The organism is Streptomyces sp. NPDC085900, from assembly GCF_044540925.1.
GTDB classification, from domain to species: Bacteria; Actinomycetota; Actinomycetes; order Streptomycetales; family Streptomycetaceae; genus Streptomyces; species Streptomyces gilvifuscus.
Genome location: NZ_JBITSP010000007.1, coordinates 396,629 through 450,903, shown reverse-complemented (window position 1 = coordinate 450,903; position 54,275 = coordinate 396,629). Strand labels below are relative to the sequence as shown.

General features: G+C 70.3%; 58 protein-coding genes, 1 tRNA gene and 1 pseudogene (2 of these 60 running past the window's edge). 39 read left to right on the top strand and 21 right to left on the bottom strand.

Annotated features, from left to right (window positions below; translation table 11 throughout):
- From ACIGDI_RS26080 to ACIGDI_RS26060, 5 genes are all read left to right on the top strand, one after another.
- A protein-coding gene (locus ACIGDI_RS26080) for a hypothetical protein (RefSeq protein ID WP_399901008.1) crosses the window boundary here: on the top strand, positions 1 to 724 show its 3' portion. The gene continues 251 nt to the left of window position 1, outside the view; the window shows 724 of its 975 coding nt (coding positions 252-975); the start codon falls outside the window, past its left edge; the stop codon is at positions 722 to 724.
- Positions 721 to 1,620 (top strand): hypothetical protein, encoded by a 900-nt coding sequence (locus ACIGDI_RS26075; RefSeq protein WP_399901005.1) that lies wholly within the window; start codon positions 721 to 723, stop codon positions 1,618 to 1,620. The genes ACIGDI_RS26080 and ACIGDI_RS26075 overlap by 4 nt, the downstream gene beginning before the upstream one ends.
- A 237-nt stretch (positions 1,621 to 1,857) precedes the next feature.
- On the top strand, positions 1,858 to 2,433 hold the full coding sequence (locus tag ACIGDI_RS26070) for an FABP family protein (RefSeq protein ID WP_399901002.1): 576 nt from the start codon (positions 1,858 to 1,860) through the stop codon (positions 2,431 to 2,433).
- A 16-nt stretch (positions 2,434 to 2,449) separates the two neighbouring features.
- Positions 2,450 to 2,887, top strand: a complete 438-nt coding sequence (locus tag ACIGDI_RS26065; protein WP_200705299.1) for a Fur family transcriptional regulator — start codon at positions 2,450 to 2,452, stop codon at positions 2,885 to 2,887.
- Positions 2,888 to 2,897: 10 nt separating this feature from the next.
- Positions 2,898 to 3,863, top strand: coding sequence for a YgfZ/GcvT domain-containing protein (locus ACIGDI_RS26060; RefSeq protein ID WP_399900999.1), 966 nt, complete (start codon positions 2,898 to 2,900; stop codon positions 3,861 to 3,863).
- 39 nt (positions 3,864 to 3,902) lie between these two features.
- Here the strand turns inward: ACIGDI_RS26060 and dtd are convergent, their stop codons facing one another.
- Complete coding sequence (dtd, locus tag ACIGDI_RS26055; RefSeq protein WP_399900996.1) at positions 3,903 to 4,328, bottom strand: D-aminoacyl-tRNA deacylase; 426 nt, start codon at positions 4,326 to 4,328, stop codon at positions 3,903 to 3,905.
- Positions 4,329 to 4,487: 159 nt separating this feature from the next.
- On the opposite strand from dtd, the gene ACIGDI_RS26050 reads away from it, so the two are divergent.
- The 3 genes from ACIGDI_RS26050 to ACIGDI_RS26040 all read left to right on the top strand — a co-directional run bounded on the left by ACIGDI_RS26050 (position 4,488) and on the right by ACIGDI_RS26040 (position 7,751).
- Positions 4,488 to 5,123, top strand: coding sequence for an aerial mycelium formation protein (locus tag ACIGDI_RS26050; RefSeq protein ID WP_399900993.1), 636 nt, complete (start codon positions 4,488 to 4,490; stop codon positions 5,121 to 5,123).
- Positions 5,124 to 5,204: 81 nt separating this feature from the next.
- Complete coding sequence (locus tag ACIGDI_RS26045; RefSeq protein ID WP_399900991.1) at positions 5,205 to 6,461, top strand: GNAT family N-acetyltransferase; 1,257 nt, start codon at positions 5,205 to 5,207, stop codon at positions 6,459 to 6,461.
- Positions 6,462 to 6,836: 375 nt separating this feature from the next.
- Positions 6,837 to 7,751 (top strand): winged helix-turn-helix domain-containing protein, encoded by a 915-nt coding sequence (locus tag ACIGDI_RS26040; protein WP_399900988.1) that lies wholly within the window; start codon positions 6,837 to 6,839, stop codon positions 7,749 to 7,751.
- Between the two features lie 36 nt (positions 7,752 to 7,787).
- On the opposite strand, the gene ACIGDI_RS26035 is transcribed toward ACIGDI_RS26040, so the two are convergent.
- Positions 7,788 to 7,976: a hypothetical protein gene (locus ACIGDI_RS26035; protein ID WP_200705293.1), complete on the bottom strand. Its 189-nt coding sequence runs from the start codon at positions 7,974 to 7,976 to the stop codon at positions 7,788 to 7,790.
- Between the two features lie 171 nt (positions 7,977 to 8,147).
- Between ACIGDI_RS26035 and ACIGDI_RS26030 the strand changes: the two genes are divergently transcribed.
- The 7 genes from ACIGDI_RS26030 (at position 8,148) to ACIGDI_RS26000 (ending at position 17,108) form a co-directional block, all read left to right on the top strand.
- Complete coding sequence (locus ACIGDI_RS26030) at positions 8,148 to 9,026, top strand: GntR family transcriptional regulator (RefSeq protein ID WP_399900985.1); 879 nt, start codon at positions 8,148 to 8,150, stop codon at positions 9,024 to 9,026.
- Positions 9,027 to 9,055: 29 nt separating this feature from the next.
- Positions 9,056 to 9,775 carry an HAD family hydrolase gene (locus tag ACIGDI_RS26025; protein ID WP_399900981.1) on the top strand — a complete coding sequence of 240 codons (720 nt, stop codon included), beginning with the start codon at positions 9,056 to 9,058 and terminating at the stop codon, positions 9,773 to 9,775.
- Between the two features lie 335 nt (positions 9,776 to 10,110).
- Positions 10,111 to 10,983 (top strand): GntR family transcriptional regulator, encoded by an 873-nt coding sequence (locus tag ACIGDI_RS26020; protein ID WP_399900978.1) that lies wholly within the window; start codon positions 10,111 to 10,113, stop codon positions 10,981 to 10,983.
- 400 nt (positions 10,984 to 11,383) lie between these two features.
- Entirely contained in the window at positions 11,384 to 13,411 is a 2,028-nt protein-coding gene (locus tag ACIGDI_RS26015) for a phosphotransferase (RefSeq protein WP_399901192.1), read from the top strand.
- 78 nt (positions 13,412 to 13,489) lie between these two features.
- Positions 13,490 to 14,377, top strand: a complete 888-nt coding sequence (locus ACIGDI_RS26010; protein WP_399900975.1) for a hypothetical protein — start codon at positions 13,490 to 13,492, stop codon at positions 14,375 to 14,377.
- Positions 14,378 to 14,398: 21 nt separating this feature from the next.
- Positions 14,399 to 15,004: a TetR/AcrR family transcriptional regulator gene (locus tag ACIGDI_RS26005; RefSeq protein ID WP_399900972.1), complete on the top strand. Its 606-nt coding sequence runs from the start codon at positions 14,399 to 14,401 to the stop codon at positions 15,002 to 15,004.
- A 67-nt stretch (positions 15,005 to 15,071) separates the two neighbouring features.
- Positions 15,072 to 17,108, top strand: coding sequence for a HelD family protein (locus ACIGDI_RS26000; RefSeq protein WP_399900969.1), 2,037 nt, complete (start codon positions 15,072 to 15,074; stop codon positions 17,106 to 17,108).
- 35 nt (positions 17,109 to 17,143) lie between these two features.
- On the opposite strand, the gene ACIGDI_RS25995 is transcribed toward ACIGDI_RS26000, so the two are convergent.
- The gene (locus ACIGDI_RS25995) at positions 17,144 to 17,992 is read right to left on the bottom strand and encodes a nitroreductase/quinone reductase family protein (protein WP_399900966.1); all 849 of its coding nucleotides are present in this window, start codon (positions 17,990 to 17,992) and stop codon (positions 17,144 to 17,146) included.
- A gap of 178 nt (positions 17,993 to 18,170) precedes the next feature.
- Between ACIGDI_RS25995 and ACIGDI_RS25990 the strand changes: the two genes are divergently transcribed.
- Together ACIGDI_RS25990 and ACIGDI_RS25985 are read left to right on the top strand one after the other, a co-directional pair.
- Positions 18,171 to 18,815, top strand: a complete 645-nt coding sequence (locus ACIGDI_RS25990; protein ID WP_399900963.1) for an RraA family protein — start codon at positions 18,171 to 18,173, stop codon at positions 18,813 to 18,815.
- A 52-nt stretch (positions 18,816 to 18,867) separates the two neighbouring features.
- Positions 18,868 to 19,365 (top strand): HAD domain-containing protein, encoded by a 498-nt coding sequence (locus tag ACIGDI_RS25985; RefSeq protein ID WP_399900960.1) that lies wholly within the window; start codon positions 18,868 to 18,870, stop codon positions 19,363 to 19,365.
- Positions 19,366 to 19,402: 37 nt separating this feature from the next.
- Here ACIGDI_RS25985 and ACIGDI_RS25980 read toward each other — a convergent pair whose 3' ends face one another.
- A complete protein-coding gene (locus ACIGDI_RS25980; RefSeq protein ID WP_399900957.1) occupies positions 19,403 to 19,924 on the bottom strand; it encodes an AAA family ATPase in 522 nt (173 codons plus the stop codon).
- Between the two features lie 87 nt (positions 19,925 to 20,011).
- Here ACIGDI_RS25980 and ACIGDI_RS25975 point away from each other — a divergent pair, with 87 nt between their 5' ends.
- The 3 genes from ACIGDI_RS25975 to ACIGDI_RS25965 all read left to right on the top strand — a co-directional run bounded on the left by ACIGDI_RS25975 (position 20,012) and on the right by ACIGDI_RS25965 (position 21,794).
- Positions 20,012 to 20,596 (top strand): helix-turn-helix domain-containing protein, encoded by a 585-nt coding sequence (locus ACIGDI_RS25975; protein ID WP_399900954.1) that lies wholly within the window; start codon positions 20,012 to 20,014, stop codon positions 20,594 to 20,596.
- 59 nt (positions 20,597 to 20,655) lie between these two features.
- Positions 20,656 to 21,324: a hypothetical protein gene (locus tag ACIGDI_RS25970; protein ID WP_399900951.1), complete on the top strand. Its 669-nt coding sequence runs from the start codon at positions 20,656 to 20,658 to the stop codon at positions 21,322 to 21,324.
- Positions 21,325 to 21,455: 131 nt separating this feature from the next.
- Positions 21,456 to 21,794: a DUF2516 family protein gene (locus tag ACIGDI_RS25965; protein ID WP_107416290.1), complete on the top strand. Its 339-nt coding sequence runs from the start codon at positions 21,456 to 21,458 to the stop codon at positions 21,792 to 21,794.
- A gap of 139 nt (positions 21,795 to 21,933) precedes the next feature.
- Here ACIGDI_RS25965 and ACIGDI_RS25960 read toward each other — a convergent pair whose 3' ends face one another.
- From ACIGDI_RS25960 to ACIGDI_RS25950, 3 genes are all read right to left on the bottom strand, one after another.
- The gene (locus ACIGDI_RS25960) at positions 21,934 to 23,238 is read right to left on the bottom strand and encodes a PP2C family protein-serine/threonine phosphatase (protein ID WP_399900948.1); all 1,305 of its coding nucleotides are present in this window, start codon (positions 23,236 to 23,238) and stop codon (positions 21,934 to 21,936) included.
- Positions 23,239 to 23,487: 249 nt separating this feature from the next.
- The gene (locus ACIGDI_RS25955; protein ID WP_399900945.1) at positions 23,488 to 24,555 is read right to left on the bottom strand and encodes an NlpC/P60 family protein; all 1,068 of its coding nucleotides are present in this window, start codon (positions 24,553 to 24,555) and stop codon (positions 23,488 to 23,490) included.
- Positions 24,556 to 24,730: 175 nt separating this feature from the next.
- Positions 24,731 to 25,528, bottom strand: coding sequence for a class I SAM-dependent methyltransferase (locus tag ACIGDI_RS25950; protein WP_399900942.1), 798 nt, complete (start codon positions 25,526 to 25,528; stop codon positions 24,731 to 24,733).
- A 314-nt stretch (positions 25,529 to 25,842) separates the two neighbouring features.
- On the opposite strand from ACIGDI_RS25950, the gene mshA reads away from it, so the two are divergent.
- A complete protein-coding gene (mshA, locus tag ACIGDI_RS25945; RefSeq protein ID WP_399900939.1) occupies positions 25,843 to 27,180 on the top strand; it encodes a D-inositol-3-phosphate glycosyltransferase in 1,338 nt (445 codons plus the stop codon).
- On the top strand, positions 27,173 to 27,682 hold the full coding sequence (locus ACIGDI_RS25940) for a YbjN domain-containing protein (protein WP_399900936.1): 510 nt from the start codon (positions 27,173 to 27,175) through the stop codon (positions 27,680 to 27,682). The genes mshA and ACIGDI_RS25940 overlap by 8 nt, the downstream gene beginning before the upstream one ends.
- A gap of 28 nt (positions 27,683 to 27,710) precedes the next feature.
- On the opposite strand, the gene ACIGDI_RS25935 is transcribed toward ACIGDI_RS25940, so the two are convergent.
- Entirely contained in the window at positions 27,711 to 28,364 is a 654-nt protein-coding gene (locus ACIGDI_RS25935) for a methyltransferase domain-containing protein (RefSeq protein WP_399900933.1), read from the bottom strand.
- Positions 28,365 to 28,373: 9 nt separating this feature from the next.
- A complete protein-coding gene (locus ACIGDI_RS25930; protein WP_399900930.1) occupies positions 28,374 to 29,195 on the bottom strand; it encodes an AraC family transcriptional regulator in 822 nt (273 codons plus the stop codon).
- A 49-nt stretch (positions 29,196 to 29,244) separates the two neighbouring features.
- Here ACIGDI_RS25930 and ACIGDI_RS25925 point away from each other — a divergent pair, with 49 nt between their 5' ends.
- Entirely contained in the window at positions 29,245 to 29,670 is a 426-nt protein-coding gene (locus ACIGDI_RS25925; protein WP_399900927.1) for a DUF2000 family protein, read from the top strand.
- Positions 29,671 to 30,027: 357 nt separating this feature from the next.
- Complete coding sequence (locus ACIGDI_RS25920; RefSeq protein ID WP_399900924.1) at positions 30,028 to 30,252, top strand: hypothetical protein; 225 nt, start codon at positions 30,028 to 30,030, stop codon at positions 30,250 to 30,252.
- A gap of 86 nt (positions 30,253 to 30,338) precedes the next feature.
- On the opposite strand, the gene ACIGDI_RS25915 is transcribed toward ACIGDI_RS25920, so the two are convergent.
- Entirely contained in the window at positions 30,339 to 31,595 is a 1,257-nt protein-coding gene (locus ACIGDI_RS25915) for an MDR family MFS transporter (RefSeq protein WP_399900921.1), read from the bottom strand.
- A gap of 151 nt (positions 31,596 to 31,746) precedes the next feature.
- On the opposite strand from ACIGDI_RS25915, the gene ACIGDI_RS25910 reads away from it, so the two are divergent.
- Together ACIGDI_RS25910 and ACIGDI_RS25905 are read left to right on the top strand one after the other, a co-directional pair.
- Positions 31,747 to 32,508 carry a phosphoglyceromutase gene (locus ACIGDI_RS25910; protein ID WP_399900918.1) on the top strand — a complete coding sequence of 254 codons (762 nt, stop codon included), beginning with the start codon at positions 31,747 to 31,749 and terminating at the stop codon, positions 32,506 to 32,508.
- A gap of 111 nt (positions 32,509 to 32,619) precedes the next feature.
- The gene (locus ACIGDI_RS25905) at positions 32,620 to 33,027 is read left to right on the top strand and encodes an NUDIX domain-containing protein (protein WP_399900915.1); all 408 of its coding nucleotides are present in this window, start codon (positions 32,620 to 32,622) and stop codon (positions 33,025 to 33,027) included.
- Positions 33,028 to 33,082: 55 nt separating this feature from the next.
- Here the strand turns inward: ACIGDI_RS25905 and ACIGDI_RS25900 are convergent, their stop codons facing one another.
- The 5 genes from ACIGDI_RS25900 to phoU all read right to left on the bottom strand — a co-directional run bounded on the left by ACIGDI_RS25900 (position 33,083) and on the right by phoU (position 35,796).
- Complete coding sequence (locus ACIGDI_RS25900; RefSeq protein ID WP_383677346.1) at positions 33,083 to 33,307, bottom strand: hypothetical protein; 225 nt, start codon at positions 33,305 to 33,307, stop codon at positions 33,083 to 33,085.
- A gap of 44 nt (positions 33,308 to 33,351) precedes the next feature.
- Positions 33,352 to 33,774: a DUF6233 domain-containing protein gene (locus ACIGDI_RS25895; protein WP_399900911.1), complete on the bottom strand. Its 423-nt coding sequence runs from the start codon at positions 33,772 to 33,774 to the stop codon at positions 33,352 to 33,354.
- A gap of 154 nt (positions 33,775 to 33,928) precedes the next feature.
- Positions 33,929 to 34,720: a glycosyltransferase family 2 protein gene (locus ACIGDI_RS25890; RefSeq protein ID WP_399900908.1), complete on the bottom strand. Its 792-nt coding sequence runs from the start codon at positions 34,718 to 34,720 to the stop codon at positions 33,929 to 33,931.
- Between the two features lie 115 nt (positions 34,721 to 34,835).
- Positions 34,836 to 34,988, bottom strand: a complete 153-nt coding sequence (locus tag ACIGDI_RS25885; RefSeq protein ID WP_174267409.1) for a hypothetical protein — start codon at positions 34,986 to 34,988, stop codon at positions 34,836 to 34,838.
- A 106-nt stretch (positions 34,989 to 35,094) separates the two neighbouring features.
- Positions 35,095 to 35,796 (bottom strand): phosphate signaling complex protein PhoU, encoded by a 702-nt coding sequence (phoU, locus tag ACIGDI_RS25880; RefSeq protein WP_399900905.1) that lies wholly within the window; start codon positions 35,794 to 35,796, stop codon positions 35,095 to 35,097.
- A gap of 227 nt (positions 35,797 to 36,023) precedes the next feature.
- Between phoU and ACIGDI_RS25875 the strand changes: the two genes are divergently transcribed.
- The gene (locus ACIGDI_RS25875) at positions 36,024 to 37,286 is read left to right on the top strand and encodes a sensor histidine kinase (RefSeq protein ID WP_399900902.1); all 1,263 of its coding nucleotides are present in this window, start codon (positions 36,024 to 36,026) and stop codon (positions 37,284 to 37,286) included.
- Positions 37,283 to 37,963: a response regulator transcription factor gene (locus ACIGDI_RS25870; RefSeq protein ID WP_015659563.1), complete on the top strand. Its 681-nt coding sequence runs from the start codon at positions 37,283 to 37,285 to the stop codon at positions 37,961 to 37,963. Before ACIGDI_RS25875 ends, ACIGDI_RS25870 begins: the two co-directional genes overlap by 4 nt.
- 87 nt (positions 37,964 to 38,050) lie before the next feature.
- Here the strand turns inward: ACIGDI_RS25870 and ACIGDI_RS25865 are convergent, their stop codons facing one another.
- Positions 38,051 to 38,701, bottom strand: coding sequence for a DUF461 domain-containing protein (locus ACIGDI_RS25865; protein WP_399900898.1), 651 nt, complete (start codon positions 38,699 to 38,701; stop codon positions 38,051 to 38,053).
- 591 nt (positions 38,702 to 39,292) lie between these two features.
- Here ACIGDI_RS25865 and ACIGDI_RS25860 point away from each other — a divergent pair.
- From ACIGDI_RS25860 to ACIGDI_RS25830, 7 genes and pseudogenes are all read left to right on the top strand, one after another.
- The gene (locus ACIGDI_RS25860) at positions 39,293 to 39,775 is read left to right on the top strand and encodes a CarD family transcriptional regulator (protein WP_003953493.1); all 483 of its coding nucleotides are present in this window, start codon (positions 39,293 to 39,295) and stop codon (positions 39,773 to 39,775) included.
- Positions 39,776 to 40,048: 273 nt separating this feature from the next.
- The gene (gene ispD, locus ACIGDI_RS25855) at positions 40,049 to 40,798 is read left to right on the top strand and encodes a 2-C-methyl-D-erythritol 4-phosphate cytidylyltransferase (RefSeq protein WP_399900895.1); all 750 of its coding nucleotides are present in this window, start codon (positions 40,049 to 40,051) and stop codon (positions 40,796 to 40,798) included.
- Positions 40,788 to 41,282 carry a 2-C-methyl-D-erythritol 2,4-cyclodiphosphate synthase gene (gene ispF, locus ACIGDI_RS25850; RefSeq protein ID WP_399900892.1) on the top strand — a complete coding sequence of 165 codons (495 nt, stop codon included), beginning with the start codon at positions 40,788 to 40,790 and terminating at the stop codon, positions 41,280 to 41,282. The genes ispD and ispF overlap by 11 nt, the downstream gene beginning before the upstream one ends.
- Before the next feature lie 145 nt (positions 41,283 to 41,427).
- Complete coding sequence (gene cysS, locus ACIGDI_RS25845; RefSeq protein WP_399900889.1) at positions 41,428 to 42,828, top strand: cysteine--tRNA ligase; 1,401 nt, start codon at positions 41,428 to 41,430, stop codon at positions 42,826 to 42,828.
- Positions 42,829 to 42,925: 97 nt separating this feature from the next.
- On the top strand, positions 42,926 to 43,867 hold the full coding sequence (gene rlmB, locus ACIGDI_RS25840; RefSeq protein WP_399900886.1) for a 23S rRNA (guanosine(2251)-2'-O)-methyltransferase RlmB: 942 nt from the start codon (positions 42,926 to 42,928) through the stop codon (positions 43,865 to 43,867).
- A 117-nt stretch (positions 43,868 to 43,984) separates the two neighbouring features.
- On the top strand, positions 43,985 to 45,634 hold the full coding sequence (locus tag ACIGDI_RS25835) for a DoxX family membrane protein (RefSeq protein WP_399900883.1): 1,650 nt from the start codon (positions 43,985 to 43,987) through the stop codon (positions 45,632 to 45,634).
- A gap of 96 nt (positions 45,635 to 45,730) precedes the next feature.
- Positions 45,731 to 45,907, top strand: a pseudogene (locus tag ACIGDI_RS25830) (ABC transporter permease); the annotation flags it as partial.
- Between the two features lie 25 nt (positions 45,908 to 45,932).
- Here ACIGDI_RS25830 and ACIGDI_RS25825 read toward each other — a convergent pair.
- The 3 genes from ACIGDI_RS25825 to ACIGDI_RS25815 form a co-directional block, all read right to left on the bottom strand.
- Complete coding sequence (locus tag ACIGDI_RS25825) at positions 45,933 to 46,664, bottom strand: nucleotidyltransferase family protein (protein WP_200703754.1); 732 nt, start codon at positions 46,662 to 46,664, stop codon at positions 45,933 to 45,935.
- Between the two features lie 109 nt (positions 46,665 to 46,773).
- Positions 46,774 to 47,232 (bottom strand): hypothetical protein, encoded by a 459-nt coding sequence (locus tag ACIGDI_RS25820; RefSeq protein ID WP_399900880.1) that lies wholly within the window; start codon positions 47,230 to 47,232, stop codon positions 46,774 to 46,776.
- A 229-nt stretch (positions 47,233 to 47,461) separates the two neighbouring features.
- Complete coding sequence (locus ACIGDI_RS25815) at positions 47,462 to 48,598, bottom strand: ABC transporter ATP-binding protein (protein WP_399900877.1); 1,137 nt, start codon at positions 48,596 to 48,598, stop codon at positions 47,462 to 47,464.
- A gap of 217 nt (positions 48,599 to 48,815) precedes the next feature.
- On the opposite strand from ACIGDI_RS25815, the gene ACIGDI_RS25810 reads away from it, so the two are divergent.
- Positions 48,816 to 48,889: transfer RNA gene (locus tag ACIGDI_RS25810), tRNA-Thr, on the top strand.
- A 20-nt stretch (positions 48,890 to 48,909) separates the two neighbouring features.
- Here ACIGDI_RS25810 and ACIGDI_RS25805 read toward each other — a convergent pair.
- Positions 48,910 to 49,407, bottom strand: a complete 498-nt coding sequence (locus tag ACIGDI_RS25805; protein WP_399900874.1) for a GNAT family N-acetyltransferase — start codon at positions 49,405 to 49,407, stop codon at positions 48,910 to 48,912.
- Between the two features lie 10 nt (positions 49,408 to 49,417).
- Positions 49,418 to 50,341, bottom strand: a complete 924-nt coding sequence (locus ACIGDI_RS25800) for an aminoglycoside phosphotransferase family protein (protein ID WP_399900871.1) — start codon at positions 50,339 to 50,341, stop codon at positions 49,418 to 49,420.
- Between ACIGDI_RS25800 and ACIGDI_RS25795 the strand changes: the two genes are divergently transcribed.
- The 3 genes from ACIGDI_RS25795 to ACIGDI_RS25785 all read left to right on the top strand — a co-directional run.
- A complete protein-coding gene (locus ACIGDI_RS25795; RefSeq protein WP_399900868.1) occupies positions 50,340 to 50,996 on the top strand; it encodes a rhomboid-like protein in 657 nt (218 codons plus the stop codon). The genes ACIGDI_RS25800 and ACIGDI_RS25795 overlap by 2 nt on opposite strands.
- 10 nt (positions 50,997 to 51,006) lie before the next feature.
- Positions 51,007 to 52,416 carry an NAD(P)/FAD-dependent oxidoreductase gene (locus ACIGDI_RS25790; protein ID WP_399900865.1) on the top strand — a complete coding sequence of 470 codons (1,410 nt, stop codon included), beginning with the start codon at positions 51,007 to 51,009 and terminating at the stop codon, positions 52,414 to 52,416.
- A gap of 115 nt (positions 52,417 to 52,531) precedes the next feature.
- Positions 52,532 to 54,275: the 5' portion of a glycosyl hydrolase gene (locus ACIGDI_RS25785; protein ID WP_399900863.1), read on the top strand. Its footprint extends 890 nt past the window's final position; only the first 1,744 of its 2,634 coding nucleotides appear in the window; its start codon is at positions 52,532 to 52,534; the stop codon falls past the right edge of the window.

Sequence of the window (54,275 nt, the reverse complement as noted above, 5' to 3'; positions counted from 1 at the left end):
CATCGTCGCCGTCGCGGCCTCCGTGCTGCTCGCCCTGGGCGTCGTGGCGGGTGTCGGCTACACCGTCGTCACCGTCGACGGGGCCGACCGCGACGCCGGCGCGGCCGTCTGGAAGTTCCCGGAGCAGAAGGGCCCCGAAGCGAAGCCGGCCCCGGTGAAGGGCCTTGCCGGGCTGCTCGTGGCGTACGGCGACGGCTGGAAGCGCGGCCCGGACTTCGGTCAGTTCGCCGCGGACTCGGAGCTCGGTGCCGCCCAGGCGACCGCGCTGCGCAAGGAGTCCCTGCGTGACCTGCCGCGCACCGAGCGCAAGCAGCTCGAGAAGCTGATCGACAAGGAACACATCAAGGGCATGGCGATGCGCAGCTTCGCCAAGGAGGCGGGCAGCGCCTTCTTCACCGACACCGCCGTCACCGTGAACATCACGCTGTCGCGGATGGAGAGCCCGGCCGTGGTCCGCAGGCTGTCGAACTCGCAGAACGCCCTCTTCGGCTCCCTCGACGTCTTCCGCAAGGGCCCGAAGATCAAGGGCCACGGCAACGCCCAGTGCTTCCTGCCGCCCAAGGGCCTCGACAAGCACCTGGACGCGATGTACTGCTCCGCCTACCAGGGGAACATCCTGGTCAACGTCACGGCCGGCGGCGTGAAGCCCTTCGACTCCAAGGGCGTGGCGGAACTCCTGGCGGACCAGCTCAAGCGCATCGGCGAGCCCGGGGAGGCGGTATGACCGAGCAGACGGAACAGCAGCCCATCGTGGTGCCGCCCATGCCGGAGGCGCCGCCGGTCCAATCGCAGCCGCCGGTCCAACCGGAGCCGCAGCCGCAGGCGCAGCCACCGGTCCAGCCGCAGCCGCCGGTCAAGAAGGACCGTCGCGTGCTGCGCGCGGTCCTGCGCTGGACCGCCGCCGTCACCGCGTTCGCCGCGGTCGGGGCGGGGACGGCGTACGGGATCACCGGAATGCAGCGGACCGACCTGCCGGGCCTCGCCACGCAGTCGGACGGGCGCTGGGACTACCCCACGCTCACCAAGCCGGCGCTGCCGTCCGGCAGCCCCGAGCCCTTCGCCGAGAGCAACACGGCCGGCACCCACTACGCCGATCTGCGCGCCCTCCTCCTGCCGGCACCCAAGGGCGCGGTGGCCGACGGGAAGCTGCGCGGCACGGACGGCTGGCTGGCGACGAAGGACTTCCTGGCCGAGTACGCGCAGAAGGAGACCCGGGACAACCTGAAGCAGTCGTTCACCGACGACGGTCTGCGGCACATCGCGGCCCGCGGCTGGACCACCCCGGACGGTACGCACACCCGCGTCTACCTGCTGCAGTTCGGCACGGCGGCGGTCGTCGACGACCTGTTCTCCAGCGAGGCCCCGGCCGACGGCCCCACCGACCAGCTGCGCGGCACCATCACCTCCGTCTTCGACAGGGACTTCCCGAGCGAGGCCCACGACTACAACGTCCAGTACTCGGCCTACGTCGAGACGACGCCGTACGGAGCCGAGCAGACCCGGCAGGCGTACCTGTCCGCCGGTGACGTCCTCGCGGTGATCGTGCAGTCCAGGAAGGGCAAGGCGAAGCCCGTACCGTTCCGGCAGACGGTGGCGCTGCAGAGCCAGCTGCTCGGCTGACGGCGGCATGGGCGTACCTCACACGGAACACCGGGCCCCGGCCGCGTAAGCTGGGGCCCGGCCCTGTGCACGTACCGCACCTCCGCTCAACAAGGAGCACGTCGTGGAGTACTTCTTCGAAACCCTGCTGGTCCTGGTCTGCGTCGGCGTCCTCGCCTTCGCCTACCTGACCGTGAAGAAGCTGTACCAGGGCCAGCGCTGAATCCTCTCCAGGAACCCCTCCAGGAATAGCCACTCATGATCGAGATCCCGTCCGACCTCCACAAGGACCTCGTGCCCCTCGCCTTCCTGCTCGGCAACTGGGCCGGCGCGGGCGTGCACGACTTCCCCGGCGCAGAGAAGTGCAACTTCGGACAGGAGGTCGCCTTCTCGCACGACGGCCGGGACTTCCTGGAGTACCAGTCCCACACCTGGGTCCTCGACAACGACGGCAACAAGGTCCGCCCGCTGGAGTCCGAGCACGGCTTCTGGCGGATCGACGCCGACCGCAAGGTCGAGGTCACCATGGTCCGCAACGACGGTGTCGTCGAGATCTGGTACGGCGAGCTGGCCGACAAGAAGCCGCAGATCGACCTGGTCACGGACGCGGTGGCGCGTACGGCGGCGTCCGGCCCCTACACGGGCGGCAAGCGGCTGTACGGCTACGTCAACAGCGACCTGATGTGGGTCGGCGAGAAGCAGACCCCCGAGGTCGAGCTGCGCCCCTACATGTCGGCGCACCTGAAGAAGGTCGTCACCCCCGAGGACGTCGAGCGGTGGGCCAAGGCCCTGCCGGACGACATGCCGGACGACGGAATCGCGTTCTTCAAGTAGTTCTAGACTCTTCGGTGTGGTGAGCACCGACTGGAAGAGCGATCTGCGGCAGCGCGGTTACCGGCTGACCCCGCAGCGGCAACTTGTGCTCGAAGCCGTGGACAACCTTGAGCACGCGACCCCCGACGCCATCCTCACGGAAGTGAAGAAGACGGCGTCGGGGGTCAACATTTCCACGGTCTACCGAACCCTGGAGCTCCTGGAGGAACTGGGCCTGGTCAGCCACGCCCACCTCGGCCACGGCGCCCCGACCTACCACCTCGCCGACCGCCATCACCACATCCACCTGGTCTGCCGGGACTGCGAGAACGTGATCGAGGCCGATGTCTCGGTGGCCGCCGAGTTCACCGCGAAGCTGCGCCGGGAGTTCGGCTTCGAGACGGACATGAAGCACTTCGCGATCTTCGGCCGCTGCCAGGACTGTTCGCTGAAGAGTTCAACTACCGAGTCGTAGGCTTGTGCCCATGAAGAGCCCCCTGCTGTCTCTGCCCGGCGCCGTCCCCGCCGAGGGTGCGGACGAAGGCGTAGCCGCCCACTACGGCGATCTGTTCCGTGAACAGCGCGCCCTCGCCGACGGCACCGGTTTCGTCGACCTCTCGCACCGCGGTGTCATCACCGTCTCCGGCGACGACCGGCTGAGCTGGCTGCACCTCCTGCTCACCCAGCACGTCAGCGAGCTGCCCGCCGGCCAGGCCACCGAGGCCCTGATCCTCTCCGCCCACGGCCACATCGAGCACGCGCTGTACCTGGTGGACGACGGCGAGACCGTCTGGGCGCATGTCGAGCCGGGGACCCAGGAGGCGCTGATCGCCTACCTGGAGTCGATGAAGTTCTTCTACCGGGTCGAAGTCGCCGATCGCACGGCCGAGTTCGCGGTCGTGCACCTGCCGGCCGGTTCGATCGCGGAGGTCCCGGAGGGCGTCGCCGTACGCGAGACGCCGTACGGCCGCGATCTGTTCCTGCCGCGCGAGGACCTTCAGTCGTACGCGGAGAAGGCGGCGCCCGCCGTCGGCATCCTGGCCTACGAGGCCTTCCGCGTCGAACAGCACCGGCCCCGCCTCGGCTTCGAGACCGACCACCGCACCATCCCGCACGAGCTGGGCTGGATCGGTTCGGCGGTGCACCTGCAGAAGGGGTGCTACCGCGGCCAGGAGACGGTCGCCCGGGTGCAGAACCTGGGCAAGCCGCCCCGCCGGCTGGTCTTCCTCCACCTGGACGGCAGCGAGGTCCACCTCCCCACCCCCGGCACCGAGATCCGCCTCGCCGACGAGGACCCCGACGGCCGCAAGATCGGCTTCATCACGACCTCGGTACGCCACCACGAGCTGGGCCCGGTGGCCCTCGCCCTGGTCAAGCGGAACGTACCGCTGGACGCGCGCCTGATGGCGGGGGACACGGCAGCGGCCCAGGAGGTCGTCGTCGAGCCCTGAGGTCCAGCTCGGCGTCCTTGGACGTCCAGCCTGACGTTCTCAGATCTCCAGGAGCACGGTGAACGGGCCGTCGTTCGTCAGCGACACCCGCATCTGCGCGCCGAACCGGCCCGTCGCCACCGTCGCTCCCAGTGCCCGCAGCTGGGCGACCACCTCGTCGACGAGGGGTTCGGCGACGTCGCCGGGGGCGGCGGCGTTCCAGGTGGGGCGGCGGCCCTTGCGGGCGTCGCCGTAGAGCGTGAACTGGCTGATCACGAGCAGCGGGGCGTCGATGTCGCTGCACGACTTCTCGTCCTGCAGCATCCGGATCGACCACAGCTTGCGGGCGAGCTGGGCGGCCTTCTCCTCGGTGTCCTCGTGCGTGACCCCGACCAGGACGCACAGCCCCTCGCCGATGATCTCCCCGACCGTCTCGCCGTCGACGACCACGCTCGCGCCGTCGACCCTCTGCACCACTGCACGCATGCGACCATCATGCCGGGCCGCCCGGAGGGGGCCGTGCGCGGGTCGATTATTGATCCTTAACCCCCCATCTGGGGCCGATCGGGGGCACTCGGTCACATAGCGGCCACTTGGGGTGGCACGATGCTTTCCACACGCCGGTCGAGGGGACGGTAGAGGCACATGAGCACACCGAGTACCGGGCGGCAGCCCGTCTCGTGCAGGGGAGAGCGGGCGCCGTCGAGGCCGCCCGTGCAGCGCACCGACAGTCCGGCCGGACCGACCGCACCGGCCGCACCCGTCGCACCGGTCGGCCCGCGGCTGCCCGCCGGTCCATCCGAGCACGACCTGACCTTGCTGAGCCTGCCCGAACTGCGCACCCTGCGCCGGGACGCCCAGCGAGACGAGGCCGACCTCAGCTATGTACGCCGGCTGCTGCAGGGCCGTATCGACATCCTGCGCGCGGAGCTGGCACGGAGGTCTCCGGCCGGGGCGGCGTCCGTCGTCGAACGGCTCTCGGAGATCCTCACGGACGCTCCGGCCCGCCACCGCTCCTCGGCCCGCCACGTCACGCTGGGCACCCCGCACAGCGCGGAGTACCGGCAACTGGCCACCGACATGCTGGCCGAGGTCGAACTCTCCGACCTGGCCGCCCGTACGGACCTGGAGCTGAACACCGCCATGGGCCGCCTCGTGCGGTACGAGCAGCAGGTCTCCCGCCGTCGGCAACGGCTCCAGCGCACGACGGACGACTGCAGCGCCGAGATCACGCGCAGGTACCGGGAGGGGGAGGCGCAGGTGGACGACCTGCTGGTGTGAGGCGGGGGAGCGGGCGGCGGGCGCCGCGGGGCGGTGAAAAAGCCCGCGACACCCCCGACGCCGTAGACCTACCGTGAGGCCATGAGCCTCTCCGCCGACATCGACGTCCGCCCGATCACCGAGGCCGAGTTCCCCGACTGGCTCCGCGCCGTGAACACCGGCTTCCTGCGCGAACCCACCCCGACGGAAGCCGAACTGGAGGCCCGCCGGATCCAGTTCGAGCCCGGCCGCTATCTGGGCGCCTTCGACGGGGGCAGGTGCGTCGCGACGTACCTCTCCTTCGCACAGGAGGTCACCGCGGTCGGTGGCGCGCCGGTCCAGGCCGACGCGGTGTCCGGGGTCACCGTCACCGCCACCCACCGCCGGCGCGGCCTGCTCACCCGCATGATGAGCCGGGACCTCGCCGAGGCGAAGGAGCGCGGCGACGTCGTGGCCACGCTCATCGCCGCCGAGTACCCGATCTACGGCCGCTACGGCTTCGGCGCGGCGACCACCTCCACCGAGTGGACCGTGGAGACCCTGCGCACCGGCCTCGATCCGCGCTGGTCCGGCCCGTCCGACGGCGCCCGGGTCGACGTCGTGGACGCCGAGGAGGTCCGCAAGTTCGGCCCCGAGCTCCACGACCGCTTCCGCCGGGCCACCCCGGGCGCCGTCAGCCGCAGGGACTGGTGGTGGCAGGTCAACACCGGTGCCCTGCGCTTCCACTCCAAGTGGACCGAGCCCTTCTTCGCCACGTACCGGGCGGCCGACGGCACGCTCGAAGGCCTGGTCGCGTACGAGGTGGAGGACTGCTGGGGAGACGGCAAGCAGCAGCCGCAGGACACGGCGATCGTGCGGGGGCTGATCGCGACGACCCCGGCCGCCGAGCGGGCCCTGTGGTACCACCTCGCCTCGATCGACTGGGTCACGCGGGTCAAGAGCGGCCCCCGCGCCCCCGACGACCTGCTGCCCCACCTCCTGCCGGACCCGAGGGCAGCCCGTATCACCTCGCAAGCGGACTGGCTGTGGGTGCGGATCCTGGACGTCGTACGGGCCCTGGAGGCGCGGACGTACGAGGGTTCGGGCTCGCTGGTGCTGGAGGTGAACGACCCGGCCGGGTTCACGGGCGGCCGCTACCGGCTGGAGGCGTCACCGCAGGGCGTGTCCTGCGTGCCGACGAAGGACGACGCCGAACTCTCGCTCGACGTAACCGAGTTGGCGCGACTGTGGCTCGGTGACGAGTCGGCGGCGCGGCTGGCGGCACTGGGTCTGGTACGGGAAGAACGAGCGGGCGCCGCCATGGTGGCCGACGCCCTGCTGCGTACGTCCAGGCGACCTTGGTGCCCGGACATGTTCTGAAGTCCTTCCGCTCGACGACGATTGCCTGTTCATCCGTAGCCGTGCTCTTCGGTTGTGGCTGTGCGGGTGGAGCTGTTCAGTTGTGGCTGTGCAGGTGGAGCATTCAGTTGTGGCTGTGCGGGTGGGACTGTTCGGTTGTCGGTGTGGAGTTGTGGCTGTGCGGACTGACCGGGCTCCCGGCTCCCCTCCGGAAGGGAGCCCGGCCAGTCGAACCGGGATCAGGCCTCGAGTCCGATGGAGCGTGAAGCCAACCCTTCGAAAGCTTGACCATGTCACCGAAGTTGGCGACCAACTTCACTTCACTTATCTCCGCTTGGAAGCGTCTCATAACCACCTTCCCCGGAACTGCCCAAAGATGGCGGGAAGTTGTAGTGTTTGGTTGTGGACCCGAAACACGCCTCCGTCAATGGAGGGACGCGGTCACAGCGGTCACAGAAGTCACATCGGGATGTCGCTGACGAGCTGCGCGCCCGGATCAGGTCGGGCCGGCTCCGCGCGGGTCAACGCATGCCCACGCAGGCGAAACTGGCCGACGAGTTCGGCGTCGAGCGCGGCGTCGTACGCCAGGCGCTGCGGATCCTGCAGTCGGAGCACCTGCTGACCAACGTATCGAAGGGGGCGCCCGCGACGGTGGCTCCCGATCCGGGGCTGCGCAACGCCCTGACGGGCCCCGGAGCTCCGCCGTTGCCCACGATGGTGGCCCTCGCTCCCCGGATAGCCAACGCCTTCGCGGCCCCGCACGTCGAGATCGACGCCCTCTGCCTGACCTCGGTCTCCCTCACCCTCGCCATCGGCGAACCACTGCGCCAGATCCACGCGGGGCGATTGAAACCGGCCAAGTTGGACGTCCGTGTGCTGCTGCCCAGCCGCGACATCGAACTGGCCTTCCCGACGCCGGTGGACCCCTCCGTCGACGGCCGGCTCCAGCGCCGCTGGCTGGCCCAGCGCAACGCCCAAGGTCAAGTCCTCAAGCACAACCTGCTGGCCCTGCGGGCCACGCACGGCATCGACGTCCGGGTCACCTTCCGCGCGCTGCCCTTCACCCCGCCGGTGAAGCTGTACCTGCTCAACGGCATGGAGGCCCTCTTCGCGTACTACACGCTGACGCGACGCGAGGAGGAGATCGACCACGAGCACCTGGAGATGTACGACGCCGAGGGCACCCAGTCGATGCTGTTCGCCTTCGAGCAGGGCGCCGGCCTGCGCGACACCACCTTCGTCGAGCAGTCGCACCTGTGGTTCAACGCACTGTGGGAGACGATCAGTTCGGAGCTGTTGCTCACGACCTGATGTCTCCCACAGCGGCTGAACAGGCTGCTTCTCGGCTCATAGAGCGGGCCCCGCGACGAGCAGGGCGAGCACGACGGCTCCCATCGAGCTGATGGTCGGGTTCTTGGCCTTGATGCCCACGGTGAGCAGGAGCAGGCCGATGATTCCGGACACGCCGTACTTCCACTGGATGGTCTGCTCGATGCCGACGACGAAGATGGCGGAGAGGAGGGCGAGGGCAGGCATGGTGTTCCCCCTTCAGGCGGCGGAGTCGGCGGGATCGAGGAAGCAGAGGAAGCAAAACTTCCGCCAACTGGACCAAGTTGGCAGCCAACTCTGATTAAGTTGTCCCCACTTGGCACCTACTCATAAACAAGTCACAAACAACTCCCGGTAGATGGATCTAAGTTGTACCGTTTGGTCGTGACCCAGGAGAACGTGGCAGTGAACGGCAGCAGAAGGCTCTCCCCCCAGGAGATCGCCGACATCCTGCGGGAGCGGATCAACGACGGCGACCTCAAGGCAGGCGACCGCCTGCCCACTCAGGCCGAACTGGCCGAGGAGTTCGGGGTGGAACGCGGCGCCGTCCGCCAGGCCCTGCGCGTACTCCAGGACGACGGCCTGCTGACCAACGTCAGCAAGGGCAGCCCACCGCGCATCGCGACGCCGACGCCGGCCGTGGGTGAGCCTCAGCCGACGATGGTGGGGCTGGCGCCGCGGCTGACGGAGGCGTTCTCGGCACGGCACGTGCGCGTGGACGTCGTCTGCCACACGTCCGAGACCCTGATGCTGGCCCTCGGCGAACCGCTGCGCCGCATCCACGCGGGCGAGCTCTGCCCGGACTCCATCGCGTTCCGCGTCCTGATGCCGAGCCGCGAGATCAACCTCGCCTTCCCCGTGCCGGTCGAGCGGGACTCCGACGTCGACACGGTCCACCGGCGATGGCTGACGATGCGCAACGCCCAGGCCCAGGTTCTGCGGCACAACCTGTCCGCCATACGGTCCACGCACGGCATCGACGTGCAGATATCCTTCCGTGCCCTGACCTTCACCCCGCCCGTGAAGCTGTACCTGCTCAACGGGGAGGAAGCGCTGATCGGGTACTACATCCCCACCAAGCGTGAAGAGGAGTACCAGAGCCAGACCCTGGAGATGTACGACGCCCTGGGCTCGGCATCCGTCCTCTTCTCCTTCGTCAAGCGGTCGGGCCAGCGCGATGCCGCGTTCGTGGAGGAATCCCAGAACTGGTTCGACGCCCTCTGGGAAACCATCACGACGGACCTGACACTCTCCTAGTGACTTCTGATACGACGCAGACTGAAGCGGTGGCAGCAGAGACCGAGAACGACACGGAGAAGATCCGAAACCTGATCGCCCGCACACGCGTCGTGCTGTGGGACTTCGACGGCCCGATCTGCCGGCTGTTCGCCGGCCATTCGGCGGAGCGGGTGGCGAACGAACTCGCCGGATGGCTGGAGAGCCGAGGCCTGAACGGCTTGCTGACCGAGTCCGAACGGGAGTCCCTGGACCCGCACGTGGTCCTGCGCGCGGTGGACCGCAGGCATCCCCGCAGTGACCTGGTGGCGGAACTGGAGGAACGCCTCACGCAGGAGGAACTCCGGGCCACCGCCACAGCATGGCCCACGGCCTACGCAGACCCGCTGATACGGACCTGGTCCGCGGTCGGCTCACGGCTGGCGATCACCACCAACAACTCGCCCCGTGCGGTGCGTAGTTACCTGGCTAGCCGCGGTTTGACCTCCTGCTTCGCCCCGCACATCTACGGCCGTACGCAGGACCTCCACCACCTCAAGCCCGACCCGCACTGCCTCAATCGTGCCCTCAGCGCCATGGGCGCCTCCCCGTCCGCCGCGCTGATGATCGGCGATACCCCTTCGGACCTCGAGGCCGCGGAGAGGGCCCGGGTCCCGTTCCTCGGCTACGCGCGTAACGAACGAAAGGCCAAGCTTTTGAAGCAAGCCGGAGCCGAGGTTGTCGTCGCTTCTCTGAAGCCGCTGCTCGGCGCACTGGGATGGCGAGGTTAGCTCCGTCGCTCGCACGGTCCTTCGCGCCCGGCCGGGCAGACCGTCGCCGTTGTCGCGCTGAAAGGTATCCGGCAAGTCCGGCGGCCCAACCGACTACTTGGAACAGTACGTCGAGGTCAAGGGTGCTTCCCAGAACATGGAGACCCACGGCTTCCACCCTCTCCTGCCACATGTGGCGGATCCGACAACTTGTCGGTGGCCTTGCCTGGTTGTCGGTTCTAGTCGGGCATGCCCGGGCAACTAGATCCAGAAACAGGCATGTTGGGGAGCCTGCCGGTCCACTTGCCTTCCGTAAGGTTGGTTTGCTTGTCGGTTGGAGGCGGAACGAAGAGGGTGTGACTGCCAAGCGAAGCGGAGACGGACAGGCCTTCCAGAAGGTGTCCGACAAGCTGCGGGAGCGGATCGCCGACGGCACCTATCCACTGGGTGCCCAACTCCCCTCCCAGGTACAGCTCGCGCGCGAGTTCCACGTCTCCCGCGACACCATCCACCGCGTGGTGCAGGAACTGGGCAACGAGGGGCTGATCGACAACCGGCAGGGAACGCAGGCCCGCGTCAAGAGGAACCAGCGCATCCACTCTCCGACGCCACGCGCCACCCGCTCGCGCCAGCAGATGACGCTGGGTCCGTTCATCAGCGAGGCCTTCGAGCGGCCAGAAGTCACCCTCGACGTCTACACGCTCACCTCGGAGTCACTGGAGACGCACATCAAGATGCAGGCTGAGCGGATCGTGGCGGGCGCCATCGCGCCCGAGCGGATCGCGCTGCGCATACTCCTGCCCGCCGACTACCTGAAACTGCCCTACCCTCAGGTCAAGGGCGACCCGGACAACCCACTGCTGCGGGAGCGGCTGAAGCGCATAGCCGCGCAGCACGAGGCGTCGCTGCGCCGGGTGCTCGGGAGCCTGAAGGCGGAGAAGCGGGTGTCGTCCGTGGAATTGGAAATCCGGCGCACGCCGCTGACGCCCATGTTCAAGTTCTACCTGATCAACGGGACCGAGGTGCTGCACGGGCTGTACGACTTCATCGAGCGCCCGGTCGTCATGGAGAACGGGGACGTGATCGATGCACTGGACGTCCTGGGCTACGGCGCCGCACTCACGCACCACCTGAGGGACTCCGACCCCACTTCGCCGGGCTCGATCTTCGTGCACGACATGCAGAAGTGGTTCGACTCGGTATGGGGCCTCCTTGCGGCACAAGGGTAAGTGTCACGCCGAGTGAGATGGGGACCGTCGGCATCAGACACACCCCTGACACGTTTCTGCGCTAGCATGCGCGCCATCTCCGGTGAACAACATCTCCGGTTCATGCGTACGGGATGGCAAAAAATCCGCCAGTCTCTGACGACCAGATGCAGAATTGTGGCAAATCACCCATTGTGTCCACATAAGTGTGTTATTGGTCGTCTCTTGTAAGGCGCTGCGGTCAGCGCTCTTGCCTTTTTGCTGTCTGCCGAGCCAGTACCGGGAGTGGTCATTGGATACGTTGTCTGTCCCTCCTCGTGTAGCCGAGATCTACAAGGCGTTTCTGGCGCGCGCCGGCAAACTGGGGCAGGCGAGCAATGGCTTTCACAATCAGAACTACGTTCTGCCGCTCACTCCGCCCATGGCACGGTTGCTGAATCGTGATCCCGGCGACTCCGTCACTGTGCGTATCCGGCGAGCCTCGGCGCTTCCTGTGGTGATCAGGACATGGCCGGACGAAGCGGAGATTCTTCGGGCCATCAGAGGTGTCCTGCCCGAGGTGCCGCAATGCCTGTTCCAAGGGGAAGGATTCGCGATCCACAGCTATGTGGAAGGCGTACCTCTTTCGAGTGTCTGCGGGAACGGTAAGCCAGTAGACACGCTGCTCATGAAGGCGCTGGCGCACCTCCTTGCGGAAATGACGCAGGTGCCGTGTGAGGCCATGCCGCCGCTGCCGTCGATCTGGCCCGGCGATCACACGGACAGCCAGGGATTCCTGCGAACCCTCGCGAAGATGGCCGACCGACAGATCAGGGAACCCAACTGGCCTGAGTTCGGCGACCTGTTCATCGCGCTCGGCATTCCCGAGGACGCGCTGCTCCGGTTCGCCGACCGGGTCCCGCCCTTGGCAGCGCGTCCCTACAGCCTGCTCCACGCGGATCTGCACCGCGACAACCTGATCATGTCGTACGACGGTGATAGACCCCTCATCTGCGTGGACTGGGAGTTGGCCACCTACGGGGACCCCCTGCACGACCTTGCGACCCATCTGGTCCGCATGCGGTACCCGGATCATCAAGCGGATGAGGTGGTCGACGCGTGGGCGGATGCCATGGAAAACGTCCGCCCTGCAGCCGTCACTGGAGTGATCAAGGACCTGCGCCACTACATCGCCTTCGAGCGGGCGCAGTCTGTCTACCCCGACGTGATGAGGGCGGCGCAGACCTTGAAGGGCCCGATCGACCAAAAGGGCCTGGATGCGGCGACCCAGGCGGTGCGGCGCGCCCTGGAGGCGGCGGCGGAGCCGCTGCGGCTGGGGAAGGTACCGGATGATCACCGGATCGAGCAGATCCTGTTCCGCTGGCGTGCACGCGCAGGTGGTGGGTTGAGCCTGTACACCACGGGTTCCGACTGGCACCGGGACGAGCGGGTTCTGGAGCGGGAAGACTTTCCTGAGCAGGCGGTGAATGACGCGCTGCGTGCCGAGAGCGAGGCTTCGGCCGGCAGGGTGTTCAAGGGGACGGCGCACATCAACACAGTGGTGAGAGTGCCGAACGTGGACTCCTGTGTTGTCGTAAGGCGTGTGGTGCCTGGTGTGCGAAGACGGGAGCGGGGCTTTCTCAGCGAGCACGCGGTTCTCGGCGCCATCGAGAAGTCCCGCGTCGAGGTGGCGGCCCCGAGGATCCTCGCTCTGGGCTGGAGCCACGACGGGGCTCGATTCGCCATCCATACCTATGTCGGTCCGCAGGAGATCCTCCGCTCGCCCAATCACCCGGTCAACGGCCTGCTCCCGCGTGAGGCCGACAAGCTGGTCGACCAGCTCTGCGCCCTGACGAAGGTCGACTACCTGCAGGTCGACCCGCTTGCGGGCCAGGGGCACTTCTACCGCTGGCTGAGCGAGAACCTGGTCGAACTCGTGCGGGGGCTGCCGAAGGAGTCCCAGCAACTGGCACGTGTGCTGGGGCTGCCCGACGCCGACGTGTTGAAGCAGATCCTCAGCCGACACACGGTCAGCCACCGGGCGCCGGCTCTGCTGCACGGCGATCTGAACCCCTGGAATCTCGTCCGCCGCGACGATGCGCTCGCGCTGACCATCATCGACTGGGAGATGGCTCTGGTCGGCGACCCCCTCTACGACCTGGTCCGGCATATGCACCTCACTCCCACCCGGCCGGAGATCCGCGACCGGATGTTCCGCCGCTGGGAGCGGCTGCTGCCGGTCCAGTACACGACCAACTGGCAACAGGACTGGCGTGTCTACCGATGGATCGAGAACGTGCGGTCGGCCTACGTCGACCTGGACCGCCTGGTGACGGGCTCTAGCCTCGACGCCCCGAACGTGCAGCGCGCCCTGAAGTCGTACGCCATGACCCTGGCCGTCGCCACCGCTTCACTCGGCCTGCGTGTCCGCCCGGCAGCGAACCCCTATCTTGCCCGCGCTCTGGCGTAGGGAGACCATGACACCACCACAGGCGAGCTCGTCCGGGGGATGTGCCCGCTGGGCGGCCGAGGGGTGGAGGGGTGGGGCATGGCCGAGCGGGGGAACGGGCAGGCCGAGGCCGGCGTGGGCCAACAGCTGAGGCGCTACCAGGAACGGCTCGAACCCGTGGTGACACGCGTTCTGCTGCTCGGGATTTTCGCCACAGGGCTTACGGCACAGTTCGTGAAACCGGTCGGTGATGCCCTGGAAGGCAAGGCCTATCTCGGCGGCGCACTCCTCAGCCTCGTCGGCTATGTGCTCTACGACCAGGTGAAGGAGCTGACCGCGTCGGTCAAGGTGCCGACGCGGAACCTTGTGGCCTCGAGCGAGTTAGGCAGTTTCGTAAGCGACGCCTTCGAGGCCCGGAAGGTGGACATCAGCTTCCTCGGCTACACGGGGGAGACGCTCTACCACACGCTGTACCACCGCTTGGAGAGCTTGTTCGACAATCCGGGATCGACTCGGAGGGTCACCGTCCGCATGTTGGTACCCGACTTCGCGCAGCCGATGATCGTGCCCGCCCGAGTCGGTGAGGGCACCAGCACCGTGGACGATCCCGACTTCCGCAAGCGGATGGAGCGGCGCTGCCGCGAGTACGACGGGATCCTGTCGGAGCTGGCTGACCGGCTCACCGCCACCACGCGTGTCTCCGTTCACTGCGAATATCGCCTCTACCCCGGCATACCCCGCGACAAGATCTGCATCTTCAACCGCGAACAGGTCCTGCACGGCCTCTACGACCTCTCCGCGAGGACGCGCCTGTTCCATACCGGCCCCGAGTACATCGACCCCAAGGGGTACCGCACGGACCTCAACGTATGGTCCCGCGAGGGCACCGCTGCCGCCGGCGAAGCCGTGGCCCAGTGGAACAAGCACTTCGACGACCTCTGGGCGCTCGCCACCGTGCCGCAATGGCGGCAGCGAACGACCGTCTGACGGAGCCGTAGGCTCACCTCCATGAGCGAGATGGGCCTGCGCGAGCGCAAGAAGCAGCGGATGTACGAGGTGGTTTCCGAGACCGCCATCCGCCTCTTCCTCGAGAAGGGCTTCGACGCCGTCTCCGTCGCCGAGGTCGCGGCCGCCGCAGAGGTCTCGAAGCCGACGCTGTTCCGGTACTTCCCGACCAAGGAAGACCTCGTCCTGTATCGGATCGCCGATCACGAGCAGGAGGCCGCCCGCATCGCCATCCAGGGCCCCACGCCGATCGCCGCCCTGCGCCGGCACTTCCGGGACGGCCTGGAGCGGGACGACCCCGTCACCGGGCTCAACGACCACCCCCAGGTGCTCGCCTTCCACTCCCTCCTCTACGGCACCCCCTCCCTCGTCGCCCGCGTGTACGCCTACCAGCAGCGTTCCGAGGACGCCCTCGCGCAGGCGCTGGGCGGTGGGCTGGAGGCGCGGCTGGCCGCGGGGCAGATCGTCGCCGTCCAGCGGATCCTCGCGCTGGACAACTGGCGCCGGATCGCCGCGGGGGAGCCGGTCGACGAGGTGCGGCCGGACGCCGTCGCCGCCGCCGAGCGGGCGTTCGAGATGCTCGCCGCCGGGCTGCCGCGGTTCGCCTAGTGTCGGCCCTAGGCGAGACACGGTAAAAAATTTAACTCGGTTACGTTTTATCGGTACCCTCGTCCCCATGACGTCAGCCGACCCCGCCGCCCTGACCGACTCCCTCGCCCACGAACGCGCCCACCACGACCGCTGTCGCGCCGCCCTCGCCGCCATGGTCGACGGTGCCCAGGAACAGGTCGTCGTCGGCGAGGACGTCTCCGCGTCCGGCGCGGACGCCGAAGTGCTCGGCTACCACCTGCGCAGCCAGGCGAAGCACATGCGCGAACTGCCCGAAGGGCCCCTGTTCTTCGGCCGGCTGGACCACGCCCAGGACGCGGGCGAGCACGCCGGGCAGAGCTACCACATCGGGCGGCTGCGGATCAGCGAGCGGCCGACGCTCCCACCCCTCGTCGTCGACTGGCGCGCACCCGTCTCCCGCGCCTTCTACCAGGCGAGCGCCCGCGATCCGCAGGGAGTGGCGAATCGCAGGCGGTTCGGCTGGGCGCCCGGCGGCAAGGGGGACTCGGCGGACCTGACCGGGTTCGAGGACGAGCACCTCGCACAGGGCGAGTCGCGCGTCAGCGACATCGTCGCCCGCGAGATCGAGCGCCCCCGCGTCGGCCCGATGCGGGACATCGCGGCGACCATCCAGCCCGAGCAGGACGATCTCGTACGAGGGGACCTGGGGCAGTCGGTGTGCGTGCAGGGCGCCCCGGGGACGGGGAAGACCGCCGTCGGACTGCACCGGGCCGCCTATCTCCTCTACACCCACCCGCAGCGCGTCCGGCGCGGCGGACTCCTCATCCTCGGTCCCAACCGCACCTTCCTGTCGTACATCTCCGAGGTGCTTCCCGCCCTCGGCGAGACCGGTGTGCGGCAGTCGACGCTCGAAGAAGAGATCGCCCGGCATCCCGTGAAGGCGGTCGACAGCGGCGCGGCGGCCGCCCTCAAGCACGACGCTCGGATGGCGGAGGTGCTGCGCCGGGCCCTGTACGCGCGCGTGTCGAACGTGGGCGTCGAGGCGGTCGAGATCCCGGACGGGTCGTACCGGTGGCGAGTGCCGGCCGGTGAACTCGTGCGGATCGTGGAGGGCGTGCGGGCCGAGGAACCGCCGTACGGGACCGGGCGGGAGCGGGTGCGCTCGCGGGTGGTGCGGGCCGTGCAGTTGCAGGCCGAGCGGCGGGCCGGGCCGCAGACCGGCGCGTGGGTGCAGAGGATCTCCCGGGCGCGGGCGATCACGACGTACGTGGACGCGGTGTGGCCCCGGGTGCGGCCGGAGGAGGTCGTCGCCCAACTGCTCTGCGATGCGGGCGCCTTGAGAACCGCCGCCGACGGACTGCTCGACGCCGACGAGCAGCGGGCGCTGCTGTGGGGCAAGCCGCCGAGGTCCTGGAAGTCGTCCCGCTGGTCCGCCGCCGATCTCGTCCTGTTGGACGAGGTCGCCGGACTCGTCGAGCACCCCGAGGGGTACGCGCACGTCGTCGTCGACGAGGCCCAGGACCTGTCCCCGATGGAGTGCCGGGCGATCGCGCGGCGTGTGCCCTTCGGGTCGCTGACGGTCCTCGGCGACCTCGCGCAGGGCACCACGCCCTGGGCCGCGCGGTCGTGGGAGACGAGCCTGCGTCACCTGGGCAAGCCGGAAGCGGCCGTGGTGCCGCTGACCACCGGGTTCCGGGTGCCGGCGGCCGTCGTCACGCTCGCCAACCGGCTGCTGGAACGGCTCGACGTCGACGTACCGCCGGGCCGGTCCCTGCGCGGGGACGGGGAGTTGCGGGTGCGGGCGGCGGCGGGGGAGGTGACGGCCGAGGTCGTGGACGCCGTACGGGACGCGCTGCGCGGTGAGGGGTCCGTCGGGGTCGTCGCCGCCGACGCGGACGTCGAGCGGGTGCGGGCCGCGCTGGAGGCGGGCGGGGTGTCGACGGCCGGGCCGGAGGAGCTGGGCGCCCGCGTGACCGTCGTACCGGCGAGCGTGGTCAAGGGACTCGAGTACGACCATGTCGTCGCCGTCGAACCGGCCGCGATCGCGGAGGCCGAGCCGCGCGGCCTGCACCGGCTGTACGTCGTCCTGACCCGGGCGGTGTCACGGCTGGAGGTGGTACACGGGCGGCCGCTGCCGTTCTAGCCCCTGTCGCGGGGACGGCCGCCCGTGCGCCAAGGTCAGTTGCCCGCGTCGAGCAGAGGCACCAACTCCGCCTCCTCGTACGTCAGATGGGCCTCCAGCTCCAGGGTCAGGCGCTCGACCTCGGCGCGTGCGGTCGCCGGGTCCGCGGTCTCGTCGGACACGACGCGGCGCAGGTCCGCCACGAGGACGGCGATCCGTTCGTGCTCCTCGCGCAGCCGCCGGAAGGCCGCGGCGGTCCCGGGATGACGGTCGGCGAGCAGCGGGAACATGACCGTGTCCTCGCCCGCGTGGTGGTTGTGCAGGCCCTGGCAGAAGGTCAGGCAGTTGACACGGAGCTGGGCGCCAAGGGTGCCGCCGCCCACTCCACTCGTCATCTCCTCGCGGATCAGAGCGAGTTCGCGGCGGAAGACGTCGTGGACGAGCCTGATCGCCTCGCCGGGGGAGGAGGCGTTGATGTCCGGGGGCCCGGGGCGGGCGATCTCGTGGAGGGCGACGACGGGGATGAGCCGGTCGGTCTTCCGCTGGTACGCCGCCCACCCCGCGTCGGCTTCCACCGCCCGCGCCCAGGCTTGCTCCCGCTTCTCGCCGTCCAGTACGACGGCGCGCGCCTGGTACCGGAACACGCCGCTGTCGACGTCCACTTGAGGGTGCGCGAGGAGGTTGATGTACCAGTCCGGGTGCCGGTCCGCGCCGCCGGCGGAGGCGATGACCAGGACCCGGCCGGCGCCGTCGGGGAGGTAGCCGACGGGGGTGGTGTGCGGGGTGCCGGTGCGGGCGCCGGTGGTGGTCAGCAGGAGGAGCCGGGCTTTCGCGAAGTACCCGGTCAGACGGCCTTTGTTGGCGCGGAACTCGTCGATGACCTGTTGGTTGAAGTCGTTGGGCATGGGGTGGGTGCTGCTTTCTCTGCGGCTGCGGCGGGAATCTCTGGAGGTTCCGAAGGCGGTGCAGAGAAGTCGGCGGGCTCCTGGCCCGCCGCGGCCTCACTCAGAGGCCGGGCACCCAACTCGCTCACGGCACAAGGCCGACCCGGCAGTCATGGGAAGGGACGGTAGCGTCGCGTTCATGACTGACGCCAGCGAATTCCCGTTCCGGTCCGTCCCCACCACCACCCTCGCCGACCTCCTCGGACGTCGGCAGGTCATGGACATCGGAATCCGCCCGCTGTGGGGGCCCGTCGGGCGGGTGGCCGGCCCGGCCTTCACCGTGCGCTGCCCTCCGGGGGACAACCTCATGCTCCACGCGGCCATCCACCGGGCGGCCGCGGGATCGGTAGTCGTCGTGGAGTCGGGGGACACCGACTGGGCGCTCGCGGGCGGCAACGTGTGCGCCGTCGCCCAGCGGCGCGGCATCGCGGGCTTCGTCCTGGACGGGCTGATCCGTGACCTCGGCGAGGTGCGGGAGGCCCGGTTCCCGGTCTTCGCCCGGGGCGTCATCCCGATCCCGGGCGCCAAGGCCGCCGCGACGCCCCTGAACGAGCCGGTGACCTGCGGGGGCGTACGCGTCGCGGCCGGTGACATCGTGGTGGCCGACGAGGAGGGCGTGGTCGTCGTCCCCGCAGCCGACAGCGACGAGATCCTGACCGCAGCCCGCACCAAACTCGCCAAGGAGGCCGCCCAACCACTGGAGGCATGGGAGACGGCACACCGGGCCCGAATCGACAAGATCCTCGCGGAGCAGGGGTTCGAGGACGGGACGAACCCGGCGTAGGAAATCCACCACCTCCTGTGCTCGGCCTCCGCGGTGGCCGATGCTGTCCCTGATGCTGCTCTTCCTCGACATCGACGGGACGTTGCTGCCTTTCGGGGCGCCGGCGCCCTACCCGTCGTACACCTCGCGCTTCAGTCCGCCCGACGCCGCCGCAGCCGCGCATCCGCTGCTGGACCGTGTCGACCCCGGGCTAGGCGCCCGGCTGGCGTCGCTCGACTGTGAGCTGGTGTGGGCCACGACCTGGCTGGACGACGCGAACACCTGCGTCGCCCCCTGGCTCGGGCTGCCGCCGCTGCCGGTGGTCGACTGGCCGGACGCCGATGACGCACCGGCCCGGCTGCACTGGAAGACCCGTCCCCTGGTGGCCTGGGCGGCCGGCCGCCCCTTCGTCTGGCTCGACGACGAACTCACCGCCGCCGACCGCGCCTGGGTGGCCGCCCACCACCCGGCTCGGGCGCTGCTGCACCGCATCGACCACCGGTACGGCGTGACGGACGACGACCTCGCCGTGGTGCGGGAGTGGCTGGGCGGGTCGACGGCGCACCCGTGAAGCGCGCGGGGGCCGTGGTGACACCGGCACCGCCGGCTCACCTCTCCACGGCCCCGGCGATCCGCAGGGCGGCCTCCTCGGGAGTGAGGTGCGTGGTGTCGACGACCTCGGCCTCGGCGTGCAGCCAGGTGCGGGCCGCCTCGGCGTAGGGCTCCAGGTACCGGAGGCGGAACGGGGAGGGGCCCATCACCGTGTCGCCCTCGATGCGGCCGCGGAGCGTCTCCTGGTCGGCGTGGAGGACGAAGTGCCGTACGGGGATGGCGTGTTCGGCGAGTCCGGTGCTGATCTCGCGCCAGTACCGCTCGACCAGGACGGTCATGGGCATCACCAGGGTGCCGCCGGCGTAGTCGAGCACCCGGCGGGCGGTCTCGACCACGAGCGGCCGCCACGGCGGCCAGTGCTGGAAGTTGTCCGTCTCGGGCAGCCCCGGCCTGATGTCCATGAGCGTCTCGCCGACCTTCTCGGCATCGAACACGCGCGACCCCGGTAGCAGCCGCTGCACCAGGGCACTCGTCGTCGTCTTGCCCACACCGTGAGTGCCGTTGATCCACACGATCATGGCCCCACGCTAGCCCGCCCGAGTGGTTCAGCGCACTATTGCAAGCAGCTGCTTGCAATAGTTAGCGCAAGGGTGCACAGTGGAGTCATGGCATCGCTCAACGTCGGCAATCTCGGTGAGTACCTGCGCGAGCAGCGGCGCAACGCGCAGCTGTCGCTCAGGCAGCTCGCCGACGCCGCCGGGGTGTCCAATCCGTACCTGAGCCAGATCGAGCGCGGGCTGCGCAAGCCGAGCGCGGAGGTGCTGCAGCAGGTCGCCAAGGCCCTGCGGATCTCCGCCGAGACGCTGTACGTCCGCGCCGGCATCCTCGACGCCGAGCGGGACCGGGACGAGGTGGAGACGCGCGCCGTCATACTCGCCGATCCCACGCTCAACGAGCGGCAGAAGCAGGTGCTGCTCCAGATCTACGAGTCGTTCCGCAAGGAGAACGGCTTCGGGACCGACGCGGCCGGCGACGAAGATGACGCGGCCCGGACCAACGCCGCGGTCGTCGAGGCCGTCCGGTCCGGCGACGGCACGGTGGACACCGAGGGCGACGACACAGTCGTACGCCGCAGCCGGAAGGCACCCGAGACCCGCGCGGCCGGCGGACGCAAGAACGCCGCGCGCCGCACCCGCACGTCCGACGGCAGCGACGCCGAACCGCACGACCCGCAGCAGCCTGCCGGCTGAGCAGAACTGCCACGGGATTCAAAACCCTCAGCTGAAAGCGACCGGGAAGGACCATCGTCATGGCCATCACCGACGACCTCAAGAAGACCCTCAGCAACCCGACGCCGCTCTACTTCGCCGCCGGTACCGCGGACCTCGCCTTCCAGCAGGCCAAGAAGGTGCCCGCGCTCGTCGAGCAGCTGCGCACCGAAGCCCCGGCCCGTATCGAGGCCGTGCGCAACACCGACACCAAGGCCGTGCAGGAGAAGGCGCAGGCCAGGGCCAAGGAGGCGCAGGCCCGCGTCAAGGAGACGCAGGAGTCCCTCCAGGCCAAGGTCAACGAGTTCATCACCAACCTCGACGGTGACTTCAAGAAGCTCGGCGCCACCCTCGACGCCGACCTGAAGAAGTTCGGCGAGACCGCCCAGGACATCGCCCTGCGCGGCGTCGGCGTCGCCGCCGAGTACGCCGTCAAGGCCCGGGAGACCTACGAGAAGGTCGCGGAGCACGGCGAGCAGGCCGTGAAGACCTGGCGCGGCGAGGCCGCCGAGGGCATCGAGTCCGTGGCCGAGGGGGTCGAGGAGCTCGCCGTCGCCGTCGAGCCCAACGCCGAGCCCGTCGAGGTCAAGGACGTGCCCACGCCGGCCACGGCCGGCGACGTCTCCACCCCGGCCAAGAAGCCCGTCGCCAAGAAGGCGCCGGCGCCCCGCAAGACCACCGCGAAGAAGACCACGCCGCCCGCCAAGTGACACGAACGGGTGAACGAGGACGGGCCGGGCACTCCAGGGGTGCTCGGCCCGTTGTTCGGGTAGCGGGAGTCCGGCACCGGGTACGGTGACCGCGTAAGGACGAGCCGAGTCGGGTGGTGGACGTTGTGCTGATGCAGGGCTTCGCAGGGTTCCTGGGGCTGCTCTATCTGGCCATGGTGATCCTCGCCGTGGTCGCGCTGGTGATGGCCGCGCTCTTCCGCGACGACGCCTACCGGGCGGCCGACAAGCAGAACAAGGGCTTCTGGCTGATCATCCTCGGCATCGCGGTGGCGGTGAATCTGCTGGTGCCGATGCTCTTCCTGCAGCTCGCGGGCCTGGTGGCCTCGATCGTCTTCTTCGTGGACGTCCGCCCCGCCCTCAAGCAGGTCTCGGGCGGCGGATTCGGCCGCCGCCGGGGCGGAGGCAGCAGCAGCGACGGCCCCTACGGCCCGTACAACGGCGGCCGCTGACCCGGACGAGCCCGCGTGAGGGCCGAGGCTCCCCGCCGAGGCCCTCCACCCGGGCCCCCGAGACCGCGAGGCCCTCTACCAAGCCCCCCGGGGCCTCAGCCCACCCGGTCCGGGGCTTCAGCCCACTCGGCCCCAGGCCTCAGCCCACCCGGTCCAGCAACAGCACCGCGACGTCGTCCGTCAGCTCGCCGCCGTTGAGGTCGCGCACCTCGTTCACCGCGGCCCGCAGCAGTTCCTCCCCGCCGAGCCCCTCGCCCAGCAGCCGCCGGACCATCTCCACCATGCCGTCCTGCCCGAGCCGCTCCAGGCCCTCCCCGACCCGGCCCTCGATCAGGCCGTCGGTGTAGAGCATCAGACTCCACTGCGGACCCAGCTCGACCTGCATCCGCGGCCACCGGGCCCCGGGCAGCAGCCCCAGAGCGGGTCCGTTGTTGTCGTACGGCAGCAGCTTCGCGGGCCGGCCGGGCCGCGCGACCAGCGGCGAGGGATGACCGGCCAGGCAGAGCCCGGCCCGCCGCCCGTCCGGCGCGATGTCGACGGTGCACAGGGTCGCGAAGATCTCGTCGTCCGCCCGCTCGTGCTCCAGCACCTGCTGCAGGGTCCCCAGCAGCTCGTCCCCGCACAGTCCCGCCAGGGTCAGCGCGCGCCAGGCGATCCGCAGCTCCACGCCGAGCGCGGCCTCGTCCGGGCCGTGCCCGCACACGTCGCCGATCATGGCGTGCACGGTCCCGTCGGGCGTGCGGACGACGTCGTAGAAGTCACCGCCGAGCAGTGCGCGCGACCGTCCCGGCCGATACCGCGCGGCGAAGCGCAGCTGGGAGCCCTCCAGCAGGGGAGTGGGCAGCAGGCCCCGCTCCAGACGCCGGTTCTCCTGCGCCCGCAGCCGCCCCTCGGCGAGCCGTCGCTCAGCCGTGTCGGAACGTTTCCTCTCAACGGCGTACCGGATGGCCCGGCTCAGCAGCCGCGCGTCCAGTTCGTCCCGGAAGAGATAGTCCTGGGCGCCCACCCGCACCGCCTCGGCGCCGCGCTCGGCGTCGCCGGACGCGGTGAGCGCGAGGACGGCGTGCCGGGGGGCGAGCTGCAGCACGTGCCTGAGCACGGCGAGCTCGTCCTCCTCGGCGCCGCGCCCGGGGGCGGGCAGGGCGAGGTCGAGCAGGATGCAGTGCACGTCGTCGGTGAGCAGCCGCGCGGCCTCGGTGAGGTTGCGGGCGGTGCGCACCCGGACGGGGGTGCCGGCCGAGTCCCGCAGTTCGGGCACGACCGTGGAGCCGCCCGGATCGTCCTCGATCAGCAGCAGCGTCAGAGGTGCGGTGGCGGCGTGGTTGTCGACCTTGGCTTCCTTGCTCGGGGACGGGTCCTTGGAGGTGCCGCCTGGGTGCGCGGCCGGCGCCTGACCACTCTCCGCGGCCGGGAACGCTCGCTGCCGCGGTATGGGTACGGGCATCGTCTTGAGTTCCTTCCCTCCCCCCGAGGGCGCGGTGGACGAGGGACCTCGAACCACCGACGGGGACCATAGCGGTAGTCGGCGGGCGAGCGGAATGGTGTGGGCCACGTCGCCGGCACACCGGCCGCTGTCATATGCCGCGATCCGTACCGCAGTTGGACAGGTCGGCCCATCAGGGGGAATGACGAAGGTCACGTCGCCTGGTGTTTCAACGGCGCCTGAGGTGCCGTGCGTCACGTGGCGCCGGTCTCACGCGTCCGGCCGTACCACCCCGAGGATCGGCATGGATCCGGCGCCCGCGATCGTCACGGTCCGCCCGGGCCGCGGGGCGTGCACGATCGCGCCGTCACCGATGTACATGGCGACATGACTGGCGTCGTCGAAGTAGATGATGAGGTCCCCGGGCCGCATGTCCTTGATGTCGACGTGCTTGAGCTGCTTCCACTGCTCCTGCGACGTACGGGGGATGGGGCGGCCGGCGTTCAGCCAGGCCTGGGAGGTCAGCCCCGAGCAGTCGTACGACTTCGGTCCCTCGGCGCCCCACACGTACGGCTTGCCGATCTGGTCGGTGGCGAATTTGACGGCCTTCTTGCCCTCTTCGGACGCTTTGCCGTTGATGTCGTGGAGGATCCCGGAGTCGAGCCAGGCGGTCTGCGCCTTGTAGGCGGCCTCCTGCTCCAGCTTCGCGAGCCGCTCCTTCTCCTCCTTCTGCAACTGCCCCTGGAGTTCCTCGGCCTGCGCGATCTGCTTCTTGATCTTCTTCCGGGCCGCGTCCTTCGCCTTGCGGTTGGCCTCCAGCTTCTTCCACTGCGCGGAGGCGTCCGCCGCGTACTGCTGCAAGTCCTGCTGGGTGCGGGTCATTTCGGCGATGAGCCCCTTGGTGGCCCGCTGCCCCTCCAGCACCCTGCCCGCACCGTCGAGGAACTCCTGCGGATCGTCGCTGAGCAGCAACTTCGCTTCGTCGGGCAGTCCGCCCCCGCGATACTGCGCGGCGGCAGCGGCCCCCGCCCGCTTCTTCAGCTCGTCCAGCCGCTGCTGACTCTTGACGATCTTCTTGGCCAGATCGACGATCGCCGCGGACTGTGTCTTCGCCTGTTCCTCGGCCGCGTTGTAGGAGTCCGTGGCCACGGCGGCGTCGTGATAGAGCCGGTCGAGCTTGGCCTGGACGGCCTCAAGCTCCTTGTTGGAGGCGGGAGTCGCCGACGCGCTCGGCGTGGGCGTCGGGCTCGCGAACGCCGTCCCCGGCGCCGCCAGTACGGTGACCGCGCAGACCACGGTCACGGCAGTCGCGAACAGACCGCGCTTGCCCGCACGCATAGCGCTCCCCCAACCTGATTTACCGTCAGTAACTTACGGACGCTCGGGGGATCGTGCCATGGTCAGGCGCAAAACGACAGAGTCCGTCGCACCCGAAACTTCCCCCCTCCGCCTCCCCCTATGACGATCTCCCCGCCTTTGTGACGAACGCCGCACCACATCCGTTCCCCGCAGGTCACAGCCCCGAAGGCGCCAAAGCCCCCCACTCCACGGTCACTTCACCCTGCCGCCACCGCCCGGGCCCGTCCACCACGGGCCAGTCGACCGCCAGATTCCGCACGGCCCGCATCCAACGCTGCCGCGCGCCATAAGAGGCATAGGGCGCGGCGGCGGCCCAGGCCCGGTCGAAATCACGCAAGAACGAATAAACGGCCTCACCCGAAACGTTCCGGTGAATCAGAACCTTGGGAAGCCGTTCCGCGAGATCGGACGGCCGTTCCAACGACCCCAGCCGTGCCGCGAAGGTGACCGTGCGAGGCCCCTCCAGCCCGAGTGCGACCCACACATGCCGACGCCCGATCTCGTCACAGGTCCCCTCCACGAGCAGCCCGTCCGGCGCCAGCCGCCCGCACAGCCGCTCCCACACCCCGGGAACCTCGCCCTCCTCGTACTGCCGCAGCACGTTCGCGGCACGGATCAGCACCGGCCGCCCCTCGACGGGAATCTCGAACCCGCCGTGCACGAAGACGAGCCCCTCCCGCTCGTACTCCTTCGCCGCGGCGACCCTGGCGGGCTCGATCTCGACACCGACGACGCGCACACGGGGAGCCACGCCACGCAAACGCTCCAGCAACTCCACGGCGGTCCAAGGGGCAGCCCCGTACCCCAGATCGATCGCAACAGGTTCCACACCACGCCGCAGCGCCGGCCCCTGCACCGCCGCGATCCACCGATCCATCCGACGCAGCCGATTGGGATTGGTGGTCCCACGCGTCACGTTCCCCACAGGACGACGAATGGCACGAGCGGTCATGCCAAGAGGGTAGGCGCCCACCACCGCGCCCCGCGCAACGGCGAGCAGGGGCCGTGCCGGGGGTGCCCGCCCGCAGCGTCGGGCGTCCATCACCGTCCACATCCCACCCAACAGCACCGCCCGACCGAGGACGGACACCCCCCGGCACGGCCCCGACCCACAACGAACCCGGCGCACCACCACGCACCGACCCACCACGCACCCCCGAACCCTCCACGCACCCCACCTCCGAACAGTTGAGCGACAACCGGTAATGCTTCGGCAAAAACCCCACCCCCCGGAATGGGAACGCCTCCCTCCGCTGTTCACCCAGGTTGAAGGCCATAGCCCGGCATGCCCGCAGCAAGGAGGAACGCCAAGTGAGCCGACTGAGGCTCCACCGCCGCCCCCGCCGCGTAGCGATGCTCTCCGTGCACACCTCCCCGCTCCACCAGCCCGGCACAGGCGACGCGGGCGGCATGAACGTCTACATCGTCGAGCTGGCCCAGCGGCTCGCCGCGATCAACATCGAAGTAGAGATCTTCACGCGCGCCACCACGGCGACCCTGCCCCCCACGGTGGAGCTGTCCCCGGGCATCCTGGTCCGCCACGTGGATGCCGGCCCCTACGAGGGCCTGGCCAAGGAGGACCTCCCCGCCCAGCTCTGCGCCTTCACGCACGGCGTCATGCAGGCCTGGGCCGGCCACCGCCCGGGCTACTACGACCTGGTGCACTCCCACTACTGGCTCTCCGGCCACGTCGGCTGGCTCGCGGCCCAGCGCTGGGGCGTCCCCCTGGTCCACGCCATGCACACCATGGCCAAGGTCAAGAATGCCAACCTCGCCGACGGCGACACCCCCGAACCCGCCGCCCGCGTGATCGGCGAGACGCAGATCGTCAACGCGGCGGACCGCCTGATCGCCAACACCTCCGAAGAGGCGGACGAACTCGTACGCCACTACGACGCCGCCCCCGCCAAGGTCGCAGTGGTCCACCCCGGCGTCAACCTCGACCGCTTCCGTCCCGCGGACGGCCGAGCGGCGGCCCGCGCCCGCCTGGACCTCCCGCAGGACGCCCTGGTCCCCCTCTTCGCCGGCCGCATCCAGCCCCTCAAGGCGCCGGACATCCTCCTGCGCGCGGTGGCGGCGCTGCTCGACGACCGCCCCGACCTGCGCTCCCGGATGGTCGTCCCGATCGTCGGCGGCCCCAGCGGCAGCGGCCTCGCCAAGCCGGAGGGCCTGCAGAAGCTCGCCGCCCGCCTAGGCATCGCGGACGTGGTCCGCTTCCGGCCGCCCGTCGACCAGGACCAGCTGGCCGACTGGTTCCGGGCAGCGTCCCTCCTCGTTATGCCGTCGTACAGCGAGTCCTTCGGCCTGGTGGCGATAGAGGCACAGGCGGCGGGCACCCCCGTACTGGCCGCGGCGGTCGGCGGACTGCCGGTGGCCGTGCGCGACACGGAGACCGGCTTCCTCGTACGGGGCCACAACCCCGCCGACTACGCGCGCGTGCTCAGCGCCTTCGCCGACGACCCCGCGCTCACCCCCCGCATGGGCGCCGCGGCCGCCCGCCACGCCCAGTCCTTCGGCTGGGACACCGCGGCCGCCGCAACGGCGGACGTCTACACGGCCGCGATGCAGTCGCACCGCCGTCGCGTACGCTCCCACCATGGCTGACGGAGAGAAGGCGACACAGGCGGCCCAGATCGTCGAGACGGTCCTGAAGGACGCCGAACTGGAGTGGGAGAGCCCGGCCCCCGGCAACTACGTCGTACAACTCCCGGGCACCCGCAAGCTCAAGACGACGGTCTCCCTCCTGCTCGGCCGCCACTCCCTCTCGCTCAACGCCTTCGTCATCCGCCACCCCGACGAGAACGAACCCGCGTTCCACCGCTGGCTCCTGGAACGCAACCTCAAGCTCTACGGCGTCAGTTACGCCGTCGACCACCTCGGCGACGTCTACGTCACGGCCAAGCTCCCGCTGTCCTGCGTCACGCCCGACGAGATCGACCGCCTCCTCGGCCAGGTCCTCGAGGCGGCGGACGGCAGCTTCAACACCCTTCTGGAACTGGGCTTCGCGACGGCCATCCGCAGGGAGTACGACTGGCGCGTCTCCCGCGGCGAGTCCACCCGAAACCTGGACGCCTTCACCCACCTGACCGAGCGCCCCACAGACTGAATCAACTCTCGGACGCGCGCCGACTGAATCAACCCTTGGACGCTCGCCGCAGCACGTCGTACCCGACGAAGGTGAACATGCGCTGCCCAGCGGGCAGTTCACCGGGTACCCCGCCGTACCGATGCGCCCCGACGGCCTGCACCCGCTCCGGCTCCGACACCCACAACCGCTCGAAGCCGCGCTCCTCCAGCCAGGCGCACACCTGAGGGACGAGGTCAGGGGCCTTGCGGTTGCGGGTCCACACCACAGTGCCGCCGGTCCGGCACAGCCGCGTGCAGTGGTCGAGGACGCGCTCGACGTCGGCGTCCGTCAGATTGCCGAGGACCCCGCACAGCAGCACCAGGTCGGCGGGTGCCAGGTCCCGGTAGTGGTCCGTGCAGGAGGCGTCCCCGGCGACGACCTCGATCCCAGGGAGGCCGGCGGCCCGCGCCGCGTGCCGGGCCGCCTCGACGTTCCGCTCTTCCAGCTCGACCAGCCGTGCCCGTACATCGTCCCGGCGCAGGTGTCCGTCGAGCGCGCCGATCAGGTCATGCCCCTGACCGGCGCAGACACTGAGCACGGTGACCGGTCCTCGCGGCGCGTCGTCGAGGGCGTCACGGATGCGGTCCTGCACCGTAGCCAGGCGCCGGACGAGCGGGGAGTCCGCTCGGTCGTACGTGTCGTGCCACGTGTGCCAGTCCATGCCGGGACCCTATGACCCGGAGCGATCTCCCCGCCGTCCCTTTTTCGTCGCGTACCGCCCCGGCGTCACCCCCACCAGTTTGCGGAAGTGTCGGGTGAGGTGGGACTGGTCGAAGAAGCCGGTGGTCGCGGCGACCTCGCCCGGGGGCAGGCCGTCGAGCAGGAGGCGGCGGGCGCGGTCGACGCGCCGGGAGTTGAGGTACTGGTGCGGGGCGATGCCGTAGGCGGTGGAGAAGGCCCGTACGAGATGGGCGGGGTGGGCGTGGAGCAGGGCGGCGGCGTCGTCCAGGGTGAGCCCGGCGACGACGTGCTCGTCGAGGAGTTCGCGCAGCCCGCGGGCGAGGGCGGGGTCGGGGCGGGGGTCGTTCGTCAGCAGGCGGGGCCGCAGGTGGGAGCGCAGTCGCTCACCGATGAACGTCAGCCGGCTCTCCGCCTCCAGCTCGTCGCCGGGGTGCGCCAGGGCGCCGTGCAACTGGCCGACGCGGAGGCGCAGCTCCGGGTCGCGCAGGTCCGGCCGGTCGACGGCGGGGCCGATCAGTCCGTCGGGCAGATGGGTGGCGTCGAGGTACAGGACGCGTTTGCGGAAGCCGTGCGGGGTGGCGGGGGAGCCGTTGTGCGGGACGTGCGGCGGGAGCAGGGTGACCGTGTCGTGCGGGGTGCCGTGCTCGTGCCGGTCGAGGTCGTACCGTACGGCCCCGTCGTCCACGATCAGCAGCGTCCACGCGTCGTGGACGTGCATCGGGTAGGCGTACTCGGTGAAGTGCGCGTGGAAGACCTCCACGACGCCCGGCACGGTCGGGCGCCAGGCGGAGACTTCCTGCCGGGTGGCCATGCAAAGAACGTACAAGACGAGGTCGCGGGGCGGTCGGCAGTCTCGTTCCATGAGCAGCGAACCCATCCGTTTCGACACCAAGATCGCCGTCCTGCTGCGCGAGGACCTGGAGCCCTGGCAGCGTCTGAACGTCACCGCCTTCCTGGTCAGCGGCCTGGGCACCCAGGTGCCGGAAGTGGTCGGCGAGCCCTACGAGGACGCGGACGGCGTCCACTACCTGCCGATGTTCCGCCAGCCCGTGATGATCTTCGAGGGGACGAAGGAGACGCTGACCGCGGCCCACGCGCGCGTGCTGTCCCGGGCGCTCCCGCGCGCGCTCTTCACCTCCGACCTCTTCGCCACGGGCAACGACCGTGACAACCGGGCGGCGGTACGGGCCGTGGGGACCGGGGACCTGGACCTGGTGGGGCTGGCGGTGTACGGCCCGAAGAACGCGGTGGACAAGGTGGTGAAGGGCGCCCGGATGCACCCGTGACGGCTTCTGACGCCGTACGACCGGACCACGACCGGACCACGACCGAATCTGCACAACCAGCGCGCAACCACACGCCACCCGGGTTCGGTTCGGACGGAGTTGTCCGTTTCGGTACGGCCACCGCAACGACTGTCGCCCCCCTGGCCGGGCGCGCCTGTAGAGAACCCGGCACCAACTGGTGTGCACACGCACACGGTTCGGCCGCCCATGCGCCCAACTGCCCTGCTGCCAGCGGGTACGGACTGGATGCCCGGCACCCGGCGTGGTTTGATCCTGCGCACCGCGGCATGCCCGTCTGTACCCCCAGCGGGGCCGCCTCCCCCCATGTGGACCATCCATGCGAAGGGCAGTTTCCCCATGAACTCCGCTCCCCAGGTGCAGACCCTCGAGATCTCCGACGCCGAGCTCGACAACGTCTCCGGCGGCCTGAGCCCCCAGGCCGACGTCACCGTCGGCTCCACGACGCTCGGCACCGCGGCCGTGCTGTCCGAGGTCGACTCGGTCAAGGCGACCGCCCTCGGCGTCGCCGGCGGCACCCTCGGCGCGCTTCCCCACCACGTCGGCGTGAACGTCTGCCTCTGACGGACGCGAGCGTCGGCATCCGGCGTACACCCGCAGCAGCGAGCCCCCTACCGGCGGAGAAGGCGGTAGGGGGCTCGTCGCGTCGGTCAGCCGGCGGCGACCTCGGCCCTGACGGACACGGGCCGCTCCGCCGCCGGTCCCTCCTCCGGCATGCGCCGCATCAGCACGCCGTATCCCACCGCGGCCAGCGTGCCGACGGCCGCGCACAGCCCCCACAGCCATCCGGCGCCGAGGTGGTCGATGACGAAGCCGGACATCAGGGGGGCGACGAGCGCGGCGAGCGACCAGGACAGGGTGTAGACGCCCTGGTAGCGGCCGCGGCCGTGGACGGGGGAGAGGCGTACGACCAGGCCCGTCTGGGTCGGCGCGTTGATCATCTCGCCGAGCGTCCACACGCACACGGTCAGGGCGAAGACGCCGACCGACCCGGCGAAGGCGGTGAGCCCGAAGCCGTAGCCGGCGAGGACGGACGAGACGACGAGCAGCCGCCGGGGGTCCCGGTCGGCGATGAAGCGCGTCAACGGGATCTGCAGCGCGACGATCAGGATGCCGTTGACGGCGATCGCGAGCCCGTAGTCGGCGGGCGTGAACCCGGCCGTGCCCATCGCGACCGGCAGGCCGACCGAGCCCTGCTGGAAGACGAGGGCGACGAGGAAGGACAGACCGACGACGCCCATGTACCGCCCGTCGCGCAGCACGGTCCCGAGACCGATCCCGTCCTCCGCCTCCCGCTGCTTCTCCGTCCGCTCGGGCCGCGACTCGGGCAGCTTCAGGAACACGACGACCGCGCAGACGGCGGTCATGCCCGCCTCGATCAGGAAGCCGGCGCGGTAGCTGAACTCGGCGATGAATCCGGCGGCCATGGAGGAGATCGCGAAGCCGAGGTTGATGGCCCAGTAGTTGAGCGAGAAGGCCCGTACCCGGTCCTCGGGGCGGACGATGTCGGCCATCATCGCCTGCACGGCCGGCCGGGAGGCGTTGGAGGCCATGCCGACGAGGAAGGCGACCGCGGCGATCGCGACGGGGTCGTGCACGAAGCCGAGCAGCGCCACGCAGGCCGCGGTGGAGGACTGCGCGATCAGCAGCGTGGGCCGCCTGCCCAGCCGGTCGGCCATCACCCCGCCGCCCAGCGACGAGACGACACCGCCGAGCCCGTGCAGCGACGCGACGAGACCGGCGTAGGAGGCGGAGTAGCCGCGGTCGAGCGTCAGGTAGAGCGCCATGAAGGTCGCGACGAAGGCGCCGAGCCGGTTGACGAGGGTGCTCGTCCACAGCCACCAGAACTCGCGGGGGAGTCCGGAGACGGTCTCCCGGGCGGCACGTCTCAGACTGGCGACGGACATGGCGGATCCCCCACAGATGTAAGCGGCTCAGGCGGCAGAGACAACTTACGAAGATGGGCTCACGTGAGCCACTCAATTAACAGATGCCGTCAACTGTCCGGCCTTCGGGCAGCCACGCGACCGGGCGAATGCGTGGATTACGCTCTGACCCATGGCCGACGCACCGTACAAGCTGATCCTCCTCCGCCACGGCGAGAGCGAGTGGAACGCGAAGAACCTGTTCACCGGCTGGGTGGACGTCAATCTGAACGAGAAGGGCGAGAAGGAGGCAGTCCGCGGTGGCGAGCTCCTGAAGGACGCCGACCTTCTCCCCGACGTGGTCCACACGTCCCTCCAGAAGCGCGCGATCCGCACGGCGCAGCTCGCCCTCGAGGCCGCCGACCGCCACTGGATCCCGGTCCAGCGCAGCTGGCGCCTGAACGAGCGCCACTACGGCGCCCTCCAGGGCAAGGACAAGGCGCAGACCCTCGCGGAGTTCGGCGAGGAGCAGTTCATGCTGTGGCGCCGTTCCTACGACACCCCGCCGCCGCCGCTCGAGGACGGCGCGGAGTGGTCCCAGGCCGGCGACCCGCGCTACGCGACGATCCCGCCGGAGCTGCGCCCCCGCACGGAGTGCCTGAAGGACGTCGTCATCCGCATGCTGCCGTACTGGTACGACGGCATCGTCCCCGACCTCCTGGCCGGCCGCACGGTCCTGGTCGCCGCCCACGGCAACAGCCTGCGCGCCCTGGTCAAGCACCTGGACGGCATCTCGGACGCCGACATCGCGGGCCTGAACATCCCGACGGGCATCCCCCTGTACTACGAGCTCGACGCCGACTTCAAGCCGGTCACCAAGGGCGGCAAGTACCTCGACCCGGAGGCGGCCGCGGCAGCGATCGAGGCGGTCAAGAACCAGGGCAAGAAGAAGTAACCCCCGCACGATCAAGGCCCCTTCCCGCGGTTCGTCCGCGGGAAGGGGCCGTGTCGCTGTCCCGCAAACGCGGGTGAGCACCTCCCCCCGAAGCCGCTACGGTCCCAGGTCATGGCGGAAGAAGGCCGTGTGCCCGAGAAGGTGGCGTGGGTTCTGGTTCGGGGTGCGCGGGTGCTGGTGACGCGTAGTCACGGCAGGGATCGCTTCTACTTCCCGGGTGGTCACCGTGAGCCGGGCGAGTCCGACGGCGAGACCCTGGTGCGGGAGATCGACGAGGAGCTGCGGGCGGTGATCGACCCCGACTCCATGGTGCACGTCGGCACGTTCGAGATCGGCGAGGGCCATCCTGAGCACGGCCCCTTCCGGATGATCTGTTACACCGCCGATCACCGCGGTGAGCTCACTCCGTCGCGGGAGATCGCCGAGAAGGCATGGTTCACCTACGCCGACAGGGACCGGGTCTCGGCCGTCGACGCGATGGTCTTCGACGCGCTTCACACGGCCGGGCTGCTTTCCTGATCCCGGGACGGGGTCCTGTGGCACGGCGGAGCGGGCCGGGCGCCTCGCCTCGTTCTCAGGCGCCGCTCTCCGGCCCCCACCGCTCCGGTCCCACCCCGCGCCAGTCGATCCAGGGTGAGTCCGCCACCTCTGAGGGGTCGATCTCCAGGCCGGCGCGGCGGAGGAACTCGGCGACGTCGACGACGTTGTGGGCGAGGCCGAGGATCTCGCCGTCCACGCGTACGCGTCGTCCGCCCGTGGGGGAGGGCGGGTGCACGATCACGCGTATCGGTCCGGTCATGCCCTCAGGATCGTCCGGGACATACGGTCCCGCATTCCGGTGCGTCATTCGAGGACTCCCAGCTCGGTGTCCGGACGGCAGAAGGTGCACGCTGCGATGTCGGGTTCGGTGAGGGCGGCGCGGGCCTCGTGGCCCCGGACAGGGTGCGCCGGACCGTCGATCATGGTGCAGTCGTCCGTGTGGATCATGGCCGGCTCGGGTCCGTCCGGGGTGCGTTTCCGCTGGACGACGAAGCCGGTGGACCGCTGTCCACCGCGACCGGGCGCGACCGGGCGCCGCTGTCCCGGCGGTTCGGTGCCGGATCCCCGGGCCGGCCGCCGCCCTGCCTCGGCCCGGGCGAGCGCCTCGCGCACCGCGTCCCGCTGGAGCCGCAGGTAGACCCCGACGGCCTGGTTGTCGGCGATCCGCTGCTCGAGGAAGGCCAGGATCGCCCGCAGCCGTGGCGCATCAGGAGGCAGCGCGGACACGGCCCGCACCCTCGCCGCCCGCGATCGAGCCGCTCACCTCACGTCCCGCCCGGCCGTCCCGGGCCGACGGGGGACGGCGTTCCATGCCTGCTGTGCCTCGGTGGCCGGGTCGACGGGAAACGATCGCATGCCCGAATTCAAGCACGTGTTCGATTTATGCGTCCATTGCCGGCCCTCGGACGCCGGCCCAGTCCTGCAGCGCCAGGGCGTGTTCGCGGATCAGGGACATACGGGCCTGCCATTCGGGGCCGGCGGTGTGGTGCGGGTGCGCGGTGATCTGGGCTCCGTGCTTGCGGTAGAGCAGGCCCGTCTCGCCGTGGAACCACCCGTCCGCCAGGGCGTCGAGTCCGAGGAGGAGACCGGTGTCGCCGGACGCCGGCAGGGCCATCCACCCGCCGAGGAGCGCGAGCAGGTCACGCCGGACGCAGAGGGTGGCGGGGTGGACCGGCGGGCGGTGGTGCTCGTCCCAGAAGGGAAAGGCGCCGCCCCGGGGGAGCGGGCCGGGCAGCGGGTCGCTGAGTTCGAAGGAGACGGTGCTGCCGTCCTCGAGGAGGTCGCTGACGCGCGAGGTGGTCCAGCCGATCTCCGGCTGCTCCTCGAGTACGGCGATGTCGCGGGCGAGGACCCCCGGGGTGAGCTGGTCGTCGGCGTCGAGGTTCTTCACGTACCGCCCGGTGGACCGTGCGAAGGCCAGCGTGCGCGCCACGTGCGGGCCGCCGTGGCGGGCCGTCGAGATCCGTATGCGCGGGTCGTCGTCGGGGAGGTGGGCGGCCGCGTGCACGCCGGGCCCGTCCTCTTGTACGCACCACTCCCACGACCAGCCCTCGGGCAGCCGCTGGGTGTGCAGCGAGGCGTACGCGCTCGGGAGGAACCGTACGGCCTCGCCGTGCACCGGTGTGACGACCGAGACGACCTTGCTGTGAACGGGGGTGTGGGTGACGGGCATCCGGTCCGGCGCTCCCGAGACGTGTTGTGGATCAAGTCGCCGCCGAGCTTAGGCCCTGTCGTTCACGGGCGAAGGGCCCCGGTGCGCTCACCGGGGCCCTTCGCTCACGTGTGACTCAACCGCACTGACACGGATTGCCCGACTGGCACCCGCAGCCGCAGCCCGAGCCGCAGCCGCACGCGCCGAAGAGCGGGAGGCTCTTGGTCTCGGCGGGCCGGTCCGTCTCGCGCTCCTGCGTCGGGTCGGGCGTGGTGGGGGCTTCGGCCATGGGTCCTCCTGGAGGCCTAGAGGCTGGTGCCTGTGCCCATTGCATGCCCGCTGTGCTGGGCGCATCAACGGCGCACGGTGGCGTCCGCACGCCCTGGCCTCGGCGGTTACGCCCCCTCGGCGCCCGCCACCTGCTGGATCTCCGGCTGGATGTCCGTCTGCAGGACGTCCGCGTGCTCACCGGTCACCAGGAACACCACGCGCTTGGCGACGGCCACCGCGTGGTCGGCGAACCGCTCGTAGTAGCGGCCGAGGAGGGTGACGTCCACCGCGGTCTCGATGCCGTGCTTCCACCGGTCGTCCAGCAGGTGCTGGAAGAGCGTGCGGTGCAGCAGGTCCATCTCGTCGTCGTCCTGCTCCAGCTGCATCGCCAGGTCGACGTCCTTGGTGATGATGACCTCGGCCGCCTTCGCCATGAGGCGCTGGGCGAGCTGGCCCATCTCCAGGATGGTCGCGTGCAGGTCGTGCGGGATCGCGCGCTCCGGGAAGCGCAGCCGCGCGAGCTTCGCGACGTGCTGGGCGAGGTCGCCCGAGCGCTCCAGGTCGGCCGACATGCGCAGCGACGTGACGACGATCCGCAGGTCGGTCGCCACCGGCTGCTGGCGGGCGAGCAGGGCTATGGCCCTGGCCTCCAGGTCGTGCTGGAGCTCGTCGACCCTCTGGTCGCCTTCGATGACGGCCTCGGCGAGCTTCAGATCGGAGTCGAGGATGGCGGTCGTGGCGCGCCCGATCGCCGACCCGACCAGTCGGGCCATCTCCACCAGACCGTCGCCGATCGAATCAAGTTCCTCGTGGTACGCGTCCCGCATCAGGGGTCCCTCTCTTACGTACGTGTGCCTCGGGGCTACGGGGATCAGAAACCAGCCGCCGAACCGCTGCTGTGAACCCCACGCTCCCACGATCCGGCCGGAACGCGTCGGATTCCGTCATCCCAAATGAACCATCCCTGGCTCCAAGGTGAACTCTGGGCGACGAGTGTTCGAGGTCGCACGTCGACGGCTGTGGTGATGTCGTACCCCCTGCTTAACCTGTTTGCATGGACGTGAACGCGGCGGTCGCCGCAGCGGCAGCGATCGCCGGGGTGCTCACCGGTGTGATCGCCATGCTGGCGTTCCGCTGGAGCGAGCGGGAGCAGAAGCGCCCCACCCGCACCTCTCTGCACACCGACCCGGTGCTTCCACCGGGTGTGGACACCGTTCTGTCCGTGCTCCGGTCGTCGGCCGTCGTCCTCGACGAGGCCGACGCCGTCGTCAAGGCCAGCTCCGCGGCGTACGCCCTGGGACTGGTCCGCGGTGGCCGGCTCTCGGTCGAGCCGATGCTGCAGATGGCCCGGGACACCCGGCGGGACGGGGAGATACGCCAGGTCGAGCTCGACCTGCCGCGCCGCGGGACCGGCCGGGGCGAGGCCCTCGCCGTCTCCGCGCGCGTGGCGCCACTCGGCTCCCGGCTGGTGCTGCTGCTGGTGGAGGACCTCACCGAGGCCCGCAGGATCGAGGCGGTACGGCGCGACTTCGTCGCCAACGTCAGCCACGAGCTCAAGACACCCGTAGGCGCGCTGTCCCTGCTGTCCGAGGCCGTCATGGACGCCTCCGACGACCCGGAGGCCGTCGAGCGCTTCGCGGGACGCATGCAGATAGAGGCCACGCGCCTGACCAACCTGGTGCAGGAGCTCATCGACCTCTCCCGGGTGCAGAACGACGACCCGCTGGAGGACGCCGAGCCCGTCCGGGTCGACGAGCTGGTCGCCGAGGCCATCGACCGCTGCCGCCACCAGGCCGGCGCCAAGCAGATCACCATGGCCGCCGGCGGCACCGCCGACCTGCACGTCTGGGGCAACCGCGGCCAGCTCGCCGCGGCCCTCGGCAACCTCGTCGAGAACGCCGTGAACTACTCCCCGGCCCGGACCCGGGTGGGCATAGCCGCCCGCCGGGTGACCGCGCCCGGCGGAGACATGATCGAGGTCGCCGTGACCGACCAGGGCATCGGGATATCCGACAAGGACAAGGAGCGCATCTTCGAGCGCTTCTACCGCGTCGACCCGGCCCGCTCCCGTGCCACCGGCGGTACGGGCCTCGGACTGGCGATCGTCAAGCACGTGGCCGCCTCGCACGGCGGGGAGGTCACGGTGTGGAGCGCCGAGAACCAGGGCTCCACGTTCACCCTCAGGCTGCCGGAGGCGGGTGCGGCCCGTGACCGCGCCCAGCAGCATCCCTACCTCGACGGTCTCGACGAAGAGACCGGCGAACTCACCGAGTCATCCCCGTACGAACCGCTTCCCGCCCCGGAGGTCCTTCCGTGACCCGAGTGCTCGTCGTCGAGGACGAGGAGTCCTTCTCCGACGCCCTGTCCTACATGCTCCGCAAGGAGGGCTTCGAGGTCGCCGTGGCGACCACCGGCCCCGACGGACTCGACGAGTTCGAGCGCAACGGCGCCGACCTCGTCCTCCTCGACCTGATGCTGCCCGGGCTGCCGGGTACCGAGGTGTGCCGCCAGCTGCGCGGCCGCTCGAACGTCCCGGTCATCATGGTGACCGCCAAGGACAGCGAGATCGACAAGGTCGTCGGCCTGGAGATAGGGGCCGACGACTACGTCACCAAGCCGTTCTCCTCGCGCGAGCTGGTCGCCCGCATCCGGGCCGTCCTGCGCCGCCGCGGCGAGCCCGAGGAGGTCACCCCGGCCGCCCTGGAGGCCGGCCCGGTCCGCATGGACGTCGACCGCCACGTGGTGACGGTCTCCGGCTCCAAGGTCGACCTGCCCCTGAAGGAGTTCGACCTGCTGGAGATGCTCCTGCGCAACGCCGGCCGCGTGCTGACCCGCATGCAGCTCATCGACCGCGTCTGGGGCGCCGACTACGTGGGCGACACCAAGACCCTCGACGTCCACGTCAAGCGCCTGCGCGCCAAGATCGAGCCGGACCCGGGCGCGCCCAGGTACCTGGTGACCGTGCGCGGGCTGGGCTACAAGTTCGAGCCGTAGGAAGACCGTGGGCCGGTCGGCGGGGCCCACGGACACGACAAGGGCGGGACCTCGTCACGAGGTCCCGCCCTTGTCACGTGTGCGGGCTCAGCCCGCCGACGCGCTCGCGGACGCCGAGCCGGTCGGCGTGGCCGAGATCGAGGTCGACGGGGAGGCCGAGTTGGACGGGGTCGGGGAGCCCGACGCGCCCTTGGTCGGCGTGGCGCTGGGGGCGGTCGTGGGAATCGTGCTCGGGCCCCACTTGCTGAAGTAGCTCTCCGCCGGGACGACGAAGCCGCGCAGGCTCACGTCACCGGTGGTGCTGAAGGTGAAGGTGATCTTCTGCGCGTTGCCGTCCTTGACGGCCTCGCGGCTGTTCGGCAGGGAGGCGGACGCGTTGCCCTGGCCACCGATCACGAGCGAGCCGTGCGCGGGGACCGTCAGCGGGCCGCTGCCCTTGGCCGGCTTGAGCTCGGCGGTCTTGCCGGTGCCGGGCAGGGTGATGGAGTCGAGGGTCTGTGCGGTCTTGCCGTTGTTGAAGACGGTCGCCGAGATCACGGCGGGCCCCGTCGACTGGAGGTCGGGCTGGGTGATGATCAACGCGTTCTGGACCTGGATGTCGCCGACCTTTACGGCCGCGTTGTCCGGCTTGACCTGCAGGGTCTGGGCATCGGATCCGGCGCCGCACGCGGCGAGCGAGGCGATCGAGAACGCGATGGCGGCGGCGGCGAGGGCGCCGCGTCGAAGGCTGCTGCTCACGGCGGCGGCAACTCCTTGACTCGAACGTGGCGGCCGATAAAGCCGCCCTAAGTATCTGTCAGCGGCCATAGGTTACCGAGCCGTTCCCGCGCCGCCGCACCCGACCCTCCCTCAACGTGCGGGCTTCCCCCGGCAGGGGGGTGGCGCGGGTGCTCGTCCGGCATTCACATAAGCGCCCGAGTCATAGTTCCAGCCGTGGCACGCAAATCTTCGGTGAAGGAATGCGGGGTCCTTCCCGGAATTGATCACGTGGGCCACAACGGGCCGCGCGGCCGACCCCCGGTGATCAATTTCCGAATCGACGCGGAAGTGACACCCGGCACCGAACGGAGTAGCGAAAGTCGCACATCTGGAACCGGACATATGGGGATGTTCGTCCCCTCGTGAGGACCTCCAGATGCGTGTAACGTACGGGTTTCACCTCCCCCGCAGAGGCCCTCCGACCTGCGAATACCTCCTTCCGCTCGGCCCGCGCAGCACGTTCCTCTTGCTGTTGTCAAGCCCCGAGATATGCCCTGACCTGCGAAAACGCCATTCAGAACCCGCCGTTTCCGTGTTACCCTGGATAGCCACGGAAGGGGTACCTGTCACATGACGTTCAAGGTTGGCGACACCGTGGTCTATCCCCATCACGGGGCCGCGCTGATCGAGGCCATCGAAACTCGCCAGATCAAAGGCGTGGACAAGACCTACTTGGTGCTGAAGGTCGCCCAGGGTGACCTGACGGTACGTGTGCCAGCGGACAATGCGGAGTTCGTCGGCGTACGTGATGTGGTCGGTCAGGACGGGCTGGACCGGGTCTTCGAGGTGCTGCGCGCGCCGTACGCCGAGGAGCCCACGAACTGGTCGCGTCGTTACAAGGCAAACCTGGAGAAGCTCGCCTCGGGCGATGTCATCAAGGTCGCGGAAGTCGTGCGTGACCTGTGGCGTCGTGAGCGCGAGCGCGGACTCTCCGCCGGTGAGAAGCGCATGCTCGCCAAGGCCCGCCAGATCCTGGTGAGCGAGCTCGCTCTCGCGGAGAACACCAACGAGGACAAGGCCGAGGCTCTGCTCGACGAGGTCCTCGCGTCCTGAACCACTGACGCAGGCGCAAGCCCGCTTCAGCACTCAGTACATCGAAATGCCGCGGTGCCCGATGACGTATTTCCGTCGCCGGGCGCTGCGGCATGTTCGTACCCAGGCGCGCCGTGCCGGTACGTCCTCTCGGGGTGTGCCCCCGATACTTGGTGTGCCGGGCCCGGGCAGCTGGCTCGACCAGGGTCACGGAAGGGTCCGGTCAAGGCGTCGCGCCCGGCACTTCCCAGGCCATACCCAACCAGGCCGAGCACACAAACCTGACAGGAACCGATGTCTGACGATTCGCGCCCTTCGCCTACGGAGCCGCGTACCGCGGCCGTGATCCCGGCCGCCGGCCGAGGAGTACGCCTCGGCCCGGGCGCCCCCAAGGCGCTCCGCGCGCTGGGCGGTACCCCCATGCTCGTCCACGCGGTCCGCGCGATGGCCGCCTCCCGCGCCGTCTCCCTGGTCGTCGTCGTGGCCCCGCCCGACGGCGCACCCGAGGTCAAGTCGCTCCTCGACGCCCACGCGCTGCCGGAGCGGACGGACTTCCTGGTGGTCCCCGGCGGTGACTCCCGCCAGGAGTCGGTACGGCTCGGCCTCGACGCCCTGCCCCCCGACTACGACATCGTGCTGGTCCACGACGCAGCGCGGCCCCTGGTGCCGGTCGACACGGTGGACGCGGTGATCGAGGCGGTACGGGCGGGAGCACCGGCCGTCGTCCCCGCGCTGCCCCTCGCCGACACGGTGAAGGAGGTCGGCCCCGCGGACCCGGGCGAGCCCGAACCGGTGGTGGCCACTCCGTCGCGGGCCCGGCTGCGTGCCGTACAGACCCCGCAGGGCTTCGACCGGGCCACGCTGGTCCGGGCCCATGAGGAGGTCACCGAGGACGTCACCGACGACGCGAGCATGGTCGAGCGGCTCGGTCTGGGTGTCGTGGTCGTCCCCGGCCACGAGGAGGCTTTCAAGGTCACCCGCCCGCTGGACCTGGTCCTCGCGGAGGCGGTCCTGGCCCGCAGGAGGCTCAACGATGGCTTCTGAGCCGTACCCGCTGCCCCAGGTCGGCATCGGCACCGACATCCACGCCTTCGAGGAGGGGCGCGAGCTGTGGTGCGCCGGCCTGAAGTGGGAGGGCGAGGGGCCGGGCCTGGCCGGCCACTCCGACGCGGACGTCGTCGCGCACGCCGCCTGCAACGCGCTGTTCTCCGCCGCCGGACTCGGTGACCTGGGGCAGCACTTCGGCACCGGGCGCCCCGAGTGGTCCGGCGCCTCCGGCGTCACCCTGCTGACGGAGGCCGCCCGGATCGTGCGCGAGGCCGGCTTCCGGATCGGGAACGTCGCCGTACAGGTGGTGGGCCCGCGTCCGAAGATCGGCAAGCGGCGCGACGAGGCGCAGAAGCTGCTGTCCGAGGCGGCCGGGGCGCCGGTGTCCGTCTCGGGGGCCACGACCGACGGCCTCGGATTCCCGGGGCGGGACGAAGGCCTGATGGCCGTCGCCACGGCACTCGTGGTGCGGGTGGGCTGACGGAGGGCGGGAGCACCCCGGATCCGGTCGCGAAAGGGTGCTCCCGGCCGGCCGTGACGGCCGGAACCGAGCGCCGGTGTCACGAATACGTGCGGCCTGAACGGAAGGTCGCGAGGCACTGCCCGGCGCCCACTACCCTGGAGTCGTGACTATTCGCCTGTACGACACCAGCGCCCGGCAGATCCGTGACTTCACCCCGCTCACGCCGGGCTGTGTCTCGATCTACCTGTGTGGCGCCACCGTGCAGGCGGCCCCCCACATCGGGCACATCCGGTCGGGGCTCAACTTCGACATCATGCGCCGCTGGTTCGAGTACCGCGGCTACGACGTGACGTTCATCAGGAACGTCACCGACATCGACGACAAGATCATCTCCAAGGCGGAGCAACAGAACCGCCCCTGGTGGTCCATCGGTTACGAGAACGAGCGGGCCTTCACCGACGGCTACACCGTGCTCGGCTGCCTGCCGCCCACCTACGAGCCGCGGGCGACCGGCCATGTCACCGAGATGGTCGAGATGATGCGCGGGCTGATCGAGCGCGGGCACGCCTACGAGGCGGACGGCAGCGTCTACTTCGACGTGCGCTCCTGGCCGTCCTACCTGGAGCTGTCCCGGCAGGACCTGGACGAGATGCGCCAGCCCGCCGAGGAGGGCATCACCGGCAAGCGGGACCCGCGGGACTTCGCGATGTGGAAGGCGGCCAAGCCGGGCGAGCCCGACTGGGAGACGCCGTGGGGCCGCGGGCGTCCGGGCTGGCACCTGGAGTGCTCGGCGATGGCGCACAAGTACCTCGGTACCGCCTTCGACATCCACGGCGGCGGCCTGGACCTGATCTTCCCGCACCACGAGAACGAGATCGCCCAGGCCAAGGCGTTCGGGGACGACTTCGCGCAGTACTGGGTGCACAACGCCTGGGTGACCATGAGCGGCGAGAAGATGTCCAAGTCGCTCGGCAACTCGGTCCTCGTCAGCGAGATGGTCAAGCACTGGCGGCCCATCGTGCTGCGCTACTACCTCGGCACCCCCCACTACCGCTCCACCATCGAGTACAGCGAGGACGCCCTGCGCGAGGCCGAGTCGGCGTTCGCGCGGATCGAGGGCTTCATCCAGCGGGTCGTGGAGAAGGCCGGTGGTGCCGTCGAGCCGTCGGCCGACGTCCCGCCCGCCTTCGCCGAGGCCATGGACGACGACCTGGGCGTGCCGCAGGCGCTCGCGGTGGTGCACACCACGGTCCGGCAGGGCAACTCCGCGCTGGCCGCCGACGACAAGGAGGCGGCCGTCGCCCGGCTCGCCGAGGTGCGCGCCATGCTCGGCGTCCTCGGCCTGGACCCGCTCGACCCGCACTGGGCGGGCGAGACCGACCGGGGCGAGGACCTGCACGGTGTCGTCGACTCCCTGGTCCGGATGGTCCTCGACCAGCGCGAGGCGGCCCGGGCCCGCAAGGACTGGGCCACCGCGGACGCGATCCGCGACCAGCTCAACCAGTCCGGGCTCGTCATCGAGGACGGCCCGCAGGGCCCCCGCTGGAACCTCGGGCCCCGCTGACCCCGCCCCCGATCCGAAGATCGATTGTGCCGCCCGGCCCTCCGGGCGGCACACTGCATAGACGTACGCACACACTTCCGTAGAGAACAGGTAGGTCATGGCCACCAACAACCGCCGCATGTCCGGCAAGAAGGGCGCGCAGGTCGGCAGCGGCGGCCAGCGGCGCAAGGGCCTGGAGGGCAAGGGCCCGACCCCGCCCGCCGAGATGCGCAAGGGCCACAAGAAGAACCGCATCGCCAACGCCAAGGCCAAGCAGACGGTACGGCGTCCCGCGCCGCGCGGCCGCGGCGGCAGGTCCTCCTCCGAACTGGTCGTCGGCCGCAACCCGGTGGTCGAGGCGCTGCGCGAGGGCGTGCCGGCCTCCACCCTCTACGTCCAGCAGTTCATCGACAACGACGAGCGGGTGCGCGAGGCCCTCCAGCTCGCCGCCGAGCGCGGCGGGATCAACCTCATGGAGGCGCCCCGCCCCGAGCTCGACCGGATGACCAACGGCCTCAACCACCAGGGCCTGGTCCTGCAGGTCCCGCCGTACGAGTACGCCCACCCCGAGGACCTCGCCGACGCCGCGTACGACGAGGGGGAGGACCCCCTGATCGTCGCGCTGGACGGCGTGACCGACCCGCGCAACCTCGGCGCGGTCGTCCGCTCCGTGTCGGCCTTCGGCGGCCACGGTGTCCTCGTACCCGAGCGGCGTGCGGCCGGTATGACCGCCGGTGCCTGGAAGACGTCCGCCGGCACCGCGGCCCGTACGCCCGTGGCCCGTGCCACGAACCTCACCCGCGCCCTGGAGGCGTACAAGAAGGCGGGCATCGCGGTCGTCGGCCTCGCCGCCGACGGCGAGCACGAGATCGGTGAGCTGGAGGCCCTGCACGGGCCGGTCGTGATCGTGGTCGGCAGCGAGGGCAAGGGACTGTCCCGGCTGGTCGGCGAGACCTGCGACTTCCGGGTGCGGATCCCGATGCCCGGTGGCGCCGAATCGCTCAACGCGGGCGTGGCGGCGGGGATCGTGCTCTACGAGGCGGCGCGCCGACGCGGCTGAACACCCGTGCCCATACTCACCCGTGCGGGTCAATCTGGGCGTCCGGGACAAGCTTGACGGGGTCCGGACACATCAGGCGAGTCAAGGCAGTGTCCTAAACACGCATCACTCGGTTAGATGAGTGTGGACACCAGAACACCCCGCACACCCACGGGGGACCGCTCGTCGGGATTCGATTCCGGGTTCGACGACGCTCCCGCGCTGAGCATGGTGAAGGTGCCGAGCGATCCGGCGCAGGTCATCGTCAATCACGCCAGCTTCCGCGTGCAGCTCGGCGCGTCGACGCGCGCCCAAAACCCGCGGATCGCACGGCACTTGACCACCACCGACGAAACCGCCCGGATCGCCGCCGTGGGCGTCGCGGCCGGGGCGGGGGCGAGTGCCGGCGGCCGCCGGCGGCCCGTCGTCTGGAGCGGCCGGTCCGCCCCCGACGACACCGGGGCCCACCGCCTGCTCCAGGCGGTGCGCAGCGGCAGCGTCCGGCACGGCGAGGACCCGTCCGCCGACGCCGGAGCCACCCAGGTCATCCCGCGCGTCGAGGTCGCCGGCAGCACCTACGACCAGATCTACGACGAGCTGGACGCGACCGTCGAGACCCCCCTCGTCGGCCCCCAGCGCACCCACGACGACACCGGCGGCACCCGCCTGCTGCCCGACATGCGTCCCGTCGGCAGCGCCTACGACGAGGAACCCGCCTACGGCGAGCGGGAGTTCGAGGACTTCGACGAGGCGGACGGGCGGGACGGCGAGGACCGCCAGGGCAGGCGCCACGGCGGCGACCCGACGCGGCACGCCTACTACCCCGGCCGCCGCATGAACCTCGGCGTCGTCCTGCTCCCCCTGCGCATCTTCCTCGGATTCATCTCCATCTACGCCGGCATGGGCAAGCTCTGCGACCCCGTCTACTTCGACGGCGGCAAGCGCGGCTCCATGGTCAAGTGGCTCAACACCCTGCACCCCTGGGAAGTCGCCGAGCCGCTGCGCCAGTTCGCGCTGCACCACCCCGTCGGCTCGGGCCTCGTGATCGCCTTCGCGCAGGTCCTCGTCGGCGTCCTCACGGTCCTGGGCTGCTGGCAGCGGGTGGCCGCCGTCTTCGGCGCCCTGCTCTCCGCCGCGCTCATCGTCACCGTCAGCTGGAAGACGGTCCCCGTCTACGACGCCCCCGACATCATCTACCTCGCCGCCTGGTCCCCGCTGATCATCGCCGGCGCCCCCGTCTACTCCGTGGACGGCCGTCTCGCGGGCGGTGCCTGGCGCCGCCTCGGCCCCCGTGCCGACATCTGGGAGCTGCGCCTCTACGTGCTGCGCCGGGGCGCCCTGATCACGGCCATCGTCACCGGCCTCACGCTGCTCACCGGGTCCCTGCTCGGTGGCGCGGTCCGCGACGCCGACCGCGTGGTCGTCCCCGGGCCCGGCGAGGCCCCGCGCAACGAACTGCCGGGCTCCCCGCTGCCGCAGGAGCCGGGCCGCCGGCACTCGCAGTCGCCGTCGGCGTCCCACGCGCCTACCCGGGGCGCCACCGCCGGTACGTCGCCCTCCTCGGGCGCGGCGACCACCCCGGGCGCGACCCGCGGCGCCACCACCGGCGCCCCCAGTCAGACCCAGGGCACCGCGGGCCAGGCCCCGCCGCAGCAGTCCTCCCCGGCCGGAGGAGCTCCCAGCACCACCTCCGGCCCCACCTCGGGCGGCTCCGGCTCGACGGGCGGCTCCGGCTCCGGAGGCACCTCCTCCGGTCAGCCGGGCCTGGTGGGCGGTCTGTTGGGGTGACCGAGCCGGTGGGCGGGATCCTGGGCGAGCCCACCGGCTGAGACGAGCGGCCCATGCGACGAGAGGGCCCCGCACCTGTGCGGGGCCCCTTTTGGTGCGGTGTCCGTCGCCACGGACATGAACGAGGGCATCATCGCCCGCTTCCGGACGACGGCCATCCACGCGGATCGGTGCTCATCGGGCACGTCGTCGGCAGCGTGCCGCAGTGCGGTGATGAGCGTGCTGCTGGTCGGCGCGGTCGGCGTGGCCGTCCGCCTCGAAGTGAGGGACGCGAAGCGGGGGCCGGCGGCCCTGGGGCTCAACGTCCCAGGGCCGCCAGCTCCTTCGCCGCCTCGGTCAGGTCCTTCGCCGTGTCGATGGCACGCCAGTACGCGCCCTGGGGGATCGGGAAGCCGGCCAGCCGCCGCTCACGGGCCAGCCGGGGGAAGGTCGTCCGCTCGTGGTCCCCGCGCTCCGGGAGCAGCCCGGCGAACTCCGGCGAGAACACGTACACACCGGCGTTGATCTCGAAGGTCGACGGCGGCGCCTCGATGAAGTCCGTGATGTGGCCGAACCCGTCGGTCTTCACCGCGCCCCACGGAATCCGCGGCCGGGCCAGCGCCAGAGTGGCGACGGCGTCCCGCTCGGTGTGGAAGTCGGCCATGTCCCGCAGGGAGAAACGCGTCCAGATGTCGCCGTTGGTGGCGTACCAGGGCCGGTCGGGGTGGGGCAGGTGGGCGGCCGCGTACTTCAGGCCGCCGCCGCGTCCGAGCGGCTCCGTCTCCACGACCGTCGTGACGCGCACGGGGAGGTCGGCGGACTTCAGCCAGTCCTGCAGGACCTCGGCGAGATGACCACAGCTGATGACGACGTCCGTCACGCCCTCCTCGGCCAGCCAGACGAGCTGGTGGCCGATGATCGGCGTCCCCGTACCGGGGATCTCGACCATCGGCTTGGGCCGGTCGTCGGTGTAGGGGCGCAGCCGGGAACCCTGGCCTCCGGCCAGGACGACGGCTTGTACGGGGCGGGACGCGGTGGTCGGATGGGTCATGGACGGAACTGTACGGCGCGGCCCGCGTGCCGCTCGATCCGGCGGCCCATCCTTAATCAGCCGTTACCCTCCTCCGAACCGGAACCGAACCGAAGGAGGGTCGGCCGCGTCAGCCCTGCGCGGCGACGACGCCCGAGGCGAAGGACGTGTCGCAGACGGGGCGGGCGTACGACTGAGCCCGGGTCGGCCCGTACACGCGCGCCGCGGCACGGCCCAGGGCGCGGGCGATGGAGACGCAGTGCTCGGCGAGCGAGGGGCGCTCGGCCACGGCCTGCTGGAGGTGGGTCAGGACCACGCCGGGGTTCTCGTCCTGCAGTTCCGTCAGGAGCCGGTCGCGCAGCACGTCCTGCGGGGCACGGTGAACCGCCGCGGCGCCGCTCTTGGCGTCGTCGATCGCGTCTGATGCGGTGAGCACCGAGTTGGACGGGCTCCCCGTCCAGTTGACCCGGGTGACCGCGAGGGTCCCGGACAGCACCAGAAGGACGGGCAGGACGAGGGCGAGGGTGCGGCCGACCCGGCGGGCGGGGCCCTGGCCGCGTCGCGTCTGTTGGTTAGTGGAGTGCTTCACGCGAGTGAGGGTAGCGCCCGGTAATGATTTGGCGACATTTAGTCACCGTTTCGGGGGATGAAGTGGTGCCCCTTTTTGGGTACGGCGTTGACGTACGACGCTCGAAATGACCGACTTGCCGGGGTATTTGTCGACAACGAAAAAGGCCCCGCAGCAGGTCGCGGGGCCCTCTTCGTCAACCTGGGGGATTTCACCCCGGTCGGTGGTTTCGTACCGGCGTCGGCTGACGTCAGTCGGTCAGGCGCTCACCGGTGGAGGTCGAGAACACGTGGGTCTCGCCCGGACGCGGGACCACGTGCAGCGTGGAGCCCTTCTCCGGCACCCGGCGGCCCTCGACACGCACGACGAGGTCCTTGGTGTGGCCGCCGACCTCGGCGGAGCCGTAGACGTAGCCGTCGGCGCCGAGCTCCTCGACGACGTTCACCGAGACCGCGAGACCGGCCGGGGCGTCGGCGGTGTCCTTCGTGAGGGTCGCGGCGGCGCCGCCGCCCTCCTCCACGATGTCGAAGTGCTCGGGACGGACACCCACGGTGACCGTCTTGTCGCCCTTGTCGGAGGCGGCCTTCAGGGCGTCACGGTTGACCGGGACGACGCTGTTGCCGAACTTCACACCGCCGTCGGTGATCGGCACCTCGACCAGGTTCATGGCGGGGGAGCCGATGAAGCCGGCGACGAAGAGGTTCGCCGGGCGGTCGTACATGTTGCGCGGGGAGTCGACCTGCTGGAGCAGACCGTCCTTGAGGACGGCCACGCGGTCGCCCATCGTCATGGCCTCGACCTGGTCGTGGGTGACGTAGACGGTGGTGATGCCCAGACGGCGCTGCAGCGACGCGATCTGCGTACGGGTGGACACCCGGAGCTTGGCGTCGAGGTTCGACAGCGGCTCGTCCATGAGGAAGACCTGCGGCTCACGCACGATGGCGCGGCCCATGGCGACACGCTGGCGCTGACCGCCGGAGAGCGCCTTCGGCTTGCGGTCCAGGTACTCGCTGAGGTCGAGGATCTTCGCGGCCTCCTCGACCTTCTTGCGGATCTCCGCCTTGTTGACGCCGGCGATCTTCAGGGCGAAGCCCATGTTGTCGGCGACGGTCATGTGCGGGTACAGCGCGTAGTTCTGGAACACCATGGCGATGTCCCGGTCCTTCGGCGGCAGGTGGGTGACGTCGCGGTCGCCGATGCGGATGGCGCCGGCGTTGACGTCCTCGAGCCCCGCGAGCATCCGGAGCGAGGTGGACTTGCCGCAGCCGGACGGGCCGACGAGGACGAGGAACTCGCCGTCCCCGACCTCGATCTCCAGACCGTCGACGGCGGGCTTCTCGGTGCCCGGGTAGATCCGGGTCGCCTTGTCGAACGTAACAGTGGCCATGGTGAATGGGCCCCCTTCTACCGGCAGGAACGTGCCGGACGATCCGTTGTAGGAAGGTGGTGGTGTAGTCCACGAGGGTGAACTGGCACAGGACGGTACCTGGCGTTCAGCCGGATGTCAGTACCTGTCGGCATGTGAACTTCGCGGAAATTTTCGACAGGGGGCGGCTGCGACCTGGGTACACTGCCACGGGCGCGTACGGGACGTACGCCCCCAGGCCTCCTTAGCTCAGCTGGCCAGAGCAACGCACTTGTAATGCGTAGGTCGTCGGTTCGAATCCGACAGGGGGCTCCGAGAAGTCCAGGCCGGGTCTATTCCGGCCTGGGCTTTCGTGTTCCGCGGCCGAGGTCCGTCAGTGGCTGGTCCGTCAGGCGGTACGTCGTCCACTCGTCCTGGGGGCGGGCGCCGAGGGAGTCGTAGAAGGCGATCGTCGGGGCGTTCCAGTTCAGGACGGCCCACTCCAGACGCTGGTAGCCGCGCTCGACGCAGATGGCGGCGAGTTCGGCGAGGAGGGCCTTGCCGTGGCCGGCGCCGCGGGCGGTGGGGCGGACGTAGAGGTCCTCCAGGTAGATGCCGTGGACCCCGCGCCAGGTGGAGAAGGTGAGGAACCACAGGGCGAAGCCGACGGGCTCGCCGGTGGTGTCGTCGACGGCGATGTGGGCGTGGACGGCGGGCCGCTCGCCGAAGAGTGCCTCGCGCAGCTGTTCCTCGGTGGCCTTGGCCTCGTGGAGCAACTTCTCGTAGTCGGCCAGTTCACGGACCAGGGCGTGGACGACGGGGACGTCGGCGACGGTAGCGGTGCGGATCATGCCGCCGAGGCTAGCCGTGGTGGTCGCGCAGGCGGCGGGCGGTTTCCAGTTGGTGGGGGTCGAGGGGGCGGTCGTCCTCGATGTCCCAGAGGGCGTTCTGCAGGAGGCGGCCCAGGGTCCAGGCGCGGGCGCGGGCGCGGTCCAGGGCGAGGACGTCGGTCATGGCGTCGAAGCGCCAGCGGATCTCGTCGGCCTCGAAGCGGTTGTGAAGGGCGGGCCAGAGCTCGAAGCCGGGGTCGCCGGCCAGCGGCTTGGGGTCGATTGCCAGCCAGGGGGCGCGGTCGGAGGCCAGGACGTTCTCGTCGTGCAGGTCCCAGTGCAGGAGGCGGTCGCCGGGTTCGCCGGCGACTTCCCGTACGGCGGCGGCGCAGTCGGCGATCAGGCGGCGGGCCCCGGCGTCCGGGACGCGCTCCAGGGCCCGGGGTGTCCGCTCCAGCATGGCCCGTGCGATGTCGCCGAGGCGGCGCAGGGCGGGCGGGGCGGGCAGCGCGGTCAGGTGGGCGAGCAGCCGGGCGATGACCAGGACGGCCTCCCGGGTGCCGGGGAGGGTGGAGAGCATGCGGCCCGCGTCGAGGCGTTCCAGGAGCATGGTGCCGGTGGCCGGGTCGTGGTCGAGCAGACGTACGGCTCCGTCGCCGTCCCACGCGCGCAGCGCGACCGGCTCGCCCTCGCTCTCCTCGTCGAGCAACTGGAGCTTGAGAACGGCGGGTGTGCCGTCCGCCCGCAGGACCGGCAGGACCAGGGCGCTGACGCCGTGCATCGGGTCCCCGTCCGGGCGCAGGACCCACCGTCCGAGGAAGTCCTCCGCGAGTGCCGGCAGCCCCGCGACGAAGGCACGCCCCGCCTCGCCGTTGAACCTCTCCTGCGCGGCCGCCAGTCCGCCCGGGATGTCGATCACCCTCGCGACGATACTTGCGTGCGTGAATCGCCTCATGGGAATTTTCCGGGGTTTCGGCGATCACGCACGGGCCTACGTCCGCAGTGCCCCCGGCACGTACGTGTGGCTGGCGGTGCTGTTCGTCACCACGGTCGCGCTGCACCACATGTCCCCGGAGTTCGAGGAGCAGTTCCTGCGGCAGCGGTCCACGAACATCCACGAGCTGTCGAACGACCCTGTGCGGGTGCTGGTGCAGAGCGCGATGTGGATCGACAGCGGCCACTGGCTGCCGTACGCCGTCCTCTACACCGTCTTCCACGCGCAGGCCGAACGCTGGCTGGGGACGCTCCGGTGGCTGCTTGTGTGCGTGGCCGCGCACGTGCTGGCGACGCTGATCAGCGAGCTGGCGCTGCTGAAGGCGATCCGGGACGGAATGGCGCCGCACTCCGCGGTCAACACGCTCGACATCGGGGTGAGTTACGCCCTGGCCGGGGTCGTCGCCGTGCTCGTCTACCGGATCGCGCCGCCCTGGCGGTACCTGTACCTGGCGGTCGTGCTCGTCGTCTACGGGGTGCCGCTGCTGTCCACTCCGACCTTCACCGACCTGGGGCACTTCGTGTCCGTGGTGATCGGACTGGCGTGTTATCCGCTGGTCAGGGGGCGTGGAAAAGCATGGAATCCGAAGGAGACAGTGGCCGCTTCGAGGGGTTAGCGTCCCGGCCATGAGCAGCTTGGCGAGCAGTGGCGTCGTGAACGGTGGCATCTCCTTCTGGTACGCCGACGACGGCTTCCCCGTGGTGCGGGAGCCGCTCGTCGGGGACGCGACGGCGGATGTGGTGATCGTCGGGGGCGGGTTCACGGGACTGTGGACCGCGTACTACCTGAAGAAGGCGGTGCCGTTTCTGCGGATCACCGTCCTGGAGCAGAAGTTCTGCGGGTACGGCGCCTCGGGGCGCAACGGCGGCTGGCTCTACAACGGGATCGCCGGGCGGGACCGGTACGCGAAGCTGCACGGCCACGAGGCCGCCGTACGTCTGCAGAAGGCCATGAACGACACCGTGGACGAGGTCGTCCGGGTGGCCGCGGAAGAGGGGATCGAGGCCGGCGTCCACAAGGGCGGGGTGCTCGAAGCGGCCACCACGGCGGCGCAGCTGGCCCGGCTGAAGGCGTTCCACGAGCACGAGGCGGCGTACGGGGAGAAGGACCGTGAGCTGTACGGGGCCCGGGAGACGGCGGAGCGGATCCGGGTCGCCGGCGCCGTGGGCTCCAGCTGGACCCCGCACGGCGCGCGGCTGCATCCGGTGAAGCTGGTCAAGGGGCTCGCGGCCGTCGTCGAGGCCCTCGGGGTGAGCATCTTCGAGTCGACGCCGGTGACGGAGATCCGGCCCAAGCACGCGGTCACCCCGTACGGGACGGTCCGCGCGCCGTACGTGCTGCGCTGCACCGAGGGGTTCACGGCCGCTCTGAAGGGACAGCGGCGCACCTGGCTGCCCATGAACTCCTCCATGATCGCCACCGAGCCGCTCACCGAGGCGCAGTGGGAGTCGGTGGGCTGGGCGGGCCGTGAGGCGCTGGGGGACATGGCGCACGCGTACATGTACGCGCAGCGCACCGCCGACGGGCGGATCGCGCTCGGCGGGCGCGGGGTGCCCTACCGGTTCGGGTCGCGCACCGACAACGACGGGCGGACGCAGGACGCGACCGTCGAGGCGCTGCGCGAGATCCTCGTCCGGTTCTTCCCGTCGCTGGCCGGGGTGCGGATCGAGCACGCCTGGTCGGGGGTGCTCGGGGTGCCGCGGGACTGGTGCGCGACGGTGACGCTGGACCGCTCGACGGGCCTCGGCTGGGCGGGGGGCTACGTCGGTTCGGGCGTGGCCACCACCAACCTCGCCGCGCGCACCCTGCGCGATCTGGTGCAGCTCGACTCCGGGCAGGGGCAGCGGACGGAGCTGACCGAGCTGCCGTGGGTCGGGCACAAGGTGCGCAAGTGGGAGCCGGAGCCGCTGCGTTGGCTGGGCGTGCAGGGCATGTACGCCACCTACCGGGCGGCCGACGAGCGGGAACGGACGGGCCACGGCGTCCAGTCGTCGAGGCTGGCGCGGTTCGCGGACCGGGTGGCGGGCCGGCACTGACGATCTTGGCCGGATTTCTTTACCGGCTGATTGCGTTCACAGGAAGCTCTCAGGGCTCTCTTCCCGTCAAAGCTGTTGGCCAGCTCATGTCACCGCTCCAAGGGGAGGGCACTTCATGACAGGCACTGGCCGGCGAAGAAGACGTGTATGGGTGGTGCTGGCCACGTCGGCGGCACTGGGACTGACGATCACTCAGGCCCAGGCGTCGTCCGGTCGCATCAGCCCGTTCGGCGTACGGGAACTCCATCAGCAGGCCCTTCTGCATCAGCAGCAGAAGGGCCTGTCGGCTTCCGCCGAGGCGGGGGACGAGGACGGCGGTGAGGCACAGGAGGAGGCCGAGCAGGCCGATCAGTACGCGGAGGCGCGCACCTCGCCGGGCATCGTGGCGCCGGGCGCGTACGGGGCGGCGTACGACGCGTTGAAGGGGCTGCCGCACACGCACGGCGGCTGGGACGACGTGACGCGGCTGCCGTACGACTCCGACGACCCGCGCTACCGGGACATCAACTCCAACTCCAGCGGCGGCGCCGGAAAGGTGACCGGCCGGGTCACCGGGCTGGCGGCCGACAACCACGGCTATGTGTACGCCGGTTCGGCCAACGGCGGTGTGTTCCGCTCCCGCACCGGCGGCGGCCACTGGACGAACATCTCCGACCGGCTGCCCGCCCTGTCCACCGGCGACCTGCAACTCGACGGCCACGGCCGCCTCTGGTACGCCACCGGTGAGGCCAACACCAGCGCGACCTCCTTCCTCGGCACGGGTGTCTACGTCCTCGACGACCCCCGGCACGGGAAGTTCGGCAAGCGCGACCGGGTCGGCGGCGACGAACTGGAGTCCACCTCCATCAACGCCCTGCGGTTCGCCGGGGACAAGGTGTGGGCGGCCACCACCGCGGGCGTGTGGAGCCACTCCGCCAAGACCCTGAAGGGCCATTGGAAGCTGGAGTTCGCGCCCAACCCGGACTATTTGCCGGGCGGTTCGAAGGCGAGCGACCCGAGCGCGCCGTACAAGAACATCACCAGCGACATCGCGGTCGACCCGAAGGACCCGGGCAAGGTCGTGCTGGCCGTCGGCTGGCGCGGCGGGGACACCTACAACGGCTTCTACGCCAGGTCCGGCGGGAGCTGGCAGCGGCTCACCGGCCTCGGCGACCTGCCGAGCAACGCCGAGGACGTCGGCAACGTCACCTTCGCGCGCAGCGCGGACGGCTCGCGGTACTACGCCATCGACCAGTCGCCGGAGCAGACCGCGGAGAACCCGGACAGCGGCCTGGAGGGCATCTTCGTCTCCAAGTCCGGTTCACCGACCGGCCCGTGGACCCGCATCGCCACCTACCAGCAGCTGCGCGACTCCGGCTCCGCGCTCACCGGCGCCGGCTACCAGCCCGGCATCCAGGCCTGGTACAACCAGTTCCTCACCGTCGACCCGAAGAACCCGGACCACGTCTACGCCGGTCTGGAGGAGGTCTTCGAGACCAAGGACGGCGGCAAGAACTGGAGCGTCCCCGGCCCTTACTGGAACTTCGGCTTCCCCTGCTGGTCCATCGACCCGGCCAAGCAGACCGGTGACTGCCACCAGACCGTCCACGCCGACCAGCACTCGGTCGCGATCGGCAGCAACGGCGGTGCGCCCTACGTCGTCGTCGGCGACGACGGCGGCACCTTCCGCCGGCCGCTGAACGGCAGCGCCGACGCCTCCGGCCACGCCACCGACTGGAAGTCCCTGAACGACGGCACGATGGACGCCCTGCAGTACTACTCGGTCGGCGTCGGCGTCGACCCGAACAGGAAGGGCCTCGCCGTCACCGGCGGCCTGCAGGACAACGGCCAGTCCCAACTGCGCCCCGGCGACCGGGTGA

Coding starts and splice junctions, on each gene's coding strand:
- ACIGDI_RS25915 (WP_399900921.1), bottom strand. CDS start 31,595: ATGTCCGTCGCCAGTCTGAGACGTGCCGCCCGGGAGACCGTCTCCGGA.
- ACIGDI_RS26050 (WP_399900993.1), top strand. CDS start 4,488: ATGAGCACACCGAGTACCGGGCGGCAGCCCGTCTCGTGCAGGGGAGAG.
- ACIGDI_RS25835 (WP_399900883.1), top strand. CDS start 43,985: ATGAGTGTGGACACCAGAACACCCCGCACACCCACGGGGGACCGCTCG.
- ACIGDI_RS25930 (WP_399900930.1), bottom strand. CDS start 29,195: ATGGCCACCCGGCAGGAAGTCTCCGCCTGGCGCCCGACCGTGCCGGGC.
- ACIGDI_RS25940 (WP_399900936.1), top strand. CDS start 27,173: ATGGCTGACGGAGAGAAGGCGACACAGGCGGCCCAGATCGTCGAGACG.
- ACIGDI_RS25950 (WP_399900942.1), bottom strand. CDS start 25,528: ATGACCGCTCGTGCCATTCGTCGTCCTGTGGGGAACGTGACGCGTGGG.
- ACIGDI_RS25825 (WP_200703754.1), bottom strand. CDS start 46,664: ATGACCCATCCGACCACCGCGTCCCGCCCCGTACAAGCCGTCGTCCTG.
- ACIGDI_RS25980 (WP_399900957.1), bottom strand. CDS start 19,924: ATGATCGTGTGGATCAACGGCACTCACGGTGTGGGCAAGACGACGACG.
- ACIGDI_RS26005 (WP_399900972.1), top strand. CDS start 14,399: ATGAGCGAGATGGGCCTGCGCGAGCGCAAGAAGCAGCGGATGTACGAG.
- ACIGDI_RS25905 (WP_399900915.1), top strand. CDS start 32,620: ATGGCGGAAGAAGGCCGTGTGCCCGAGAAGGTGGCGTGGGTTCTGGTT.
- ACIGDI_RS25900 (WP_383677346.1), bottom strand. CDS start 33,307: ATGACCGGACCGATACGCGTGATCGTGCACCCGCCCTCCCCCACGGGC.
- ACIGDI_RS25970 (WP_399900951.1), top strand. CDS start 20,656: ATGGCCATCACCGACGACCTCAAGAAGACCCTCAGCAACCCGACGCCG.
- rlmB (WP_399900886.1), top strand. CDS start 42,926: ATGGCCACCAACAACCGCCGCATGTCCGGCAAGAAGGGCGCGCAGGTC.
- ACIGDI_RS26070 (WP_399901002.1), top strand. CDS start 1,858: ATGATCGAGATCCCGTCCGACCTCCACAAGGACCTCGTGCCCCTCGCC.
- ACIGDI_RS25795 (WP_399900868.1), top strand. CDS start 50,340: ATGGGAATTTTCCGGGGTTTCGGCGATCACGCACGGGCCTACGTCCGC.
- ACIGDI_RS25960 (WP_399900948.1), bottom strand. CDS start 23,238: ATGCCCGTACCCATACCGCGGCAGCGAGCGTTCCCGGCCGCGGAGAGT.
- ACIGDI_RS25920 (WP_399900924.1), top strand. CDS start 30,028: ATGAACTCCGCTCCCCAGGTGCAGACCCTCGAGATCTCCGACGCCGAG.
- ACIGDI_RS25860 (WP_003953493.1), top strand. CDS start 39,293: ATGACGTTCAAGGTTGGCGACACCGTGGTCTATCCCCATCACGGGGCC.
- ACIGDI_RS25985 (WP_399900960.1), top strand. CDS start 18,868: ATGCTGCTCTTCCTCGACATCGACGGGACGTTGCTGCCTTTCGGGGCG.
- ACIGDI_RS26035 (WP_200705293.1), bottom strand. CDS start 7,976: ATGCCTGCCCTCGCCCTCCTCTCCGCCATCTTCGTCGTCGGCATCGAG.
- ispF (WP_399900892.1), top strand. CDS start 40,788: ATGGCTTCTGAGCCGTACCCGCTGCCCCAGGTCGGCATCGGCACCGAC.
- ACIGDI_RS26045 (WP_399900991.1), top strand. CDS start 5,205: ATGAGCCTCTCCGCCGACATCGACGTCCGCCCGATCACCGAGGCCGAG.
- ACIGDI_RS25875 (WP_399900902.1), top strand. CDS start 36,024: ATGGACGTGAACGCGGCGGTCGCCGCAGCGGCAGCGATCGCCGGGGTG.
- ACIGDI_RS26060 (WP_399900999.1), top strand. CDS start 2,898: ATGAAGAGCCCCCTGCTGTCTCTGCCCGGCGCCGTCCCCGCCGAGGGT.
- dtd (WP_399900996.1), bottom strand. CDS start 4,328: ATGCGTGCAGTGGTGCAGAGGGTCGACGGCGCGAGCGTGGTCGTCGAC.
- ACIGDI_RS26010 (WP_399900975.1), top strand. CDS start 13,490: ATGGCCGAGCGGGGGAACGGGCAGGCCGAGGCCGGCGTGGGCCAACAG.
- phoU (WP_399900905.1), bottom strand. CDS start 35,796: ATGCGGGACGCGTACCACGAGGAACTTGATTCGATCGGCGACGGTCTG.
- ACIGDI_RS25805 (WP_399900874.1), bottom strand. CDS start 49,407: ATGATCCGCACCGCTACCGTCGCCGACGTCCCCGTCGTCCACGCCCTG.
- ACIGDI_RS25800 (WP_399900871.1), bottom strand. CDS start 50,341: ATGAGGCGATTCACGCACGCAAGTATCGTCGCGAGGGTGATCGACATC.
- ACIGDI_RS25955 (WP_399900945.1), bottom strand. CDS start 24,555: ATGCGTGCGGGCAAGCGCGGTCTGTTCGCGACTGCCGTGACCGTGGTC.
- ACIGDI_RS26000 (WP_399900969.1), top strand. CDS start 15,072: ATGACGTCAGCCGACCCCGCCGCCCTGACCGACTCCCTCGCCCACGAA.
- ACIGDI_RS25990 (WP_399900963.1), top strand. CDS start 18,171: ATGACTGACGCCAGCGAATTCCCGTTCCGGTCCGTCCCCACCACCACC.
- ACIGDI_RS25935 (WP_399900933.1), bottom strand. CDS start 28,364: ATGGACTGGCACACGTGGCACGACACGTACGACCGAGCGGACTCCCCG.
- ACIGDI_RS26075 (WP_399901005.1), top strand. CDS start 721: ATGACCGAGCAGACGGAACAGCAGCCCATCGTGGTGCCGCCCATGCCG.
- ACIGDI_RS25910 (WP_399900918.1), top strand. CDS start 31,747: ATGGCCGACGCACCGTACAAGCTGATCCTCCTCCGCCACGGCGAGAGC.
- ACIGDI_RS25815 (WP_399900877.1), bottom strand. CDS start 48,598: ATGGCCACTGTTACGTTCGACAAGGCGACCCGGATCTACCCGGGCACC.
- ACIGDI_RS25995 (WP_399900966.1), bottom strand. CDS start 17,992: ATGCCCAACGACTTCAACCAACAGGTCATCGACGAGTTCCGCGCCAAC.
- ACIGDI_RS25790 (WP_399900865.1), top strand. CDS start 51,007: ATGAGCAGCTTGGCGAGCAGTGGCGTCGTGAACGGTGGCATCTCCTTC.
- ispD (WP_399900895.1), top strand. CDS start 40,049: ATGTCTGACGATTCGCGCCCTTCGCCTACGGAGCCGCGTACCGCGGCC.
- ACIGDI_RS26015 (WP_399901192.1), top strand. CDS start 11,384: ATGGCACGGTTGCTGAATCGTGATCCCGGCGACTCCGTCACTGTGCGT.
- ACIGDI_RS25890 (WP_399900908.1), bottom strand. CDS start 34,720: ATGCCCGTCACCCACACCCCCGTTCACAGCAAGGTCGTCTCGGTCGTC.
- ACIGDI_RS25965 (WP_107416290.1), top strand. CDS start 21,456: ATGCAGGGCTTCGCAGGGTTCCTGGGGCTGCTCTATCTGGCCATGGTG.
- ACIGDI_RS25975 (WP_399900954.1), top strand. CDS start 20,012: ATGGCATCGCTCAACGTCGGCAATCTCGGTGAGTACCTGCGCGAGCAG.
- ACIGDI_RS25885 (WP_174267409.1), bottom strand. CDS start 34,988: ATGGCCGAAGCCCCCACCACGCCCGACCCGACGCAGGAGCGCGAGACG.
- ACIGDI_RS25925 (WP_399900927.1), top strand. CDS start 29,245: ATGAGCAGCGAACCCATCCGTTTCGACACCAAGATCGCCGTCCTGCTG.